The 57,671-nt window shown below is 37.7% G+C and carries 51 protein-coding genes (2 of these 51 running past the window's edge); 16 read left to right on the forward strand and 35 right to left on the reverse strand.

Annotated elements, in window-relative coordinates; all coding sequences use genetic code 11:
* The 9 genes in view from murG to mraZ are tightly spaced (at most 15 nt apart) and all read right to left on the reverse strand, a layout consistent with a single transcriptional unit that may run on beyond the window.
* Positions 1 to 984, reverse strand: the 5' portion of a protein-coding gene (gene murG, locus IEV69_RS05845) for an undecaprenyldiphospho-muramoylpentapeptide beta-N-acetylglucosaminyltransferase (RefSeq protein ID WP_188440442.1). 111 nt of this gene lie to the left of the window's left edge; the window shows 984 of its 1,095 coding nt (coding positions 1-984); the start codon lies at positions 982 to 984; the stop codon falls past the left edge of the window.
* Positions 971 to 2,161 carry an FtsW/RodA/SpoVE family cell cycle protein gene (locus tag IEV69_RS05850; protein WP_188440444.1) on the reverse strand — a complete coding sequence of 397 codons (1,191 nt, stop codon included), beginning with the start codon at positions 2,159 to 2,161 and terminating at the stop codon, positions 971 to 973. The genes murG and IEV69_RS05850 overlap by 14 nt, the downstream gene beginning before the upstream one ends.
* Positions 2,162 to 2,176: 15 nt before the next feature.
* Positions 2,177 to 3,511 (reverse strand): UDP-N-acetylmuramoyl-L-alanine--D-glutamate ligase, encoded by a 1,335-nt coding sequence (gene murD, locus IEV69_RS05855; RefSeq protein WP_188440446.1) that lies wholly within the window; start codon positions 3,509 to 3,511, stop codon positions 2,177 to 2,179.
* Positions 3,511 to 4,743, reverse strand: a complete 1,233-nt coding sequence (mraY, locus tag IEV69_RS05860) for a phospho-N-acetylmuramoyl-pentapeptide-transferase (RefSeq protein WP_188440448.1) — start codon at positions 4,741 to 4,743, stop codon at positions 3,511 to 3,513. The genes murD and mraY overlap by 1 nt, the downstream gene beginning before the upstream one ends.
* A gap of 1 nt (position 4,744) precedes the next feature.
* Positions 4,745 to 6,205, reverse strand: coding sequence for a UDP-N-acetylmuramoyl-L-alanyl-D-glutamate--2,6-diaminopimelate ligase (locus tag IEV69_RS05865; protein ID WP_188440450.1), 1,461 nt, complete (start codon positions 6,203 to 6,205; stop codon positions 4,745 to 4,747).
* Positions 6,202 to 8,211, reverse strand: coding sequence for a PASTA domain-containing penicillin-binding protein (locus tag IEV69_RS05870; protein ID WP_188440452.1), 2,010 nt, complete (start codon positions 8,209 to 8,211; stop codon positions 6,202 to 6,204). Before IEV69_RS05870 ends, IEV69_RS05865 begins: the two co-directional genes overlap by 4 nt.
* Positions 8,211 to 8,534, reverse strand: a complete 324-nt coding sequence (locus IEV69_RS05875) for an FtsL-like putative cell division protein (protein ID WP_188440454.1) — start codon at positions 8,532 to 8,534, stop codon at positions 8,211 to 8,213. Before IEV69_RS05875 ends, IEV69_RS05870 begins: the two co-directional genes overlap by 1 nt.
* Before the next feature lie 9 nt (positions 8,535 to 8,543).
* Positions 8,544 to 9,440: a 16S rRNA (cytosine(1402)-N(4))-methyltransferase RsmH gene (rsmH, locus tag IEV69_RS05880; RefSeq protein ID WP_188440456.1), complete on the reverse strand. Its 897-nt coding sequence runs from the start codon at positions 9,438 to 9,440 to the stop codon at positions 8,544 to 8,546.
* Complete coding sequence (mraZ, locus tag IEV69_RS05885; protein WP_188440458.1) at positions 9,427 to 9,900, reverse strand: division/cell wall cluster transcriptional repressor MraZ; 474 nt, start codon at positions 9,898 to 9,900, stop codon at positions 9,427 to 9,429. The genes rsmH and mraZ overlap by 14 nt, the downstream gene beginning before the upstream one ends.
* A 276-nt stretch (positions 9,901 to 10,176) precedes the next feature.
* On the opposite strand from mraZ, the gene IEV69_RS05890 reads away from it, so the two are divergent.
* Both IEV69_RS05890 and yihA read left to right on the forward strand, forming a co-directional pair.
* Positions 10,177 to 10,941: an alpha/beta fold hydrolase gene (locus IEV69_RS05890; RefSeq protein WP_188440460.1), complete on the forward strand. Its 765-nt coding sequence runs from the start codon at positions 10,177 to 10,179 to the stop codon at positions 10,939 to 10,941.
* A gap of 6 nt (positions 10,942 to 10,947) precedes the next feature.
* Positions 10,948 to 11,553, forward strand: a complete 606-nt coding sequence (gene yihA, locus IEV69_RS05895; protein WP_188440462.1) for a ribosome biogenesis GTP-binding protein YihA/YsxC — start codon at positions 10,948 to 10,950, stop codon at positions 11,551 to 11,553.
* On the opposite strand, the gene IEV69_RS05900 is transcribed toward yihA, so the two are convergent.
* From IEV69_RS05900 to gldB, 3 genes are read right to left on the reverse strand one after another with little or no spacing between them, the layout of a single operon-like run.
* Positions 11,540 to 11,917, reverse strand: coding sequence for a GTPase (locus IEV69_RS05900; protein WP_188440464.1), 378 nt, complete (start codon positions 11,915 to 11,917; stop codon positions 11,540 to 11,542). The two genes, yihA and IEV69_RS05900, sit on opposite strands and share 14 nt — an antisense overlap.
* A gap of 43 nt (positions 11,918 to 11,960) precedes the next feature.
* A complete protein-coding gene (gene gldC, locus IEV69_RS05905; protein WP_188440466.1) occupies positions 11,961 to 12,299 on the reverse strand; it encodes a gliding motility protein GldC in 339 nt (112 codons plus the stop codon).
* Positions 12,299 to 13,258: a gliding motility lipoprotein GldB gene (gene gldB, locus IEV69_RS05910; RefSeq protein WP_188440468.1), complete on the reverse strand. Its 960-nt coding sequence runs from the start codon at positions 13,256 to 13,258 to the stop codon at positions 12,299 to 12,301. The genes gldC and gldB overlap by 1 nt, the downstream gene beginning before the upstream one ends.
* A 117-nt stretch (positions 13,259 to 13,375) precedes the next feature.
* Between gldB and nadE the strand changes: the two genes are divergently transcribed.
* Together nadE and IEV69_RS05920 are read left to right on the forward strand one after the other, a co-directional pair.
* Entirely contained in the window at positions 13,376 to 14,167 is a 792-nt protein-coding gene (gene nadE, locus IEV69_RS05915; protein WP_188440469.1) for an NAD(+) synthase, read from the forward strand.
* 160 nt (positions 14,168 to 14,327) lie between these two features.
* Positions 14,328 to 14,960: a response regulator gene (locus tag IEV69_RS05920; RefSeq protein ID WP_188440471.1), complete on the forward strand. Its 633-nt coding sequence runs from the start codon at positions 14,328 to 14,330 to the stop codon at positions 14,958 to 14,960.
* 70 nt (positions 14,961 to 15,030) lie between these two features.
* Here the strand turns inward: IEV69_RS05920 and dnaG are convergent, their stop codons facing one another.
* A complete protein-coding gene (gene dnaG, locus IEV69_RS05925; RefSeq protein WP_188440473.1) occupies positions 15,031 to 17,007 on the reverse strand; it encodes a DNA primase in 1,977 nt (658 codons plus the stop codon).
* A gap of 96 nt (positions 17,008 to 17,103) precedes the next feature.
* Positions 17,104 to 18,081: a polyprenyl synthetase family protein gene (locus IEV69_RS05930; protein WP_188440475.1), complete on the reverse strand. Its 978-nt coding sequence runs from the start codon at positions 18,079 to 18,081 to the stop codon at positions 17,104 to 17,106.
* Between the two features lie 113 nt (positions 18,082 to 18,194).
* On the opposite strand from IEV69_RS05930, the gene IEV69_RS05935 reads away from it, so the two are divergent.
* On the forward strand, positions 18,195 to 19,034 hold the full coding sequence (locus IEV69_RS05935; protein ID WP_188440477.1) for a T9SS-dependent choice-of-anchor J family protein: 840 nt from the start codon (positions 18,195 to 18,197) through the stop codon (positions 19,032 to 19,034).
* Between the two features lie 48 nt (positions 19,035 to 19,082).
* Here the strand turns inward: IEV69_RS05935 and rlmN are convergent, their stop codons facing one another.
* Positions 19,083 to 20,123, reverse strand: coding sequence for a dual-specificity RNA methyltransferase RlmN (rlmN, locus tag IEV69_RS05940; RefSeq protein WP_188440479.1), 1,041 nt, complete (start codon positions 20,121 to 20,123; stop codon positions 19,083 to 19,085).
* 95 nt (positions 20,124 to 20,218) lie between these two features.
* On the opposite strand from rlmN, the gene IEV69_RS05945 reads away from it, so the two are divergent.
* On the forward strand, positions 20,219 to 20,890 hold the full coding sequence (locus IEV69_RS05945; RefSeq protein ID WP_188440481.1) for a fibrobacter succinogenes major paralogous domain-containing protein: 672 nt from the start codon (positions 20,219 to 20,221) through the stop codon (positions 20,888 to 20,890).
* Here the strand turns inward: IEV69_RS05945 and IEV69_RS05950 are convergent, their stop codons facing one another.
* The 9 genes from IEV69_RS05950 to IEV69_RS05990 form a co-directional block, all read right to left on the reverse strand.
* Positions 20,891 to 22,510, reverse strand: a complete 1,620-nt coding sequence (locus IEV69_RS05950; RefSeq protein ID WP_188440483.1) for a T9SS type A sorting domain-containing protein — start codon at positions 22,508 to 22,510, stop codon at positions 20,891 to 20,893.
* A 117-nt stretch (positions 22,511 to 22,627) separates the two neighbouring features.
* Entirely contained in the window at positions 22,628 to 23,677 is a 1,050-nt protein-coding gene (gene queA / locus IEV69_RS05955) for a tRNA preQ1(34) S-adenosylmethionine ribosyltransferase-isomerase QueA (RefSeq protein WP_188440485.1), read from the reverse strand.
* Positions 23,678 to 23,784: 107 nt separating this feature from the next.
* Positions 23,785 to 25,026 (reverse strand): 3-phosphoshikimate 1-carboxyvinyltransferase, encoded by a 1,242-nt coding sequence (locus IEV69_RS05960; protein ID WP_188440502.1) that lies wholly within the window; start codon positions 25,024 to 25,026, stop codon positions 23,785 to 23,787.
* Between the two features lie 52 nt (positions 25,027 to 25,078).
* Entirely contained in the window at positions 25,079 to 25,405 is a 327-nt protein-coding gene (locus tag IEV69_RS05965) for a nucleotide pyrophosphohydrolase (RefSeq protein ID WP_188440504.1), read from the reverse strand.
* Positions 25,406 to 25,416: 11 nt separating this feature from the next.
* Complete coding sequence (locus IEV69_RS05970) at positions 25,417 to 27,429, reverse strand: DUF3858 domain-containing protein (RefSeq protein WP_188440506.1); 2,013 nt, start codon at positions 27,427 to 27,429, stop codon at positions 25,417 to 25,419.
* A complete protein-coding gene (locus tag IEV69_RS05975) occupies positions 27,429 to 29,333 on the reverse strand; it encodes a DUF3858 domain-containing protein (RefSeq protein ID WP_188440508.1) in 1,905 nt (634 codons plus the stop codon). Before IEV69_RS05975 ends, IEV69_RS05970 begins: the two co-directional genes overlap by 1 nt.
* A 64-nt stretch (positions 29,334 to 29,397) precedes the next feature.
* A complete protein-coding gene (gene dtd, locus IEV69_RS05980) occupies positions 29,398 to 29,850 on the reverse strand; it encodes a D-aminoacyl-tRNA deacylase (protein ID WP_188440510.1) in 453 nt (150 codons plus the stop codon).
* Between the two features lie 29 nt (positions 29,851 to 29,879).
* Positions 29,880 to 30,833 carry a ribosome small subunit-dependent GTPase A gene (gene rsgA / locus IEV69_RS05985; RefSeq protein ID WP_188440512.1) on the reverse strand — a complete coding sequence of 318 codons (954 nt, stop codon included), beginning with the start codon at positions 30,831 to 30,833 and terminating at the stop codon, positions 29,880 to 29,882.
* Between the two features lie 4 nt (positions 30,834 to 30,837).
* On the reverse strand, positions 30,838 to 31,938 hold the full coding sequence (locus tag IEV69_RS05990; protein ID WP_188440513.1) for a chorismate mutase: 1,101 nt from the start codon (positions 31,936 to 31,938) through the stop codon (positions 30,838 to 30,840).
* 172 nt (positions 31,939 to 32,110) lie between these two features.
* Between IEV69_RS05990 and gldA the strand changes: the two genes are divergently transcribed.
* Together gldA and IEV69_RS06000 are read left to right on the forward strand one after the other, a co-directional pair.
* Positions 32,111 to 33,016 (forward strand): gliding motility-associated ABC transporter ATP-binding subunit GldA, encoded by a 906-nt coding sequence (gene gldA, locus IEV69_RS05995; RefSeq protein ID WP_188440514.1) that lies wholly within the window; start codon positions 32,111 to 32,113, stop codon positions 33,014 to 33,016.
* 31 nt (positions 33,017 to 33,047) lie between these two features.
* Positions 33,048 to 33,518 (forward strand): acyl-CoA thioesterase, encoded by a 471-nt coding sequence (locus IEV69_RS06000; RefSeq protein WP_188440515.1) that lies wholly within the window; start codon positions 33,048 to 33,050, stop codon positions 33,516 to 33,518.
* Positions 33,519 to 33,580: 62 nt separating this feature from the next.
* Here IEV69_RS06000 and IEV69_RS06005 read toward each other — a convergent pair whose 3' ends face one another.
* Both IEV69_RS06005 and IEV69_RS06010 read right to left on the reverse strand, forming a co-directional pair.
* Entirely contained in the window at positions 33,581 to 34,336 is a 756-nt protein-coding gene (locus IEV69_RS06005) for a head GIN domain-containing protein (protein WP_229741356.1), read from the reverse strand.
* A complete protein-coding gene (locus tag IEV69_RS06010) occupies positions 34,337 to 35,482 on the reverse strand; it encodes an acyloxyacyl hydrolase (RefSeq protein ID WP_229741358.1) in 1,146 nt (381 codons plus the stop codon).
* Positions 35,483 to 35,714: 232 nt separating this feature from the next.
* Here IEV69_RS06010 and metK point away from each other — a divergent pair, with 232 nt between their 5' ends.
* Positions 35,715 to 36,980, forward strand: coding sequence for a methionine adenosyltransferase (gene metK / locus IEV69_RS06015; protein WP_188440516.1), 1,266 nt, complete (start codon positions 35,715 to 35,717; stop codon positions 36,978 to 36,980).
* A gap of 134 nt (positions 36,981 to 37,114) precedes the next feature.
* The gene (locus tag IEV69_RS06020) at positions 37,115 to 38,479 is read left to right on the forward strand and encodes an acyl-CoA dehydrogenase family protein (protein ID WP_188440517.1); all 1,365 of its coding nucleotides are present in this window, start codon (positions 37,115 to 37,117) and stop codon (positions 38,477 to 38,479) included.
* A 120-nt stretch (positions 38,480 to 38,599) separates the two neighbouring features.
* On the opposite strand, the gene IEV69_RS06025 is transcribed toward IEV69_RS06020, so the two are convergent.
* The 4 genes from IEV69_RS06025 to IEV69_RS06040 all read right to left on the reverse strand — a co-directional run bounded on the left by IEV69_RS06025 (position 38,600) and on the right by IEV69_RS06040 (position 43,667).
* The gene (locus IEV69_RS06025; protein ID WP_188440518.1) at positions 38,600 to 39,121 is read right to left on the reverse strand and encodes a GNAT family N-acetyltransferase; all 522 of its coding nucleotides are present in this window, start codon (positions 39,119 to 39,121) and stop codon (positions 38,600 to 38,602) included.
* A gap of 180 nt (positions 39,122 to 39,301) precedes the next feature.
* A complete protein-coding gene (locus IEV69_RS06030) occupies positions 39,302 to 39,829 on the reverse strand; it encodes a hypothetical protein (protein ID WP_188440519.1) in 528 nt (175 codons plus the stop codon).
* A gap of 198 nt (positions 39,830 to 40,027) precedes the next feature.
* On the reverse strand, positions 40,028 to 42,760 hold the full coding sequence (locus IEV69_RS06035; protein ID WP_188440520.1) for a TonB-dependent receptor: 2,733 nt from the start codon (positions 42,758 to 42,760) through the stop codon (positions 40,028 to 40,030).
* 31 nt (positions 42,761 to 42,791) lie between these two features.
* Positions 42,792 to 43,667, reverse strand: coding sequence for a GLPGLI family protein (locus IEV69_RS06040; protein WP_188440521.1), 876 nt, complete (start codon positions 43,665 to 43,667; stop codon positions 42,792 to 42,794).
* Positions 43,668 to 43,831: 164 nt separating this feature from the next.
* Between IEV69_RS06040 and IEV69_RS06045 the strand changes: the two genes are divergently transcribed.
* Positions 43,832 to 44,620 (forward strand): hypothetical protein, encoded by a 789-nt coding sequence (locus IEV69_RS06045; protein ID WP_188440522.1) that lies wholly within the window; start codon positions 43,832 to 43,834, stop codon positions 44,618 to 44,620.
* A 4-nt stretch (positions 44,621 to 44,624) separates the two neighbouring features.
* Positions 44,625 to 45,242 (forward strand): deoxynucleoside kinase, encoded by a 618-nt coding sequence (locus tag IEV69_RS06050; RefSeq protein ID WP_188440523.1) that lies wholly within the window; start codon positions 44,625 to 44,627, stop codon positions 45,240 to 45,242.
* A 5-nt stretch (positions 45,243 to 45,247) separates the two neighbouring features.
* On the opposite strand, the gene IEV69_RS06055 is transcribed toward IEV69_RS06050, so the two are convergent.
* The 5 genes from IEV69_RS06055 to IEV69_RS06075 all read right to left on the reverse strand — a co-directional run bounded on the left by IEV69_RS06055 (position 45,248) and on the right by IEV69_RS06075 (position 53,353).
* Positions 45,248 to 46,498, reverse strand: a complete 1,251-nt coding sequence (locus tag IEV69_RS06055; RefSeq protein ID WP_188440784.1) for an MgtC/SapB family protein — start codon at positions 46,496 to 46,498, stop codon at positions 45,248 to 45,250.
* An 80-nt stretch (positions 46,499 to 46,578) separates the two neighbouring features.
* On the reverse strand, positions 46,579 to 49,008 hold the full coding sequence (locus tag IEV69_RS06060; protein WP_188440524.1) for a sodium-translocating pyrophosphatase: 2,430 nt from the start codon (positions 49,006 to 49,008) through the stop codon (positions 46,579 to 46,581).
* 138 nt (positions 49,009 to 49,146) lie between these two features.
* Positions 49,147 to 49,686, reverse strand: a complete 540-nt coding sequence (locus IEV69_RS06065; RefSeq protein WP_188440525.1) for an inorganic diphosphatase — start codon at positions 49,684 to 49,686, stop codon at positions 49,147 to 49,149.
* Positions 49,687 to 49,765: 79 nt separating this feature from the next.
* Positions 49,766 to 52,246, reverse strand: a complete 2,481-nt coding sequence (locus IEV69_RS06070) for a DUF5686 and carboxypeptidase-like regulatory domain-containing protein (RefSeq protein WP_188440526.1) — start codon at positions 52,244 to 52,246, stop codon at positions 49,766 to 49,768.
* A 129-nt stretch (positions 52,247 to 52,375) separates the two neighbouring features.
* Positions 52,376 to 53,353 (reverse strand): pyruvate dehydrogenase complex E1 component subunit beta, encoded by a 978-nt coding sequence (locus IEV69_RS06075; RefSeq protein WP_188440528.1) that lies wholly within the window; start codon positions 53,351 to 53,353, stop codon positions 52,376 to 52,378.
* 216 nt (positions 53,354 to 53,569) lie between these two features.
* On the opposite strand from IEV69_RS06075, the gene IEV69_RS06080 reads away from it, so the two are divergent.
* The 4 genes from IEV69_RS06080 to IEV69_RS06095 all read left to right on the forward strand — a co-directional run.
* Positions 53,570 to 54,316, forward strand: coding sequence for an electron transfer flavoprotein subunit beta/FixA family protein (locus tag IEV69_RS06080; protein ID WP_188440530.1), 747 nt, complete (start codon positions 53,570 to 53,572; stop codon positions 54,314 to 54,316).
* Between the two features lie 53 nt (positions 54,317 to 54,369).
* Entirely contained in the window at positions 54,370 to 55,338 is a 969-nt protein-coding gene (locus IEV69_RS06085) for an electron transfer flavoprotein subunit alpha/FixB family protein (protein ID WP_188440532.1), read from the forward strand.
* A 247-nt stretch (positions 55,339 to 55,585) separates the two neighbouring features.
* The gene (locus IEV69_RS06090) at positions 55,586 to 56,209 is read left to right on the forward strand and encodes a bifunctional nuclease family protein (RefSeq protein ID WP_188440535.1); all 624 of its coding nucleotides are present in this window, start codon (positions 55,586 to 55,588) and stop codon (positions 56,207 to 56,209) included.
* Between the two features lie 12 nt (positions 56,210 to 56,221).
* A protein-coding gene (locus IEV69_RS06095) for a nucleoside transporter C-terminal domain-containing protein (protein WP_188440537.1) crosses the window boundary here: on the forward strand, positions 56,222 to 57,671 show its 5' portion. It continues 245 nt past the right edge of the window; 1,450 of the gene's 1,695 nt are visible here — the first part of the coding sequence; it begins with the start codon at positions 56,222 to 56,224; its stop codon lies beyond the right edge, outside the window.

Consider the following 57,671-nt stretch of genomic DNA (forward strand, 5'->3'; position numbering starts at 1 on the left):
CAAGGTTCTGAATTCACTTTCAAAATGAATGTCAAGGTCTTTTTCCTCAATGAGGATGGCCCCATTTTCGGAGGCAATCGCCAGTGCGTTTTTCTTTTGATGGTCTTCTGCAACATTAGGCGACGGAATAAAAATCACCGGTTTACCCACCAGACAAAGCTCAGACACCGACAGTGCTCCAGCTCTTGAGATCACAACATCGGCCGCAGCATAGGCAAGATCCATAGTGTATAAGAAATCAACCACCTGTACACCCGGAGTTTGATTGTGTTTTTTATAGGTTTGATAATAATAGGCGCCCGTTTGCCAGAGTACCTGAACCTCACAAGTCTCAAAAAACGGCAAGGAATGTTCAATCAGCTGATTGATGGTTCTTGCACCCAGGCTTCCACCCAACACCAGAAGGGTTTGCTTATTTTCATCCAGTTGAAAGTGCTTTAAGCCAGCAGCTCTTTTGGAAGAAACCTCTATGATGTCTTGTCTAACAGGATTTCCGGTAAAGACGATTTTTTCTTTTGGAAAGAATTTCTCCATTCCGGCATAGGCCACACAAATGGTTTTTGCTTTTTTAGCCAGCCATTTATTGGCAATCCCGGCAAACGAGTTTTGCTCCTGAATCAAACAGGGAATGCCTTTGGAGGAAGCCACCCGCAATAGTGGTGCACTGGCAAACCCCCCCGTCCCGATGACGACATCGGGTTGAAAGTCTTTGAGTATTTTTCGCGAACGCGACAAACTGTATATCAATTTGAAAGGGAAACTCAGGTTCTTAAAGGTCAGTCTGCGTTGGATTCCCGAAATCCATAATCCTTCAATTTCATAGCCGGCTTTGGGAACTTTTTGCATCTCCATACGGTCCTGAGCACCAACAAACAAAAAGCGGGCTTGGGGAAACCTCGCCTTTAGTTCGTTAGCAATTGCTATCGCCGGATAGATATGTCCTCCGGTTCCACCTCCTGACACTATGAATTTATACTGCTTCACTTAATATATCTAATGGATTTTCTTCGTCTGTTTCTTTTTTAACTTCTACTCGTTTGGCACTTACACTTAAAATAATTCCTAAAGACAGGCAAGTCATCCAAATGGAAGTTCCTCCACTGCTTATGAGCGGCAAGGTTTGCCCGGTAACCGGAAACAATTCAACCGCTACTGCCATATTGATAAACGCCTGAAATATGATTGGAATGCCCACAGCAATCACTACCAGCTTACTGAAACGCGAGCTTGCCTTTCCTGCTACTATGAGTATACGAAAGAGCAGCCACACATATAAAAACATCAATAAAATGGCGCCGATCAACCCAAACTCTTCAATGATGATGGCAAAAATAAAATCGGATGAGGACTGGGGTAAAAAGTTCTTTTGTACGCTTTTTCCCGGTCCTAAACCTGCAACCCCTCCTGTTGCGATGGCTATTTTGGCTTTTTCTATTTGATAGCCTTCTTCGGCATCTTTGGAATCTGTAAAACTTTCAACCCGGCTGATCCATGTATCCACCCTGTTGGGAAATACTCCCGGAAACGCTTTTGCCGTAAGGACAAAAAGCGATAGCATCACGACTCCTACACCTAAAATCGCCGCCAAATAACGGAACGGATAGCCTCCCATAAACACCAGCAACACGACCATAGAAAACAAAATTGCTGCAGTTGAGAAGTTCGCCGGAAGGATGAGTCCCACAACCAAAAAGACAGGTGCCCACAAAGGCAGAATGCTTTCTTTAAATGAAATTGTTTTATCCTTAATTTTAGTGAGATAGGTAGCTACATATACCATCAAAACCACCATCGCTAAAGAGGAGGTTTGAAAGGTAAACCCAACCAACGGTATTTGTATCCACCTGCTGGCATTGGCACCGTCAATGGTGGTGCCCTGTGAAAGTGTGTAAACCAGCAATGCAAATACTATAGGCATTCCGATTATTGAAAAGGCCCTGAAGTAATTGTAAGGTATTCTGTGAACTGCATACAAAATCACAAAACCCAGCACTAAGTGCATGCCGTGTTTTAATAAATAGCCCAATGTATTTCCATTGCCATACAAATAAGCCAGGTTACTACTCGAACTGTAAACAGGCAAAAATGAGAGTAATGCCAACAAAGCAGCGATCGCCCAAATGGCTTTATCTCCTTTTATATGTTGCAAATACTGCTTCATTTTTTTAGTTGCTTTTTACAGGTTTCTAACAGCGTCTTTAAATTGACGACCACGATCTTCATAGTTTTCAAACAAATCAAAACTGGCACAGGCAGGTGACAACAAAACGGTATCGCCTTTATCAGCCAGTCTGTAGGCTATTTGTACTGCGTCTTTCATTGATTCAGTTTGAGTCATAATTGGCACAACATTTCCAAAAGTGTTGATGATTTTTTCATTGTCAAGACCCAGACAGACAATGGCTTTTACTTTTTCATTTACCAGTGGTAACAATTCTTCATAGTTATTGCCTTTATCTACTCCGCCAACAATCCACACCGTGGGGCTGCTCATACTGTCCAACGCATAAAAAGTTGCATTGACATTGGTAGCTTTTGAATCGTTTATATAGGTGACATTTTGTATCTTCAATACAGTCTCCAAACGATGTTCTACACTTTGAAAGTTGGTTAAACTCTCTCTGATTGTTGCTTTTCTGATACTTAACAGCTTTGCAACTGTAGATGCTGCCATGGCATTCTTAAGATTGTGGTTTCCTTGTAATTCTAAACTTTTTGTGGGCATTTCTATGGTTTTATTTTTTATTGTTAATGTTATTTTATCATTGTTTATACTTGCTCCCTGAGCTACCTTTTTGGTTATTGAAAAGGGCATTTTTTGAGATTGTACTGCATTGTGTTGCATCCAGTTTTCAATTACCGGGTCGTCGGCATCATATACAAAATAGTCGGCCTCTGTTTGGTTCATCACGATTCTGAATTTTGAGTTGATGTAATTCTCAAACTTATACTCATACCGGTCCAGATGATCTTCAGTGATGTTTGTCAATATCGCTATGTGGGGCCTGAAGTTCACAATTCCATCCAGTTGAAAACTACTCAGTTCAAGCACATAAAAGTCATTCTTCCCTTCTGCTACCTGAGCAGCAAAGCTTTGACCGATATTGCCTGCCAAACCAACATTGAGTCCACCCTGTTTAAGGATGTGATGTGTTAAACTCGCTGTAGTGGTTTTGCCGTTGCTGCCGGTAATTCCAACAATTATAGCGTCAGTGAATTGAGCTGCAAATTCAATTTCAGAAATCACCGGTATGCCTTTATGGTTGAGCTCCTTAACAATTGGAACTGTATCCGGTATACCCGGGCTTTTCATCACGACATCTGCAGTCATGATTACCGCCTTGGAATGCTTTTCTTCCTCCCACTCAATCTCATTATGTATAAGAACTTCCTTGTATTTTGGTTTTATTTTTTGTTTATCAGAAACAAAAACGTGGTATCCTTTTTGTTTCCCTAAAAGTGCGGTTCCCACCCCACTCTCTCCTGCACCTAAAACCACCAAGCGTTTCATTATCTTACCTTTAAAGTAACGATGGCTAAAACCGCAAGGATAATTCCCACGATTAAAAACCTTGTTACTATTTTACTTTCGTGAAATCCTCTAATTTGGTAGTGATGGTGAATGGGTGACATTCTAAATATGCGTCTCCCTTCACCAAACTTCTTTTTGGTATACTTAAACCAACTCACCTGTAACATGACCGAAAGGGTTTCAATAAAAAAGATACCACACAAAATAGGGATAAGCAGTTCCTTTCTTACTGCAATGGCAATTACCGCAATGATTCCACCAATAGTTAAACTACCGGTATCACCCATAAAGACCTGCGCCGGATATGCATTGTACCAAAGAAATCCGATGAGCGCCCCAACAAAAGCCATGATAAAAATGGTCATTTCGCCTGTTCTTGGTATGTACATGATGTTGAGGTAATCTGAAAAAATCACGTTGCCAGACACCCAGGCAAAAATGCCCAATGCGATGACGATGATAGCAGATGTACCCGCTGCCAGACCATCAATACCATCTGTAAGATTGGCTCCGTTTGAAACGGCCGTTACTATAAAAATCACGATGGGGATAAATAAAATCCAGGCATATTTCCCATACCCCTGACCCATCCAGGTAATCAAGGCTGAGTAATCAAACTCATTGTTTTTCATAAATGGAATGGTGGTTACCAGTCCCTTGGTTTCTTTATTGGCGATTTGTTGCTCGCTCAACTCCACAATCTGATGTGTTTCAGGCTTTACATTCTCATCCAGTTTTACAGTAATTTGTGGATGAAAGTACATCGTTGCTCCAATGATGATTCCTAAAACTACCTGACCAAAAACCTTGAACTTTCCGGGGAGGCCTTGTTTATTTTTCTTAAAGGTTTTGATGTAATCATCTATAAAACCAATGATCCCCATCCAGATGGTAGTAAAAATGAGCATGATTACATAAATATTGTCAAGCTTGGCAAAAAGAAACACAGGAATTAATGTTGCTAAAATGATAATCAATCCACCCATAGTGGGTGTACCTGCTTTTTCGTTTTGACCTTCAAGCCCCAGGTCTCTGACTGTTTCACCTATTTGTTTTTTGCGCAGATAATTGATGATTTTTTTACCAAATACAATGGCGATGAACAATGAAAAGATAATGGCCATAGCCGAGCGAAAGGAAATAAACTGAAACAGCCCTGTTCCCGGGATGTTAAAATTGGCGTCTAAGTATTCAAATAAGTAGTACAGCATATTATTTGTTTAATTCTTTTAAGTAGCTGTTTACAATTTTAAAATCATCAAAATCAAAGCGCTCTCCTTTGATTTCCTGATAGGTTTCGTGTCCTTTACCGGCAATAAGAATGATGTCATTCTCCGTTGCAAGCTGGCAGGCTGTTTTGATTGCTTGCTTTCTATTTGTGATTGCAATGGTTTTTTTGAAGTTCTGAGGCTCTACTCCATTTTCGATGTCTTTTATGATCGCATCAGGGTCTTCATTGCGCGGATTGTCACTGGTAAAGATGACTTTATCACTCAATGCAGAGGCGATGTGCCCCATTTTAGGTCTTTTACTTGAATCCCGGTTACCACCACATCCCACAACAGTGATGAGTGTTTCATTCCCTGTGCGAATGCTGTTGATGGTTTCCAGCACATTTTTCAGTGCATCAGGGGTGTGTGCATAGTCAACGATGGCCGTAATTTTTGATTTTGAAATCTGATATTGAAAGCGCCCACTCACACTATCAAGTTCACTGATGAGTCTGAGAATTTCAAGCTCTTCAAGACCACAAATTGTGGCCACTCCATAAATAGCCAAAAGATTGTAAGCGTTAAAATCGCCAATGAGCTTAGACCAAACTTCGTTGGAATTTATTTTTAACAACAAGCCGCTAAATTGATTTTCAAGCACCTGCGCTTTAAAGTCCGCCTGGGTTTTCAGGGCATAGGTATATTTTTGAGCTTTGGTGTTTTGCAGCATCACCAAACCGTTTTTATCGTCTTCATTTACCAATGCAAAAGCTGATTTGGGTAATTTGTCAAAAAAAACTTTTTTAACATCGCGATAGGCCACAAATGTTTTGTGATAGTCTAAATGATCTTGCGTAAGGTTTGTAAATACACCTCCGGCAAATTGTAGCCCTTCGGTGCGTTTTTGATGAATTCCGTGAGAGCTTACTTCCATGAAACAGTACTCAACACCCTCAATTATCATTTTATTAAGATAGGAATTGAGTGTAAGTGAATCAGGAGTGGTGTGTGTTGACTGAAACTCCTCTTCCTGAATCATTATTTTTACAGTTGAAATCAATCCAACTTTAAATCCGGCATTTTTAAACAATTGAAACAATAAAGTCGCAATGGTAGTTTTTCCGTTAGTGCCGGTGACTCCTATTAGTTTTAAATCTTTTGAAGGGTTCCCAAAATAGGAGGCCGCCATGATTGCTAGTGCTCTTTTAGAGTCGTCAACCTGAACATAAGTAATACCGTTCACAATCTGTTCTGGCAGTACTTCACAAATGATGGCCAATGCTCCTTTATCTATCGCTTTTTGGATGTATTGATGTCCATCCATCTCAGTTCCGGTTATAGCGACAAAGCAATCGTTAAAGTCAACATTCCTCGAATCAAATTTTAGCTGAGAAATAACCACATCAGTGCTACCAACAACTGCGTTTAAGGTGACCGTATATAATAAATCTCTTAGATTCATGAAGAAAGTTCTAATGTTATTTGTTTCCCTTTAATAAGTTTTTCCCCTTCGGGCAATGATTGTGCTTTTACTTTTCCGTTTCCAGACACTTTTACCTTCAGGCCTAAATTTTCCAATAAGGAAACTGCGTCCATACCTGACATTCCCTTTACATTTGGGATAGCAGCATAATTTTTTTGTGCTAATTCATAATACTCCTGAAAGTCATTTTCAATGGAAGCCTGCAACACTTCCAGGTTTTCAATAACATCGGAGGTTGGAGAATCGATGTAAATTTTTTGTGCAATACTTTTAAAAACGGGCCCTGCCACATCTGCACCATAATAACCGGTGCTCACTTTGGGCTTATGAATGATCACGATGCAAGAATATTTTGGGTTTTCCGCGGGAAAATAACCTGCAAACGATGATATGTACCTTCTGTTTGATGCAAAGTCTTTCATCCAGTATTCTGTTTGTGCGGTTCCTGTTTTACCGGCCATTGAAAAATCGGGTGAGTAAAGAGAACGACCTGTACCCTTTTCAACTACATTTTTCAGTACATCCTGTACTTTTTGGATGGTTTGCAATGAAGCTATCTGTGGGTTTATGACTTCTACTCCAAAGGTTTCAATTTCCTTATTCCATGCTTTTACCTGACGGATGAAACGAGGCTTTACCATCACTCCGTCGTTTGCAATTGCGTTATAAAAAGTTAGTGTTTGCAGAGGCGTTAAGGAAACCCCATAGCCATAAGACATTGATGGCAAAGCATTTTTACTCCAACCGCTTTTATCGGATGGATGGGGGATTTTAGGTTTTCCTTCACCTATAATGGGAAGGTCTAACTGTTTGTCCAGATTCATACGCTGAAGAATCTCAACAAACCGAGCAGGTTTGTCTTTGTAGTTTTCTTCGATAGCCTTGGCAATTCCTATGTTTGAAGAAACTTCCATGACCCTTCCCATGGATATTTTTCCATAACCTCCCTTTCGGGAATCAGACACTTTTTTGCCATAAAAATAATGCGTTCCATTACCGGTGTCTACTACTGTGCTAGTGTCTATTACCTTGTCTTCCAAAGCAGCCATAAAGGCCATCACCTTGAAGGTAGAACCGGGTTCATGGGACTCCCCAATAGCATAGTTGAGTTTTTCGTAATAAGTACCTTGCTTGGTTCTGCCTAAATTTGAAACAGCTTTAATTTCGCCGGTTTTGGTTTCCATCACGATAACTGTTCCGTGTTCAGCTTCATAAAGTTCCAGTTGTCTTAACAACGCGTGATGTGCAATATCCTGAATATTGATATTGATGGTAGAAATCACATCATAACCATCGCGGGGTTCAATTTCATTTTCGTCATATATGGGTTTCCACTGGCCTTTTGCGATGCGTTGTTTGAGGCGCCTTCCGTCACGTCCCCTTAGATATTCACCATAAGCACCTTCAAGGCCTACCCTCACATAATGCCCATCTGCATCTTTGCGTTCATAGCCTACCATACGTTCTGCAATTTTCCCAATGGGATGCTCACGAACAGTGCTTTGTTCTGTAATCATACCGCCTTTGTAAGGACCCAGGTTGAAAAGGGGAAACTTTTTTACTTCTAGGTAATCTGAATAGCTTATTTTTCGCTCAAGAAGTAAATAACGATTTTTAGTTGCTCTTGCATTTCGCAATAGCGATTCATAGTGAGCAACCGTCTTATTAAACTTTTTTGAAAGTGCCTGAGAAAGTGGAATGATGTTTTTTTCAAAATTTTCAGCACTCACTGTTACTGCATCAAAACGAATGTCATATTTAGGCACTGATATTGCCAGCAAACTTCCATCATCCGCATAAACATTTCCCCGGTTTGAAGGAATTACAAAGTTTTTTGTCGTATTGACCTTTGCCAATTCTTTGTATTTTTCACCTTCAACAAACTGAATGTTGGTGATTTTAACCAAAATAGCCAGGACAAAGAGAAACAAACATCCCGCAATGATGTAAAGCCGGTGCAATATGTTTTTATCTTCAAATGCCATTATTCTGGTGTTTTTGACTTAATTACAATCTTATAGGGTGGATTTTCGGAGGGTTTGAGGCCTTTTTTTATCAGCTGGTTCACTACTTTACTTTCCATTTTAACTTTCATTAAATTAGAGCGTACAGCACTAAACTCGCTACGTAATTCTTTAACATCGTTGTTGATTTGTGCGATTCTATGAACTTTTTTATCAGCGCTGTGTGCACTGGAAATCATTATCAAAGCAAGCAATGACAGGAAGATGATAAACTTCCAGTTTTTGAAAGCGTCTTCGTTTATTAAAAACTTTCCTTTTAATATGTCAATAATGCTCTTTCTCACTTTTGAAAATTATATTCGTTCAGCAATGCGAAGTTTTGCACTTCGTGCTCTGTTGTTTTGCTCAATTTCTTCCTCACCTGGAATGATGAGTTTGCCAATTTTTTTAAAAGGCACTTCTACATGACCAAACACATCTTTCTCGGGTTCCCCTTCAAAAAGACCGTTTCTGATGAAACGTTTCACCAAGCGGTCTTCCAGCGAGTGGTATGAAATAAGACTCAACCTTCCTCCTGTGGGAAGCAAATCGACTGTTTGCAACAAAAACTCCTTAAGCGCTTGGATCTCCTGATTTACCTCAATGCGAATTGCTTGAAATAGTTGCGCCAGTATTTTATTTTCTTTGTGTTTGGGTAAAAACCTACCCAATGCACTTTTCAATTCTTCACTCGTTTTTATGGGTTGCTTCATTCTGTTTTCAACAATCATTCGTGCCATTCCGGCAGCCGATTTCAACTCACCATATTGAAATAGCACATTTCTCAAATCCTTTTCGTTGTATTCATTTACAATGTGAAAAGCAGAAACAGCATTACCTTGATTCATTCTCATATCGAGATTGGCTTCAAAACGGGTTGAAAACCCACGTTCAGCCACATCAAATTGATGTGAAGACACCCCAAAATCACCTAATATGCCATCTACTTTTGAAACTCCATGCAATCTTAGAAATCGTTTAATGTGCCTAAAGTTTTGATGAATGAGCAGAAATCTGTCATCATTGATTGTATTCTCCAGCGCATCTACATCCTGATCAAAAGCATACAATTTGCCTTTATCATCCAGTTGTGATAAAATCTTTTTTGAGTGTCCTCCCCCTCCAAAAGTTACATCCACATAAATCCCGTTGGGCTTAATTTGCAAGCCTTTTACAGATTCTTTTAATAAAACAGGGTTATGATAACTCATGGTCTTCATCAAATTTGTCGCCCATTACTTCTTCAGCCAAGTCTGCAAAATCGGTCGCAGCATCATCAATGGCTTTTTCGTACTTGTTTTTATCCCAAATTTCAACAATGTTAATCGCCGATGATAAAACCAGTTCTTTGTTGATTGAAGCAAAGCCAATCAAATCTTTTGGAATCAACAGCCTTCCTGAAGTATCCAATTCAATCACTTTCACTCCGGCTGTAAAACGTCTTACAAAATCGTTGTTCTTTCGATTAAAGCGATTCAGCTTATTTATTTTGAGCATTAATTGCTCCCACTCAGCCATTGGATACAACTCCAAACAAGGCTGGAAAACTGCGCGTTTTAATACAAATCCTTGTTCAAGCATCGGAGCCAGTTGCTTTTGTAAAGCCGAAGGCAATAGCACACGCCCTTTGGCGTCTGCTTTACACTCGTATGTTCCGATGAGATTGCGCATAAATCGTTAGTTTAGACTTTACAATTTCAAATATATTTATTTTTTCCCACTTTTTACCACTTTTTACCACTTTGTTGATAAATTTCAGCTTAAACTAAGCGATTAACCTTTAAATACTTAGCTTGACCACTATTCTGAAAAGCGTGAATTGTGAATAACTTAGAAAAGAGGAATGTTCAAAAAACAGAAAAACCAACTGTGAAATAGTGTAGAAATGAAAAATAATTTATAACATTGAAATAACTATATTTGTCAATGTAAATAGGATTGAATTGTATGATTAAAAATTTGAAACAAGAGGGTAAGTTCAATTATTTTGAAGTCGGTAAAGGAAAACCGATTATTATTTTACACGGCCTAATGGGCGGTTTAAGTAATTTTGATACTGTTACCACCTACTTTTCAGAGAAAGGATATCATGTAATCCTTCCTGAACTCCCAATTTACACTTTACCTTTATTAAAAACCAATGTCAAAAACATTGCAACCTACGTAAGGGATTTCATTGTCCATAAAAATTTAGGGAAAGTGATTTTATTAGGAAACTCACTTGGAGGTCACATAGCTTTGTTGTGTGCAAAATTATATCCTGAACACATTGAAGCCCTTGTTATTACTGGCAGTTCAGGCTTATATGAAAGTGCTATGGGCGAAAGCTATCCCAAAAGGGGCGACTATGAATACATCAAGCAAAAAGCTGAAAATGTTTTTTATGACCCCGCTGTTGCTACTAAAGAAATTGTTGATGAAGTTTATGAAACCGTCAACGATCGCAACAAACTTATCAGAACGTTGGCCATTGCAAAAAGCGCCATTAGACATAATATGGCTAAAGACTTGCCCAATATGAACCACCCCACTTGTATTATTTGGGGAAAAAATGACAATGTAACACCACCCGATGTTGCCGAAGAATTCCATCAACTTTTACCTGACTCAGACTTGTACTGGATTGAAAAATGTGGTCATGCTGCTATGATGGAACACCCTAAGGACTTTAACATTCACCTGGACCACTGGCTTACAAAACGCGGAATATAACTAAACATGCAAATAAAATCTGCTGAATTTATAATGAGCAACAGTGATGTTGCCAAATGCCCTGCTACCCGCATCCCTGAATATGCTTTTATTGGCCGTTCTAATGTTGGTAAATCATCCTTAATCAATATGTTGATGCAGCGTAAGAATCTCGCTAAAACATCAGGGAGACCCGGGAAAACACAGTTAATCAATCATTTTTTGATTAATAAAAACTGGCATTTGGTAGATTTACCCGGTTATGGATATGCGCGTGTTTCTAAAAGCAGTAAAAAAGTATTCCAAAAATTCATTACAGATTATTTTCTTAAAAGGGAACAATTAGTTTGTGCGTTTGTATTGATAGATTGCCGTCACGAACCGCAACCTATTGATTTACAATTTATGGAATGGCTGGGTGAACAACAGGTGCCGTTTTCAATTATTTTTACCAAAGCAGATAAACTCAAGCCGAAAGCATTGGAAAGAAACGTAGACACCTACAAATCCAAACTTTTAGAAAGCTGGGAAGAGCTTCCAAATTATTTCATCACCTCTTCATCAAACTCAACCGGCAGGGAAGAAGTGCTGCAGTATATAGACGAAATCAATGCTGGATTTAACTATTCTTAAGTGTTTTTCCCCGTTCCTGAATTAACTGAATCAATTCCTTTACTTCAGCAATGTTGTTGAGCTCTTCTGGAGTTGCAAACACTTCGAGATTTTCAAAGTTTTCAATCAAAACTACTGGAAAAGTGTATTTTGCGCCGAATTTTGAAGCATACTTTTTTTGAAATTCATTTTTGTGAAGAAAGACCATTTCAAAAGTACTTTCACTCCTAAATTTTTTCCATTGCTTATTCTCAGAAAAAGCATCAAAAGTTAATGTACATAAACTGCATTGATATGTTTTTGGACTGGAGACTTTATGAACAGTATCCAATAGAGCATTTACCTTACCGGAATTTGCATTGTAAATAAAAATGAGTTTTGACATGATTTGGGATATATTTAATTTAGTGGTTGCTTCTTTAAAAAAACTAGCGTTTTAGTTCAAGTTTTTCTGCAAAATATTCAGTGAAATCGCGCATCGTGGCACTCATTTTCTCATCGTTAGTTGCGCGTTCAAAGGTGTCTGCCATAGCACTCAATGTTTGGTGGAAAAATAGTTTCATTTCATCCATTGGCATGTCTTTAGTCCACAAATCAATGCGTAAAGACTCTTTGCTTTTACTATCCCAAACAGATAGCATCAACGCTTTGGTTTCTTCGTTTTGGACTCCACCATCTGCTGCAGTCCAATGTAATTTTTCAGGAATTTTATTTTCGTCTAGTGTTACATCAATTTCAATAGTTGACTTATGGGTTTTTTTTGCCATTATTTTCTAGGTTTAAATTTTGATTGTTTAAATAATGTTTCTGCAGGTGTTTGAAGTAGGGTTTTTAAATCGGTATTATTATTTTCAGCATATGCTTTTACCATTTGCCATCCAATATACTGTCCTAATCTTGAGGGCGATTCATTATCAAGCTCCAAATAAAATTTTGAAAAGGGTCCCGGCAATATAAATCGTGAAGCAAGTTTTGGATCAGTACTGAACAATAACTCACGTTCTATAAAATAACGCCAGATTTCAGTTTCATTTTCACTAGCCCACTTCAATTCTTCTTTTGTATATCCCATGACTTCTTTTGCTTCATAATTGGGCAAAAGCTGTTCCTTTAAGTAAATAATTTTTCCGGCATATACCATTTGGTCGAGAAATGTTCTGTTTGTGGGTGGAGCAATGTATTTATGTGCGATAGCCTCTGTTATTTCAGGAATCAACTGTTCAGGACGAAGGTTTTTAGAAATATACCTATTTAATTCTTCATAAAAAGGATGGTCACTCCCCAGAAAATTATCCAAGCCCACTAAAAGCAAACTATCAGCATAAATTACTTTGTTCCTGTAATCAACATCAGAGATTAATGTGATAGTTTTAGGCTCGTTAAAATCTGAAAAGTAAAACTTTAAATGCTTAAAAAGCAACTCTAAATCAGCTTCATATGGTGAGAAATCAGCAAATTTAAGATTCACTTCTGTTTCCAATTGTTGTTGAAGGGTGTCCTCTAATTTCTGAACCCAAATACTATCGTGAAAATGTTCAGGAAATAAATAAGGGTATGATTTTTTTAAACTTTGAAGGTCTTCAATTGTGGCCTTTGCAAATTGCTCATCAAACCTATCAATTTCAACGGTTACCGGCATATCTAAGATAGCATCGTTAATTTTTTTCTCATCAGAGCAAGAATACAAAATTCCAAAAACCAAGAAAATTAAACCAATATACTTCATAATTAAAATGCTGTTAATGCTTTTGTTATTTTAACGATACTATGCCATATAAATTTTATATTTAGGCCTGCAAAATAAAGTTGCAAAGGTACCATTAACAAATATACCAACGATACTATGCAAACGGAAAATGTTGTTAAACATATTGTAAATTGGCTGAAAGAGTATGCTACTTCATCAAAAATGGATGGTTTTGTAGTAGGAATTAGCGGCGGAATTGATTCAGCTGTTACATCTGCTCTTTGCGCAAAGACAGGAATGAGAACACTTTGTGTAGAAATGCCCATACAACAATCAATGAATCAGGTGAACAGAGGCAAGGAACATATTGAAAAATTGCAAAAAAAACACGCGAACGTAAGCTCGATTGAAGTTAATTTAACGCCCGTTTTTGAAACCTTCAAAACTCAAATTCCTACAAATAAAATGAGCCCCCTTTTAAATTTAACCTTGGCCAACACGAGGGCGCGATTACGGATGACAACCTTGTATTATTTCGCAGGGCTTCATCGTTATTTAGTTGTAGGAACCGGAAATAAAGTTGAAGATTTTGGAGTTGGTTTTTTTACAAAATATGGTGACGGAGGTGTTGACATTAGCCCTATTGCAGATTTAATGAAAAGCGAAGTCTTTCAACTGGGCTCCCATTTAAATATTTCAGAATCAATTTTGAAGGCAAAACCCACTGACGGTCTTTTTGGTGATGACCGTAGCGATGAAGATCAGCTGGGAGCCAGCTATGACGAACTTGAATGGGCCATGAAAATGGATCAAAAAGGAAGTGAAATTTCAAATTTTTCAGGTAGGGAACAATTGGTTTTTTCCATATATAAAAACCTAAATTCAGCTAATCAACACAAAATGAATCCCATACCGGTTTGCAAAATCCCTCTGAATTTCAAAAAGTAACTGCATTTTAACGATTTTTAGCGAACTTCAACGAAAAGTGCATTTACAAACACTCTATTTTTATACATTTGTTTTGTAGTAAAATATTTACAAAAATTTAAATGTTTCCTACAAAGAACAAACTGAATAGATTGCTAACAATTTTGTCAACCTCACAATTATGACTTCAATAATAATAGCAGACCATCACCCAATGATGCGCAAAGGAATTTCCTGCCTACTTAAAAAAAATGCCAATTATACCATTATAGACAAAGTTAACAACGGAGAGGAAATGTTTAAATCTCTTCGCAAACAACTTCCAGACGTTTTAGTAATGGAAATTGATATGCCACAGGTAAATGGCATTACTGTTTTAAGAACAATAAAAGCAGAATTCCCTGAACTAAAAATCTTAATTTATTCTTGTCATCCTGAAGAAATATATGCCCTGCGTTCTATTAAATCAGGCGCTTCAGCTTATGTTTCTAAAACCGCATCTACAAAATTATTTACCAAAGCATTAAAGAAAGTTTCCAAAGGTGGCGTTTATTTAAACGACGATCTAACAACGACTTTCACCAGCAGAAATGTGGGGGAAAGCAGTGTATTAAGCAGGTATAAAAAATTATCTTCCCGTGAAATTGAAGTGCTTAATTTACTTTCTAATGGCAAAAGAAACAAAGACATTGCTAACGCTCTTGAAATTAACGAAAAAACAGTAAGTACCTATAAAACCCGCTTACTTAAAAAACTTAAAGTGGACAATCTGGCCGATTTGATTCACCAATCAAGAATGTTTCAATTCAGCTGAAGAGTAGATTGCTCGTTTTTAAAACGAACAAAAAAAATTAAAGCACTGTTTCAATAAAACAGTGCTTTTTTTATTCAAACCTTCTCACAACTGTCTCCAATTTTCTGGAAAGTGTGACTTCAAGTCTTTTATACTCCTGTATAGTTTGTAGTAAATCATATTTGTCTTCCTCCTCCTTGTGATTTATTTCTTCGGCAAGACTGTTTATTTGTTTGGCAATCAATAACTTTCTGAGATGTAATGTAGTCTCTTTTAGCAACTGTGTGATAGATTGCTTTTTCTCTTTAACATAAATATCTTTTCGTTCCCAGTCATGCAATTGATATTTTTCTTCATCCATGAAAATGTCAGTGATTATTTTTGCCTTTTCAAATTCAAGTTGAGCAATAAAAGTTTCGGTTTGGAGTGGTTTTTCCTGTTGATAATTATCAATTATTGTATTGAACAAATCCTGAAAAACCGGATTTGTGAATTCCATTTCGTCTTCTTGAATATCGAGAAATACTTTTTGAAAAACCTTTAACTCTTTCTTTTCTTTTATGTTTCTAATTTGCCCCTCTTCATCAGCCTCCATAATTTCATCTTCAAAAGTCACTATTTCGTTACCGTAAAGAAGTAACAATTCAAGAATTTTTAATTCCAACTGAAATTTAACGTCAATTTTTTCGGCAGGTTTATTTTCTTTATTTATAACCTCAAAAGGTTTTTCAGTGGGTTTTGACTGTTGTTTAGAGTGCTCTTTTTTATTTTTTAAAAAGATTTGTGCCAGGCTGTTAAATAGCACTTCTTCAGAAATATCCATAATACGCGAACACTCCTTTACATATATTTCCCGTTTGATGACATCGGGAATTTTTGAAATACTGGTCACCATATCCCGGATTGTATCTGCTTTTTTAATCGGGTCATTTTTGGTGTCTTTCACCAGAGTAGAAGCCTTAAAGTTAATAAAATCCTGTGCATTTTCTTCCAGATAAATTGTGAGCTCTTCTAAGGAGTTTTTTCTGGCAAAACTGTCAGGGTCCTCCCCTTCCGGGAACGTACAAATCTTTACATTCATTCCTTGCTCCAATATCAAATCAACACCGCGCAATGACGCTCTCAAACCCGCTGCATCTCCATCAAACAAAAGTGTGATGTTTTGGGTCAACCGGTTTATAAGTCTTATTTGCTCTTCAGTGAGTGCCGTTCCAGATGAGGACACCACATTGTGAATACCGGTTTGGTGAAACTGAATCACATCTGTATAACCTTCCACCAGATAACAATTATCTTCTTTGGCAATAGATTGTTTAGCGTGAAAAATACCATAAAGCACTTTGCTTTTATGATATATATCACTTTCGGGGGAGTTGAGGTATTTTGCAGCTTTTTTGTCGTTTGTTAAAATGCGACCTCCAAACCCAAGGGTTCTACCGCTCATACTCAAAATGGGAAATATCACCCGCCCTTTAAAACGGTCAAATTGTTTTTCTTCCTTGACAATTGTAAGTCCGGTTTTTTCAAGATATTCCAGTTTATAGCCTTTCCTAAGTGCCTCTGAGGTGAATGCATCCCAACTGTCAAATGAGTATCCCAGTTGAAATTTTTTGATGGTTACCTCACTAAACCCACGTTCCTTAAAATAAGACAAACCGATGGCTTTTCCCTGATCTGTTTTTAACAAGTTGTGGTGAAAAATATCTTTGGCAAACTCACTCACCAGATACATGCTTTCACGCTCGTTGGCTTGTTCTTTTTCTTCGTCTGTTTTTTGAGTTTCTTCTATTTCAATGCCATATTTCTTGGCCAGGTATTTAATGGCTTCAGGATAAGTAAAATGCTCGTGCTCCATTAAAAAAGCAACCACATTTCCTCCTTTTCCGCTAGAGAAATCTTTCCAGATTTGCTTCACAGGAGAAACCATAAAACTGGGAGTGCGTTCATCAGAAAAGGGACTGAGTCCTTTGAAATTACTTCCTGCTTTTTTGAGCTGAACAAAATCACCGATAACCTCCTCTACACGAGCCGTTTCAAATACTTGATCGATGGTTGATTTTGAAATCATTTGAAGAAAATATTGAAGTGTAAATGTAATTAATTAAAAACTGACTGTAAAGCCTGAAACTTAAAATTCAATAGAAATAACAATTAATATATCAGATTATTTTTTGCGGTCAATTACATAATTGACCATCAGGATGAGAGATTCTTTGAAGGGTGAGTGAGGATAAGAATTTAGAATTTCAAGCGCTTCTTGTTGAAACGATTTCATTTTTTCAACAGCATAATCAAGCCCACCGGAAGTTTTTACAAACGCAATCACTTCTTTAACTCTTTTTGAGTCTTTATTTTTGTTTTTAACAGAGTTGATTAGCCACTTTTTATCATGATCACTACAATTATTCAAGGTGTAAATAAGTGGTAATGTCATTTTTTGTTCTTTGATATCGATACCGGTTGGTTTTCCAATTTTTTCACTTCCATAATCAAATAAGTCATCTTTTATTTGGAATGCCATTCCTATCAATTCTCCAAATTTTCGCATATGCTCCACCTCCTCTTTAGGTGCATTAACAGATTGAGCACCCATGGCACAGCAGGCAGCAATAAGAGTTGCCGTTTTTTGGCGAATAATTTCATAATAAATTTCTTCTGTAATGTCTAGCTTTCTGGCTTTCTCAATTTGAAGCAGCTCCCCCTCACTCATTTCCCTTACAGCAACCGAAATAATTTTCAACAAATCAAAATCTTCATTATCTATTGACAGTAAGAGGCCTTTTGATAGCAAATAATCTCCTACCAATACGGCAATTTTATTTTTCCAAAGCGCATTGATAGAAAAGAAACCGCGCCGGCGGTTACTATCGTCCACAACATCGTCATGCACAAGCGTGGCTGTGTGAATTAACTCAATTACTGATGCTCCTCTGTAAGTGCGCTCATCAATTTTACCATTATTGACCATCTTTGCAATCAAAAACACAAACATGGGTCGCATTTGCTTCCCCTTTCTGTTAACGATATAGTGAGTTATTCGATTTAATAAAGCAACCTGTGAAGACATAGAAGCATAGAACTTTTTTTCAAAAAGTTCCATTTCTTCGACGATGGGCTGTTTTATTTGGGAAACAATTTTCATTTAGGCTCAAAGGTAAATAAAAAATGAAGCATATTTTTAAGTTAAATTATTTTTGTAACCAGTAGAAATATTTAGTATATTTACGAAATTAATTAAACTTAAAAAGCACACTTATGAAAAAAATTACACTTTTAATGGCAGCTTTCTTTATGGCTGTTGGAATGAACGCTCAAATCTTTTCTGATGATTTTGAGTTGGATACAGACGGATCCACATCGTTTTTTAACTGGAGTAACATTGACGATGATGGTGATGGTATGTTTTGGCAAGTAGCAAATATTGTTGATGCCGGATGGACATCTCTTTTTGAAGGTAACGTGGCCGACTCAGATTCTTGGGATTCAAATGGCGCATATACTCCAGACAACTATTTAATTTCAGTAGACCCAATTACACTTGGAACTAGCTCAACACTAGAGTTTCTAATGGGAAGCTATCAAACAAATGGAACTTTCTTAGGTGACAGATTATCTGTTTATCTTTCTGAAACTACTGATGTTGGACAAATTTCCAACCTTACTCCTGTTTTTGACGGAACTGTAGGAGATGTTTGTACTTGTGATAGTGAAGCTAATAATGCAGCACCTGTTTCTGTTGATGTTTCTGATTATGATGGGCAAACAGTTTATTTAGTTTTCAGACATCACGATACTTTTGATGAAAACTCAGTTCTTATAGACAATGTTGTATTGGATGGAAACCTAAGTACTTCAGAGGTTGAAATCAGTGGTTTTAACTACTACTACAGCCCTCAATCTAAAAACTTAACTATTAACGCTACTGATTCTTTTAGCAGTATTAATATTTTTAATGTATTAGGTCAAAAAGTGGTAGATCAAAATCTTTCTTCTACAACTGAAGTAATCAATTTAGCATCATTGAAAAATGGTGTTTATATTGCTACCGCAGTATCAAACGGAAAAACAGCTACTTTTAAATTGATAAAAAGATAATAAATACCAAATTTAAAATTTTAAGGCTTCCAGAAATGGAAGCCTTTTTTATTGTTTATTGGCCAATTGACCACAAGCTGCATCAATATCTTTACCACGACTTCTTCTTACTGTCACAGGAATATGATTGTATTCTAGCGTAGCTATATATTGTTCTAAAGCACTGTTGCTAGCCTGTTGAAAAGCGTCTTCTCCTATGGGGTTGTATTCAATCAGGTTTACTTTACAAGGCACATAGCTACAAAATTTTACGAGGGCATCAATATCCTCTCGTTTATCATTGATATCTTTCCAAACCACATATTCATAAGAAATTTTACTTTTTGTTTTGGAATACCAATAGACTAATGACTCTTTTAAATCTTCAAGCGTAAAGCTTTTGGCAAAAGGCATAATACTTTCACGCGTTTGCTGAATGGCACTGTGAAGTGAAACTGCCAATTTAAATTTCACATCGTCATCTGCTAATTTTTTAATCATTTTAGGAACCCCACTGGTAGAAAGCGTTATCCTTTTTGGTGACATTCCCAATCCTTCGGGAGAGGTAATTTTTTCAATAGATTGCAGCACATTTTTATAATTCATCAAGGGCTCTCCCATCCCCATAAAAACAATATTAGAAAGCGGTCTGTCAAAATACAAACGGCTTTCCCTGTCTATAGCAACCACCTGATCATATATTTCATCCGGATTTAAATTGCGCATGCGTTTGAGTTTAGCAGTTGCACAAAAGTTACAATCTAAACTACAGCCCACCTGAGATGATACACAAGCAGTAGTGCGGGATGAGGTCGGAATTAATACTGATTCAACCACTAAATTATCGTGTAATTTAACAGCATTTTTAATGGTTCCGTCTGAACTCTTCTGAATTTGATCTACCTCAATATGATTAATTACAAAATTTTCCTCAAGATGTTTTCTGGTTTCTTTTGACAAATTGGTCATTTCATCAAAGGTATGAGCTCCTTTGTTCCATAGCCATTCATACACTTGATTACCTCTGAAAGCTTGTTCCTCAATACTTTCAAAAAAATCCCTCAGTGCTTCTTTTGATAAGGCTCTAATATCTTTCTTTTGATCTTTCATTTTGCAAAAATACCATATTTGAAAGAGAATGCATTTATATATGTAAATTCAATTTATATTTTTTTTATTTATATTTATGTAGTTTTTCAGTTAATATGAAAGTTTTTACTCAATATATTAAGATTTCATCTACTTTATACTCATTTTATTGGGTTTTTATTTTTGTATTTACATTTCCTGTAAACAGTCAAAACACAAATGAAATTAAAGGGGTTATTATTGGAAACCAAATTTGGAGTAATGGAAATTTAAGCTCTATTACTTTTAAAAATGGCGATCCAATTCCACAAGCCAAAACACGTGAAGAATGGATAGAAGCTGGTATAAATTGCACACCTGCTTGGAGTTATTACGAAAATCAAAGTAAAATAGCTGAGAAAAGCGGTGTTTTATACAATTGGTTTGCAGTGACTGACCCCAGAGGACTTGCCCCTTCAGGTTGGAAAATCCCAACAAAAGAGGATTTTAACATTCTACAGGCATTTTTAGGAGGTAAAGACATTGCAGGTAAAAAAATAAAAGCTAGCTCTCTTTGGTTTAGGAATGGACATGGTGACAATTCCTCAGGTTTTAATGCCATTGGAGGTGGGAATAGAGACTTTGAGGGTTATTTTTTTTATATAGGAAGAGTTGCTTCATGGTGGACATCTACTGAATATGACACTTATAATGCTTGGTATTTTTATACAGATTATGGTTCTGATGCATTAAAAGACTTTGGTGGTGGTAAAATGATGGGGATGTCTGTAAGATGTATTAAGGAGTAGTTACTTTTTTACTATGATTTTTTTCACAAGTGAGCTTCCGGTAACGGCATCTTCAATTCTTAAAAAATAGACTCCTTCAGATAATTCATTTACCGAAATGCTATTCTCAGAAAAAGGTAAATTACCTGCTTTGATTTGCTGTCCGGTTACTGAGTAAAATTCGTACTTCAACTGAGAAGAATTGTTATTTGATATTGTAATTATAGAACTTGCAGGATTAGGATAAATTGAAACATCTCCTAAAAATTGAAAGTCGGGTGTATTTAAAATATCAGTAGTCATCACACCAGAACCGGAAGGATCTAACCAATCTGACAATCTGGTGCTACTCGAAGATCCGAAGCCCCAAGAAGTATCCATTCTCCCGTAAAAATCAGGTTGCCCATTATTGTTTGTTCCTGAACAAGCTGCAGCACCTCCGGCTAATTGACCAACAATACGTCCATTTTGATCAAACAATGCAGACCCCGAAGAACCTTGTTCAGTTACTCCTAGATCCCAGGCATTGACTCGCCAAACATTTGTATTAGGTATTTCAAAGTTAATTGCTGTTCTCAATGGAGGCTGATTATCACGACATACTTTCATAATATCCCCGGCAGGGTGGTGTATTCCAACAGTAAAATCGGGTATATCTGTTGAGCTTCTATTCCATCCGGCCCATACCAAATTCCAAGCGGCTGGCAAATCTGCATCGACATTTACCAACATAAAATCTGATTTTTGATTTTCTGCAAGAATCGTTGCTCCACTAGCAGTTTGATTGAAGCTACCATTACCGCTATTAGCAGTAGTTCCACAGGAAGGATTAGAGCTCACCCAGTTAAACTGAAAAGCCCACGTACCTGGATTACCATTGTTACAATGACTGGCGGTAAGAAAATATGGAGCATTGTCGTTATTGGTATTATTAATTAAGGTACCTGAACAAACAGAGCCGCCCAGTAAAAACAAACCAACTGAACGTTTTAAAACTTCTTTTATCTCATCAAAATCTGCACCTACAGTACAATCCACATCCAAGTTACATGGCCCAGAATCATTCAATCCTTTGTTTTGAACATTATTGGCAACAGAACGATATCCATGAACTACTTTATTTAATTTAAGACTGCCATTCCCTCTTTGTGAGCGAGGTTCATAATATTCAAGCCACACACTGTCACCATCCACAAACCAGGTGCCTAATTGTCTATCTTCACGATTTTGAGAGGATGTATAGGCTCCCAGCAAATCAGAACGATCATCACTGTACAAGTATAAACTTGAACCGGAGGGTAGGTAAAAATCTTCAAAAACGAAATTCAACGTTATTGCATCATGAGAAACCACATTCAATCTCCAAATTCGATCTCCATTTTCTAATACATCCCAAGAGCCGGAATTTTGTGTATCCAATGTTACTTCAAGCTCTACACCAAATCTCCAGGGAATATCTTTTCGGTTTTCATTTCTCAAATCCTCCTCTTGTAAAGCTTGCAAATCTATTCCAGGCATCACCACCGGGTTTACTTCAGACAACCCATCAATTTTCCAACTAACAGGAGAACCCTGATTGGTTACTTGAGCAATGATACTTGTAGCAAATAAAAGAAAAGACAGTAACGTAATTTTTTTCATAACAAAGATAAATACTGCTACTAAAATAAGGGATTTAATTGAAAGTACAATCATAAACTAAAAAATCCTCAACAAAATAAATTTATTGAGGATTGATTATTAATATTTTACTTAATGTTACAATATTAACATAGCATCACCATAAGAATAAAAACGGTACTTCTCTTTTATGGCTTCTGCATAGGCTTTTTTAATAAAGTCATGACCTGCAAAGGCAGAAACCATCATCAATAAAGTTGATTTTGGTGTATGAAAATTCGTAATCATACAATTTGCAATACTAAATTCATAGGGTGGAAAAATAAATTTATTCGTCCATCCTATGTAGGGGTTGAGTGCTCCCTGTGATGAAACAGTACTTTCTATAGAACGCATTACTGTAGTTCCCACAGCACAGATTTTTCGCCTTTTAGCTTTACCTTCGTTTACGATTTTGGCACTGTGTTCATCAACTTCAAATTCCTCAGAATCCATTTTGTGTTTTGAAAGGTCTTCAACTTCAACCGGACTGAACGTTCCTAAACCAACATGAAGAGTAACTTCTGCAAAATTGATGCCTTTGATTTCAAGACGCTTTAATAAATGTTTTGAAAAATGCAAGCCTGCCGTGGGTGCTGCAACTGCACCTTCTTTCTTGGCATAAATGGTTTGGTAACGTTCTGCGTCTTCCGGTTCTACTTCTCTGGAGATATATTTTGGCAACGGCGTTTCACCCAACTCATTTAATTTTTTCCTGAATTCTTCATAGGTTCCGTCAAACAGAAACCGCAGTGTTCTTCCTCTGGAAGTTGTATTGTCAATCACTTCGGCCACTAGGGTTTCATCTTCTCCAAAATACAACTTGTTCCCAATTCTAATTTTTCTTGCAGGGTCTACCAGCACATCCCAAAGGCGTGTTTCCGCATTGAGTTCGCGCAATAGAAATACTTCAATTTTAGCTCCGGTTTTTTCCTTATTTCCAAACAATCTTGCGGGAAAAACTTTGGTGTTATTCAATATGAGTACATCATCTTCATCGAAATAATCAATCAAATCTTTGAACATTTTGTGCTCAATAGTTTGAGTCTTTCGGTCTAAAACCATTAAGCGGGATTCATCTCGGTTTAAAGGGGGGTACTCTGCCAGCAGCTCGCTTGGCAAATTGAAATCAAAGTGTGAAAGCTTCATAGAGTGTTTGTTAAAGTTTGATTTTTTCGAAGCTGCAAATATACAACCTCAAGACAGGCGATGTCAAGTAAAATGAGGTTTATTATTTTAAATAGTTTAGTTATTGCTTAATAACTTGAAAAGCTGATGCCAATTTTAGACAAATAATCCCAAAACAATGGGCAGGATTTTTTAACAACTTCTGCTTCTTTAATTTTAATAGGAAACAAAAGTGCCAATGGGGAAAATGCCATAGCCATACGATGATCATTATAGGTGGCAATCTCTGGAGTCTGGTTTTGAAATCGTAAAGGTTTACCTAATGAACGCATCGAAATGCTATCTGCACTCACTATTACTTTTGCTCCCAACTTGCTGAGCTCGGTTTCAAGGGCTTCAAGTCGGTCAGTTTCTTTTATTTTTAAAGTCTGTAAACCATTGAAATGAAAAGGAATTTGCAAGCCAAAACAGCAAACTGCCAATGTTTGAGCTAAATCAGGTGAATTGTTAAGATCAAGGATTAATTCTTTAATCACTGCTGAACGTGTTTTAGTCAAAAGTATCGTTCCTTTAGAGAATGTGGTTTCAACTCCCAATTGTTCAAAAAGGGAGGCAGTTATATTATCGCCCTGCAAACTATCCTGTTGAAAATTATTTAAAATTAATGTAGTTCCCACTGGAGAGAGTGCTGTAAAAGAGTAAAAATAGGATGCAGTAGACCAGTCAGATTCTACTTTAAATTGCTTTATTTCTGGTTCTCCTTGAAAGGGTTTTACCAAAATATTGTTGCCTGAAAATAAAACACTTATACCCATTTGGGTTAAAAGATTGATGGTCATTTCAAGATAAGGCAGTGATGTTTTATTTCCGGAAAGGGTTATTTCTAATCCATTTTCAAGCGAAGGTGCAATCAAAAGAAGCGCTGAAATAAACTGACTGCTCACTCCTGAATTGATGGAAAGCTTGTTTTTCTTTATTTTTTTTCCAACAATTTTTAATGGCGGAAACCCTTCATTTTCCAGATAAGAGATAGATGCACCCAGTTCTTGCAAAGCCAAAACCAAAACCCCAATGGGACGTTCTTTCATTCTATTTGAACCTGTTAATACAACTTCCCTGTCTTCTTGAGATGCAAAAAATGCGGTTAAAAAACGCATTGCGGTTCCTGCGTGATGAACATCGATTGTTTGTGAACTAGAAGTGAGTGCTTGCTTTAGCAGTAAAGTATCTTCTGCATCAGAAAGGTTTTGAATAGTTAACTCTGTAAATTGTTGTTGTAATATCAACAAACGGTTGGAAATACTTTTTGAACCGGCAATTTGCAGATTGCTGTTGGGCAAAAGGGTCGACCGATTCAAAAGTAAATTCATTAGCTGGATTTATCAGGGTGGATGGCAAAATTACAAACTGACTAAGAAAGTATTACTTTAATTTTTCATTATTTTGATGCCTGTCGTGATCGCGATTTGCTTTGAGCTTTAATTTATTATCAAAGGCTTTCTGAAGGTCAATTCCTGTTTGATTGGCAAGGCACAGTACTACAAAGACCACATCGGCAAGTTCTTCACCTAAATCTTTTTCCTTATCACTTTCTTTTTCGCTTTGCTCACCATACCGACGGGCGATAATACGGGCAACTTCCCCCACTTCCTCTGTGAGTTGAGCCATATTGGTGAGTTCGTTAAAATAACGCACTCCGTGATTTTTAATCCATTGATCAACTTCTAATTGAGCGTTTTTGATGTCCATAAGGAATGATTTTAAGTTTTTGAAAGGACAATTTGTTCAGATTGTTTATTAATCAAAGCAGCAAAATACTCCTGTAGAGCACCATAAAATGAAGCGGGCAGGATTGAGGTATTTATATCTGATGATACTCGCAATTGAATTTTAGAATCAATTTCTGAAATCATAAATTGGAATTGGCCAATTTGATCCGGCAATTGAAATGCTCCGGACTCAGGTATCGACTCAACAGTAAAGCCTTCTGGTATACTTAAATTAATCATAAATGTTGTTGAGGACGGATATCTAAAATCAATTGGATATTCACGTGTTTCTGTTGTAAAAGGGTTATTGGTTGAGGCCAGGAAAAATAAAGGATTTACATAAATCTTATCTCCAATCAAATCATATGCGTTCTCTTTTTCAAAATTAAAACTTTCAACAACAGGCTTGTAGGGGTCCTTTTTGTGCTGTATTTCATAATCTGAAATAAGAATTCCATCATAACTTTTTTCAAGTTTTTCCAAATAATTTGACTCTGCAACACCGGCAAAACTGCTTCTGTGATCAAGCGCTAATTGATCAGTCAAGGTGTTTCTTACCTTTCCTTCAATTGTTCCACCTTCATTCATTATCACTTCTAGATTAACAATTTTTCTGGATTTAGAAGCAGACATTAAATTTATTTGTTTTGTGGTTAAATCTGATTTCACCATTCTTCCAAACCAGTTCATCACTCTTTCAGGTAAAAGATTTGGAGCACTATAAGCACTTGTTGCATCCATCAATAAAATGTTATCACCCAGTTCCACCCCACTTATAACATAATTGAACCCACTGCGGGTTGGAAATAATGGAATTCCGTTTGATTTTGTGCTGACCAATACCGGATTGGCCTCAAGTCCCGCATAACGCAACATTGCTGTGAGCATGAGGTTAATATCGCCCACGTTACCTGTGCGGTCTTTATATGCTTTTTTTAAACCGTTGTGAGAGAAATAATTATAATTACCATTCCATGCCATACGTTGTTTAACAAATTCGAAAATAAGTGCAGCTTTTTCAACATCATTGGAAGCTTTAGATATAATAGGCTGCAAATCTTTTTCAAAATAGTTTTTTGATTCCAGCTCTTTTCCAAAGCTACTGTTATCGTAAACCTCCCTTGCTACATCGTCCCAGGTTTGAGAAAACACCACCCTTTCAGATCTGGGCATTTGAATAGATTTGAGCTCGGGTCTTATGGATAAAAGGTAGTTCTCTATATTGTTAACATACTCTTCTTGCACAAGTTTTGGTACATTCTCAGCTGTAAAAGTGGTAGAGTTTAATGTAAATGAAATTGTTGAATAGTGTGTTTTATGGGTTCTATGCACAGAAGCTCCGTCAGTTTGCCCGGGTGTGAATGAATACGTTAAATTACTAAACTCGCTCTTAACTGTTCTGTTTAGAGGAAAAAACCCTTTACTGTGTGTTTCAAAATTCATATACTCTGGGATCTTTAGAGTATATTCAGCGTGGTCAACTGGAATTTGATCTTGAAATTCAAACTCTGGAAGTGTCGATATATAGGGTGAAATGATTTTATACTTATATTCCAAAACTGAGCCTTCCTTAACATTGGGAAATGTAAATTTTTTCACATCCCAGAACTCATTTAAATCTTCGTCAAAAACGTCGCCGTTTCGAAGTCTGTCTTTGGAAGTTTTTCCGTTTTCCATGTTGTGAGTAAATGCTTTAAAATTTGAAAATATTTCATTTTTACCAGCACCGGCATTATAAATTGGGACTTCTACCGTAGCAAATCCATAACCTTCCTGGTTGTAAATTTTGATGCGAGCTTCCATTTCATAAACATACTCCCAGCCATCGTTGTATTGCATACTAACGGTTCCTTTTTTATATAGAATTGCTGCCTTTGCTTCTGGGTCTGCAGCATGTATTGTTTGTTTGATTTCATCATCTGATACTTTTCCAAAGTCATAGCGCTGGGCTTGAACCCAATTCAGCGTGCTTAAAAATAAAAATACAATTGCAACTTTTTTCATTATGATTCTTTTTTATTTAATACAATTTTAGAGTTATCATAGTTAGAAATATCCTTGAAAAAGTCTCTAAAAGCTTTATAGTCTTCCTTTGGATAATCTCCTTCTTTAAGAAATAATTTTCTGGTTAATGTTATTGTGTGGTCTTCATTGGCAACAAGCTCCAAAGTATAAGTTCCAAATTTAGTATCAATTGACACACTTTCTGGAAAAGCTTCTATTTGGTAGCTGTCAGGAAGAGAAATTAAATAATTATCTTCAAATAAAAATCCTCTGAAGAATTTAACAGGACTTTTTCGATCTCTGTATCTGGAGGGCACATAGTTGCTATTGTTAAAAGCATTGACAGAAAGAAATAAACGGCTTCCATTGACTGCAGCATAATTTCGTGCTTCCAGCTCTACCGTTTCTTCAAACGAAACGTTCTCTTTGTCATTTTCAAAATGGGTCTTAGACAATGAAAGGTTATTGATATTTCTCCAGTTTTTTACATAAAATTTATGCAATTCCTCTTTTGAAAATTTATCAAGTTTGAACCTGTTATCATAGGGAATGCCTTGGTTTGTAATTTCCACAGTTGCTTTCATTGTCCCTGTTTCATCAATTGAATAGACCGCATTGGTTTTTCTGAAATTATTCTGATTGGTATAGGCTGTGGTTTTTACAATTTCACCACCTTCTGGTTTCATAATTAAAACATTTCGATTATCTGTAAAATCACCAATAAATCCAAAAGGATGAACTTGACTTGTACAGTCAATCCAAGTGTACTCAGAATCATTTGGAATGGCAAGAATGACATGGTTACCTTGTGCTATTGAAGCAAAATCTTCTTCAAAATTTTCTTGAATATTTCCTGCCTCTACATGGGCATAGTAGGAAGGGACACCCACTGCATCGAGCAATGATTTTGTGTAATTGGTCAAGCCTTTACAATCTCCATATTTTACTTTGTCTACTTCCTGAGCTTCTATGGGCTGCACTCCACCAATTCCTACTTGCACACTAATATAACGGGTGTTTTGTTGGACATACTCATAAACAAGTCTTGCTCTTTCTAGTTTATCGTCAACACCGGCAACCAGTGCCTGAACCTCAGAAAGTGTTTGGCTACTAACTTTATCTCTCCCAACAATAAGGTTGTCATAAAACCACTTTCCTAACTCTTTCCAATTTCGTGCTTCTCCATATATACCTTCATAATAAAAAACTGTGGGTGCCAAATGTACCTGTGGAACCATTTCCAAGAAAGGAGGGCTATAGTCTTCCCGCACAAGCGCCGGGATATCTTTAGCTGTATAAGATAATATGCCTGGAAATACTGTTTTTTCAATCTGATAGTCGCCAAAGTTCTTCTCCTTGTAGTTCAGATCCAACTCAGTGCTATTGTAATGCACTTTTAAACTACTGTTTTGTGAACTTACATTATAGCTATGAATAAAGAGTTTGAAGGGCAGTGAAAGTGTATTTTCAGAAGTGGTTTCATAAGAAATTTCAAAGGTGTAAGGGTAAGATAAAGGCGTGTAATCTGCATATAGATAACGGGAATCAGAATATAGTGTTCCCCCATCAACAGCACTCCTGTCCTTAAAATCCCTTTTTTTGAATTTTTTGATTTCCTTTCCTAAAGCATCATATATAAAAGCTTCAGCTTTTTTTACCTTAATGCTATTGTCATAATATATAAAATTCCAAACGTGTTTATTGCCGGCTTTATTTAAAACTGTAACGATTACCTTTCTATTTACTTTCACTTCTTTTGTTGAAAGTATATTCACTTCAAGTTCATTGGAACGAACAATTGCATCTGCACTCTCAGTAAGATGAACGGGAATTAGTAAAGATTGGGTAAGCTCTTTTTGAGCACTTGCCGAAAAAGTAAGAAAAATGAGTAATAAAAGCCGCATTAACAAAATTTTAAGTTTTCAAATAAACTAAACTTTGCCAGATGACACAAATAAAAACTACTTTTTATTCTTTATTTTTTGTGTCAATCACAATTGTCACGGGTCCGTCATTGATGAGTGCTAAATTCATCATAGCACCAAAACTACCGGTGGCAACCTTTTTGCCAAAGTGTTTTTCAAAAAAGGCAACAAATTGTTCATAAAGGGGAATTGCAACATCCGGTTTTGCGGCTTTTATAAATGAAGGGCGATTGCCCTTTTTGGTGGATGCATGCAAGGTAAATTGACTAACAATCAGAACGTCACCTAATATGTCTAAAAGAGACCGGTTCATTGCTCCGGTCTCGTCGTTAAATATACGCAGTTTAATTATTTTCGCAACAAGCCATTCAATATCTTTTTGTGTATCGTCATTTTCTATTCCTAAAAGGATCAGGAGCCCATAGCCGATTTGTGAAAACTCTTTTCCCTCAATGGAGACTGATGCTTTTTTTACTCTTTGTATAACTACTCTCATTTCTTTTTGCGCAATAGCTAGGTTTCAATTTAACTTTCTTCTTCCCAATAATCAGTCCTGTAATTTTCATCCTCACCTTCCAATAACTGCAGGTAACTCCGGTAGCGAGACCAGGCTATTTCTCCTGTTTCCAAAGCATCCTTTATAGCACAGTGAGGCTCTTTTACATGCAAACAATTGTTAAATTTACAGGCTTCTTTTCGCATAAAAAACTCAGGAAAATAATCAGAAAGTTCTTCTTTTTCAACATCAACCAGACCAAAACCTTTCACCCCGGGGGTATCAATAATTTTAGCATCAAAACTTAAATCAAACATTTCAGCAAAGGTAGTGGTATGCTGTCCTTGCTTGTGTTGCTCAGAAATTTCCTTTGTTTTTAAATTCAATCCAGGTTCAACAACATTTATTAAAGTAGACTTACCCACGCCGCTATGACCTGCAAAAATACTCACCTTCTCCTTCATAAAATCTTTAAGCTTATCGATATTTTTTTCGGTCTTTGCCGAAATACCCAGACACTCATATCCAATATTTCGATACAGTGCAGATAAGTGTTTCACCTCCAGCAATTCTTCATCGTTATAAGTATCAATTTTATTAAACAATAAAACAGTTTTAATATGATAAGCTTCAGCCGTCACAAGAAACCGATCAATAAAAGAAGTAAATGTAGGTGGGTTGTTTAAAGTGATAACCAAAAAAAGTTGGTCGATATTGGCTGCGAGAATGTGTGTTCTTTTGGAAAGGTTTACAGACCTCCTCACGATATAATTCTCACGGTCTTCAATATCATGAATAACACCTTGTGTTTTTTCATTTTTAGTTTGCAGTTTAAACTCAACACGATCTCCCACAGCAATGGGGTTTGTGCTTTTAATACCTTGTATCCTGAACTTTCCCTTAATTCTACATTCATAAAATAAACCGTCCTCGGCTTTGACAGTGTACCAGCTTCCGGTTGATTTATAAACGGTTCCTTTCATTCAATTAAGGTTTATTTTTAATAATGGTATGTTGATGCTCTATAGACTCTTGATGTATTGCCTTAAATAATTCTGTAATAAATTTTTCACTTAAACTCTGAGAATTCCCGGCTAATTTCATTCGTTCTAAAATCTCGTTCCAGCGCTCCATTTGTAGTATGGCTACATTATTGTCATTTTTCAAGCGACCTATTTCATCGGCTATTTTCATTCGACTTCCCAAATTAGATAAAATCTGTGAGTCAATCGCGTCAATTTGTTTACGCAAGGTGTGAATCTTAATTTTAAAATCTTTTGCATCCACATCTATTGACCGAACCCGTAATTCAGCAATTAGTTGTTTAAACTTTGCCGGTGTGATTTGTTGTGCAGCGTCACTCCATGCATTGTCAGGATCGGTGTGGGTTTCTATCATCAAACCGTCATAGTTAAGGTCAAGTCCTGTTTGACTCAGGTCAAAAATAAGATCACGTCGTCCACCCATATGTGAGGGATCTAAAATAAGTGGTAAATCAGGAAAATGACTTTGAAAATCAATAGCCAGTTGCCACTCTGGATTATTGCGGTATTTGGTTTTCAAATAAGTTGAGAATCCGCGGTGAATTACACCCAGATTATTGATGTTGGCTTTTTGCAAACGTTCCACTGCCCCCAGCCACAAAGACAAGTCGGGGTTTACAGGGTTTTTTACCAAAACAACTTTATCGGTTCCTGCCAATGCATCGGCAATTTCCTGAACAATAAAAGGACTTACAGTACTTCGTGCGCCAATCCACAAAACATCAATATCGGCTTTCAAAGCCTCTTCAACATGTGCTTTATTGGCCACTTCAACAGCCATTTTTAATCCGGTTTCAGAGCGAGCTCGCTGCAACCAAGGCAAACCAACTGCCCCTACTCCTTCAAAACTTCCGGGTCGGGTTCTGGGTTTCCAGATTCCTGCTCTAAAAATAGACGTCTCAGTTTCTTTTAATTGATGTGCAATAGCCAACACCTGTTCTTCGGTTTCAGCACTACATGGGCCTGCGATCATCAACGGATGTGGCTGCTGAAATTCTTTCAACCAACCTAATTTGGAGTTTTGATGGGGTATAGATTCTGGCATATTCTTGTTTAAATTTTCCGAAAAAAAAGTACAAACAGATTTAATTTAATATTTTCGCTTAAACGAAATAAAATCGGCTTTTTGTTGTTTTTACAGAAAGCACAAAATTACAACAATTCTGTCAGTTTAAAAGCCTGCCCAAAACAACAAATAAATTAAAAAAAGAGATTCTATGTCGATAGCCGTTGATAATATTACTAAAACATATGGCGAACAAAACGCATTGAAAGCTATTTCATTTTCGGTAAACAGAGGGGAAATAGTGGGGTTTTTAGGCCCAAATGGTGCCGGAAAATCAACCCTGATGAAAATTCTTACCACCTTTATCCCGGCAACACAAGGAACTGCAACTGTCAATGGGTTTTCTGTAACCGAAAACAAAAAAGAAGTACAAAAAAGTGTGGGTTACTTACCCGAACACAACCCCTTGTATCTCGATATGTATGTAAGGGAATACCTGCGGTTCAATGCTGCCATCTTTAATAGTTCAAAAAATCGTGTTGAAGAAGTGATTCAACAAACAGGACTCACTCCTGAAGCCCATAAAAAAATTGAAGCACTCTCCAAAGGCTATCGTCAACGTGTGGGACTGGCAAATGCTTTGCTTCACAACCCCGATGTGTTAATCCTTGACGAACCCACCACCGGACTAGACCCCAACCAAATCATCGAAATTAGAAACCTCATCAAAAATGTCGGAAAAGAAAAAACGGTATTTCTCTCCACTCACATTATGCAGGAAGTCGAAGCCATTTGCGATAGGGTAATTATTATTAATCAAGGAGAAATTGTGGCCGACAAAAAAATAGCTGAATTGAAAGCACACCAGGCACAGATTATTGAAGTGGAGTTTGATTTTCGGGTGGAAGACGTGGCTTTACAAAATCTCCCCAAAGTAAAACAAGTAAACAACACCCACGATTTTATCTATGAACTCACATTTGATACCGAAAAAGATATGCGTCCGGCAGTATTTGACTTTGCCCACGATAACGGACTCAAAATTTTACAACTCAACGCCAAAAATAAAAATCTGGAGCAGTTGTTTAGAGAGTTGACAGGAGGAGAGGAAAACTGAGTCTATAAATCTATTTTTATTACATAGGTCCATGAAAAATCAAAGTAAAATAACGTTCCAATTTATCAGTGAACCCTCAGACATTAATTTTGGTGGCAAGGTGCATGGCGGTGTTGCTATGAAATGGATTGATCAAACTGCCTATACCTGTGCAAGAACCTGGGCTGAAACCTATTGTGTTACAGTTTATGTTGGTGGAATTCGATTTTATAGCCCTATAAGTATAGGAGATATTATAAAAATTGATGCGTATGTAATTTATACTGGAAAGACAAGTATTCACATTGCTGTAGATGTTTATTCAAAGAATATCAGTTCCAAAAAATGGGTAAAAAAAACACATTGTGTGATTGTTTTTGTTTCAGTGAATGAAAAAGGAAAACCCCTAAAAGTAAAAAAATGGAAACCTGAGTCAGAAAAAGAAAAACAACTTGAAAACTATGCCTTGAATCTAAAGAAACTCCGGTTACAAATTGAAAACGAAATGAAACCTTTTATTTAAAATTCTGTTTTGAATAATTAAAAAAAATCTGAAATCACCACTATTTTAAGCCTACAAATACTTTACTCAAAAATCAAACGCCCTGTATAAAACTCCTCCACTTCCACCACCGGTGGCTGGAAAATTGCAATCACATCGCCTACACCACGTATTTCACCACGAATGGACTGCCTGGGATTTAGAAACATTTTATTACTGCTGCGTTGAAATATATTCAAATCCTGTACGATCAAATTTGTAGCTTCTACACGTCCGTCTCCACTGTAAAGCCCAAATGTGGCCATTTCAGCTTCACCGGAAAGGAAAAAATTGGCCTTGTTATTGGCAACGATTGTCAACGATTGCACGTCCAGTTGCAAGTGAAAATCACCCACGGTATGAATGTCACCTTCTACTGCAGTGTCTTCTGAAAGCAATGCCAGTGTTGGAAACCCTAACACACCCTCACTAAATAAAGGAAGCCCAGAACCATTCCTTATTTGGGTGATGTTGGGCGAAATGACAAATACTTTTGTAACACCATAATCGCGCACCAAATTACAATTATTACCATTTTCAATGCGCAGCGTACCATTTTCAACCTGAAAGTTGATCTTCGCTTTGAGGTTTTCACCGGTTTCTAAAATCACTTTTTGCTCAGCTCCTTGTTTTACAAAGAGTTGCACACGATGACGCACATCGAGCTTTTCAAAAGTTTCTAAAGCTATTTCTTCCTGAACGATTGCTCCCGTAGCCTTGATACAATTCCATGAGGAGTCTGAATCACAGGCAGTGACAAAAAAAGCAATGGTCAAATAAGTAAAAATATTTTTTATCATTTACAATCTTATTCCTACACCAAACTCAATAGCTTCAGCTTTGGCGGCGTGTGCTTTGACACTTAGTATTCCAAATAGTTGTTCCTTTTCACCAAAATAGCGTTTAATTCCCAATCTGTTATACATTCTGCCTTCAAAATCATAAGGGTAATAAACATAATACCCCGCATTGACAAAAGGTGCCAGCTTGTTGACACGAAATTGATACCCTGCAAAAATACCCACCCGCTTAAAGTCTTCCTCGCCACTGATGTTAAATTCGGGATACGCGATAGCACGATACTCAATTAAATCTTTTAAAAAATAAGAAAGGAAAAGTTCGGCCCCTGCATAAACTGAACTTGTTTTGCTCAATCGTTTGTCAGTAAAGGCAGAAACTACCACAAAAGGGGATTTTCCTAAACCAATCACATCACTCTCATTGATCCCAAAACGCACCAGAACATTCAGCTTTATGGGTTCGCTAAATGTTTCCCGTTCAAACGGAATATACTCCGGAATCGGTTCTTGATTCAAATTGTAATTAAGACCAACATTGAATGCAAACGTGTTGGTGCTTGTATTGGGAGCCGTAAAATTTCCATTGGAATAATGAAAAAGTGAAAGGCCGGCCTGAACACCAAAACCATTCCATAGATTTTCCTTGTGATAATTTAATTTTAATAAAGTGGCACTCAATATTGAAGACCCAAAAGCATTGTTCAAATAATTAGTATCAGGATGATAAGGATTAGTAGCATAGGCAATACCTGTGCCAATACCAAGCTGTACATTTCGCTTCAAAAAATACCAACTTATGTGACTGTACAAACCATATAATTCGCCCAGATTGGGGTTTTTCATATCCTGATAAGAAAACGTAAGCCCCCAATCGGGATAGTTGTGACGACGCTCCCATTCTTTAAACCCAAAGGTCTTAACATTGTATTGCAATACAATTCCTTCAGGATGACGGGTGATTAAATGTCCAATTTCAGGGTTGTGTTCCAGAATGGTTCCGTAAAAATAATCTATCTCTATAGAACTGAACCATGCATGTTTTTCTTGAGAAACACACTCTACAGAAAAAATTGATAAGAATAATAGTGGCAACCATTTCATGGCCGTAAAAATAATAGAATTCCTAAATTTTAAAGGTTTATTCATATAAATAAAACTATGAATGCTTTAATATTCTTTTTTTAATTGCTAATTTTGCTCAGATTTTGAGGAAAAATTTGACTGATTGCAACCTCTTGTTCCATAGTTATTTTTGGAACCTCATCACAGATGGGACTCCCTTTTAAGTTGGGTTTAAAAATGCTAAAACAGTGTACATCCTACCTGCTTTTTTACGTCAAATCTTTTCCTTACTTTTAAAATTATTAAATCTGATTTTATGGCCTATTTATTTACTTCAGAAAGTGTTTCTGAAGGACACCCTGATAAAGTTGCAGACCAAATTAGTGACGCTCTTTTAGATAATTTTTTAGCTTTTGATCCTCAGTCAAAAGTTGCCTGCGAAACACTGGTAACCACTGGTCAAGTAGTGCTTGCCGGAGAGGTGAAAAGCAATACGTACCTCGATGTACAGCAAATTGCAAGAGATGTGGTAAACAAAATTGGGTATACAAAAGGTGCTTATCAATTTAGTGGCGATTCCTGTGGAGTGATTTCACTCATTCACGAGCAATCACAAGACATCAATCAGGGTGTGGATCGCGAAAATAAAGAAGAGCAAGGCGCCGGTGACCAGGGGATGATGTTTGGCTATGCTACTTCAGAAACAGCTAACTTCATGCCGTTAGCCCTTGATATTTCACACAAAATATTGATAGAACTCGCCGCATTACGCCGGGAAGAAAAAGAAATCACTTACCTGCGCCCCGATTCCAAAAGCCAGGTGACCATTGAATACAGCGACGACAATGTGCCCCAAAAAATTGTGGCCATTGTAGTTTCTACGCAGCATGATGATTTTGATCAAGACGAAAAAATGCTTGCCAAAATTAAAAGTGATATTATTAATATTCTAATCCCAAGGGTCAAAGCACAATTGCCAGGGTATATTCAGGAATTGTTTAACGACGATATTATTTACCATATTAACCCTACTGGAAAGTTTGTGATTGGTGGGCCACATGGTGATTCCGGTTTAACCGGAAGAAAAATCATTGTGGATACCTATGGTGGCAAAGGAGCGCATGGTGGTGGTGCTTTTTCCGGGAAAGACCCCAGTAAAGTAGACCGCAGCGCCGCATATGCCGCGCGACATATTGCTAAGAACCTTGTGGCTGCAGGGATTGCAGACGAAGTTTTGGTGCAGGTGAGCTATGCTATTGGCGTGGTGAAACCCACATCCATTTATGTGAATACCTTTGGATCATCAAAATTAAATATGACAGACGGAGAAATCGCAGAACAGGTCATCAACCTTTTTGATATGCGCCCGGCCGCTATTGAAAAACGCCTAAAACTACGCAATCCCATTTACAGTGAAACAGCTGCTTACGGCCATATGGGTCGCGAGCCTCAAACAATCACAAAAGTGTTTGAAAGCCCCTACTCCGGAAAAAAAGAAATCGAGGTAGAACTTTTCACCTGGGAAAAACTGGATATGGTGGAGGAAGTGCGAAAAGCTTTTGGTTTTACTGAAGAGGCGTAAAAGCGTCTTATCAAATATTTTTTTTAGAAGCCATTTTGTAACGAAATGGCTTCTTTTATTTTATATAATTTGCCTTTCCTTAACACCCTTATTTCTTTTTATACATATCTTTAAAGAATATAAATCTTAAAGTTATGTCCATCTTCAAAAAAATCAAAGGTACTTTTCAATTATTAAAAACAATTGATTTGGACCAACTTGCCAAACTCAATGAAAAAATAGACCTTTCAGATGCTATTAAAAACCTGGGAGAACTTGATGAGCGACAGCTCAAAGGGCTTATGAAAATGCTCACCACAAAAGCAAAAAAAGGGCAACATCAACTCCCTCCCATTGATGGTGATTTTTACAATCTTGACCTAAAACTTTCCAAAGAAGACCGCGACATCCAGTTGCAGGTGCGCAATTTTATGGAAGATGAAGTAAAACCCTTAGTCAATGACCATTGGAACCGGGCAAAATTCCCTTTTCAAATCATTGAAAAATTCGCCAAACTCAATATAGCTGGTATTGCTTATGAAGGCTATGGCTGTGCAAATAAATCATTTTTACTGGAAGGCATCATTGCTCAGGAACTGGCACGGGTAGATGTTTCCATTTCCACGTTTTTTGGTGTTCATAGCGGACTGGCCATGGGGTCTATCTATCTGTGTGGAAGTGAAGAGCAAAAACAGGAATGGTTACCGGCGATGCAACGACTGGAAAAAATTGGTGCTTTTGGTCTTACCGAACCCAATGTGGGTTCTGCGGTTGCCGGCGGAATGGAAACTACCTGTAAACGTATCGATGGCAACTGGATTTTAAACGGTCAAAAAAAATGGATTGGAAATGCCACCTTTGCTGATGTAATTATCATTTGGGCAAGGGATGAAGATAGCAATCAGGTAAAAGGGTTTTTGGTGCGCAAAGAAAATCCCGGCTTCAAAGCCGAAAAAATGGAGGATAAAATGGCCTTACGCATCGTGCAAAATGCGATTATTACCTTGACAAACTGCAGCGTGCCGGAATCAGATAGGTTGCAAAATGCAAATTCGTTTAAAGACACAGCAAAGGTACTGCAAATGACCAGAGCGGGAGTCGCCTGGCAAGCCGTGGGCTGCGCCCGTGGGGCTTATGAAGCAGCTTTAAAATATACCAAGAAACGGGAACAGTTTGGCAGGCCCATCGCCTCCTTCCAGCTAATACAAAACCATTTGGTGGAAATGGTATCAAACCTCACTGCCATGCAAACCTTGTGCTTTAGGCTCTCTGAACTCCAGGATCAAAAGCTCCTTACTGATGAGCACGCTTCCCTGGCAAAAGTTTTTTGCAGTATGCGCACCCGTGATGTGGTGGGTCGTGCACGCGAAGTAATGGGAGGTAACGGTATCCTGCTGGAATATGACGTCGCCCGCTTTGTAGCAGACGCCGAAGCCATCTACAGTTATGAAGGTACCAAAGAAATCAACTCACTCATTGTGGGCCGTGCTATTACCGGATATAGTGCTTTTGTGAATTAAAATTAAAAAAGGAAACAACGTTTCTTCTTTAGTTTCCAATGTTAATTTAAAGTGTATTTTTCCGAGTAAGCCGGCAGAAGCAATAGATTATAGGTTTAGTTGGCACCTGGCTTTATTCCGTTATGTTTTTAGTTTGGCGTAAATTTCAACACTTATAAATTTTCCGTTTTTTATTTCGCAGTCTTTCATTATTCCTTCGAGTTGAAAATCAAGTTTTGCCATTGCTTTTTTACAGTTTTGATTGTCAGATTCTACAAAGCCTTCTATTCGATGAATTCCAAGCTTTTCAAATCCATAATTGCAAATTAAAGGCATTACCTCTGTCATTATTCCTTTTCCCCAAAAATCGGGTAATAACCAAAGTCCAATTTCAGCTTTTTTATGTTCTTTTGAAAAGTCGTTTAGTCCACCTGCACCATAAAATGTTTCATTATCAATTGAACAAATCGCCCACCAAAATTGTTTTGAATCGGCAAACCAAGTCATTTGTTCTTTTGTCGCTTCCAAACTGTTAAAACTTATTCCATAATGTTTTATCACGTCAGGATTGGAAAGGCCGTTGTAGATATTTTCAAGGTCAGATTCGGTTATTCTCCTTAATTGAAGTCGTTCAGTTTTTAATATTGGAAAATCGTTTCTCACTTTTATTTAAATTAAGTTCGGGCATTCTTTCCCACTCGGTGGCAACTTTCTCTATAAAAACAGTACGAACTGGGTGCTTGATTGTCCGGAGGAAAATCAAGTGTTGCAAGAGAGCACAGGCTTTCGATTTGAGCTAGGTTCAGCATTATTTATATATATTGTTGTTGTGTCATTATTTTCCTAGTGTATAATAATTTCATAGTATTCAGATCTACACCAGTTAATTATTTTCCCGTTTATGTTAAATTCAATATGGTAAATGTATTCTTTTCTTTCACTATGTTTTTCATATAGGTTTATAAAAATTCGTTTGTTATTACCTTTCTCAATATGAGGTGAACTAATAAGCAGTTTCGGGAAATTTCCTTTTCCGTTTATTTTTATTTTAAATTGTTTCTTGTTTATTTTAGAAAAATCAAGACTCGAGTCAAAGTCAATTTTCCTTTCCTTGTAAGTTGTCATTTCCTCGAATTGTTCGTTGTTTTTCCAAACAATGTTTTCTAAACAATTGGGTATTGAAAACCTAAAAGCTTTTGGATGAAAATCAAACGCGTGTTGATAAATTTTAATTTTTTTATTTACAGGAAAGGAGTCTAAAATTTCATTTTGATATAAGTCAAATGCCTTTTGTTCATAATACAACTTATCCGTTTGAGAAAATGCTTTTCCAACGAGAAAAATCATTAATGTTAATAATAGATGTTTCATTTTTTTAAATGCAGGCCAACGTTAGTATATAAGACATGATTCGGGTATATGGCTGATATATCCCAAATAGTCGACATGCTCTTTTATCTACTTCTAAAGTAGCACCTTTCATCAAAAAAACCTAAAAATTCTTTAGTCTTACAATTTAAAAACCTTTGGATAACGCGTTGTTATTGAAGTTCCGGGAGGGCATTTTTTCTATAAATCATACTTCACCGTCAACATCACAATCCTCGGCATCACACTATAAAATGAAGTAGTATTGAAAGTTTCATTAAAACTGTCTTGATTGATGGTTTGCACATCCAGCAGGTTGGTGGCCTGGATTCTGTATTCCCAATTGCTGTCTTTCTTTTGATAGTTTAAATCTGCAGACAGGAAGGAGTAATCATTTTTGATGGTGTTTTCCTTATTGCTGTAGTCATAATAACTCCAGTCTGCTTTAAAAGTGAAGTCTTTCAAAAAATTAAACTCGATATTGGCAAACGGTCTATGCGTGTAAAATGTGGATTGAATTCCGCCATTGTCATACTCATTGATGATCACATTATAGCCCGCTTCAAAATTAGGGAATTCCTTGAAATTGCTTCGTGCACTCACACGGTAGTTTTGAGTAAAGCTTTCGGAAGTAGTGACTGTTTGATTGACGATATTATTGAAACTGCTCCAGTTAAAATTTCCGTTGATGCTATACTGCATTTTTTTGATGCGCTTGCTAAAACTTCCAAAAGCAGAAAAAGTCTCATCAGCAAAATTACTATCAATATTAATGGGCGAGGACACCTGGTTGATGGCCACAATTTGAGTGTTATTTTTGATGCCCTCAACACGTCTGGTGTAGTTCAGGTTACCTGTAACATTGGTATAGTTGAACATATTAAAACTGAAATAAGTCAAATTAAATGAATTGGCCAAAGAGTTTTCAAGATTGCGATTTCCTCTGAAAAGGCGGTTGTAATCATTAAAAACAAACCCTTCAGCATAGTTATTTACATCAGTATATTCAGCAGTCATCGAATAGTTAAACCGAATGCTTTCACTGCGTTTTAATTGTGCTATCGCAAAAAACTCAGGCAACACCCGCCATTCATTTTGAGAAGTGGTGGCACCCAATTGTTCCGTTTTTAAATCATAATTATGCAAGGTTACACCGGGAGTAAACGTAAACTTCCCTGTGATGAACTTATATTTTACTCCCAGAAAAGCATCGCTGAAATGATACATCACATCATTCCCCAAAGGAAACACTTCGCCGTCAACCTCAGGTGATTCATCAAAATTTAAAGTTGAGCCATCGTCTAACACTTGAAAAATGGATGAGTTAAAACGCTGCCTGCTTTGGGTGGTTCCCAGTGTGAAATTCAGATTGCTTTTGTTGTTTATAATGTAAAAGTGATCCACTTTAACATCCAGTTTGTTGGTTTTCACACGTTTTTCCTGGTTGATGTCAAAGTTGCTTTGATTTTCATCGGCATCCAAAATTCCTGAAAACGGAAGAAAATCAAGCACCGCGTTGTAGAAAGGATCTTCATCCTGCCACAAATGTTGTGCTTGTCCGGCAAAAATGTTTTTTTCATTCAATGTGAAATAAGCATTCACGTTTTGGTTGATTGAAAACGGATTGTTCACCTTGTCTTCAACTATGTTATTGTCTATGTTTCCAAAACTGGAAATCTGATTTGAAAATTCGGTTTGTTTAGAAATCTTCGCCAGTACATCATAATCCATTTGAAAACGAAGACTGGGCTTGTAAACCGAGCTCAATTTTAACATTCCCAAACGGTTTCTTTGATCGCTGGTACTGTTACTGTTTTCTACATCGCCTGTGGTGACAAAGCTGCGCACAGTATTTGTAATAAAATTTGTCCTGTTGTCAGAAAGTATGGCAAACCCACTCACATCCAGTTTTTCTGAGGCTTTATAGCTAAAGTTACCGGCAATGAATTCGGCTTCAATGTCGTTGGCACGGTTGTTTTGCATGACCGCAAAACTGAGTCCGCTGTCATTGATATTAAACCGCGTTCCCCCGCCTTGATTGAAATTTCTGAATCCACCGGTAAAATTGAAATAATCCCTGAAAGTGAAGGGCACATCGCCCGTATTGTTGAAGTTTGTGATGATGTTGATGCTGTATTCCGGGCTGTAATAAAACAATTTGGGATTGGCCAGATACCTGAATTTTTCACCATAACCGGCACCGGCAGTGATTTCACCAAACCAGAAATTGGTTTTTCCTTCTTTCAGCCGTATGTTAATCGCTGTTTGATCCTGGGTGTTGGCAACTCCTCTCAACTGCCCTACTTCGTTGTAATTTCTTAAAACTTCAACTTTACTCACTGCGTCAGCGGGTATGTTTTTGGTTGCCAGTTTAGAATCGCCGTCAAAAAAATCCTTTCCTTCAACCATTACCTTTTGAACAACTTTTCCGTCCACTTCAATTTCGCCTTCCTCATTGAGTTCAAGCCCCGGGAGTGCCTTAATCACATCGCCCAGCTTTTTTTCATTGCCTGTCACAAAGGAATCTGTATTGTAAACAATGGTGTCACCCTTGATGGTAACCGGCATTTCATAAACCAATTCCACTCCCTCCAGCTCGTCTGCAGCAGATTGCAACACAATATCCCGCAAAATATCTGATCGATCATCACTTACAGTGACTTCAAAAGTTTGAGTTTCAAACCCCAGGTAACTGGCCTGAAGTGTATAGGTTTCATTAACGGGTAAGAACAATTGAAACCTTCCGGCGTCGTTGGTAATGGCATAGCTTTCGATTGCGTCAGTGGTTTTTACTTTGGCAATGATACTGGCCATTTCTAAAGGGTTTCCCAAACTGTCTTTAACAGTTCCGGTCAATTTAACCGATTGAGAAAACGCCGAATGTGTAACTAAAAGGAAAAGAATTGAAAAAAATAAACCGATATTAAATTTCATCAATATTGTATTGGTTAGTTAGTAAAAGGGATTAGTTCATTCTAATCTGCATGCCTCTTCCTCTGCCACGTCCACCATACATTTCCTGCATTTCTTCCATTTTATCTTTTACGATTTTTTGATACTCTTCCTGGGAAACTTTTTGCCCTTTGGAAGGCTTTTTAATTTCAATTTCTTTGGGATTTAAAACGATTTTTGTACACAAAATTGATGTTCTGTCAGCCTGGATTTCGAGTATCAGTCCCGGCAAACCTGAAAACTCTCCAGGACCTTGTGGAATTGGAATTTGTGGAGTATACCACGCAACAATTTCAATTTCTTTGGGAATTTCAATTTCCTCCATTAGATCAAATTCTGTCGAGTCTTTTTTAGTTTCAGTGGCCTCTTTTTCAGAATCTGTATTGCTGTTTCTTCTACGCATCGATTGAAAATCTGTATCCCCCAACTGCTTTATCGCTGTAGCCTTAAAGGCAACATATTGACCAATTTGTTTGGATACGTTAACCAGTTTCCATTCGAGTTTTGGGAGTGTATCAGTGATTAAAAACTGCTTGCCAAAAAACTCCTGTTCCTGTAAATACAAGTCATCCGTAGTATTTTTATATTGTGCTCCGGCTGTAAAGTTCCCCATCATTGCCATCATACCGCCACCGGCACCTGGAGCGGCTAACTTTTCCTCCTCTTTGTATGATGATTCTTCTTTATTGAAGTTTAAAATATACGTTTTCTCAAGGGCTTTTTTCATCATTTCAGCGATTTGCTCTTTCATTTGTTCTGTCATCTGAGGACCGCCAAAATCCATGTCAACCGTGGTTTTTGATTGATATGTGGCTTGTCCAGAAGTGATTTGGGCTGTGATTGAAATCGTTAAGAAAAAACAAAAAAGAGTGGAAATATATGCTTTCATTTTTAATGGATTTTAAAATGTATGAATCAAATCTAAAACTTTTGTTACAGTAAGACGTTATTTTTAACAAAGGGTTTAACAAAAATAAATACTATTTACATAAAAGTGTTTTTTGTAACTTGGTCTGACATTGAAAGTACTATCTTGCACTTTTAGATTGCAAAATGATGAAATTATTGCTTTTTTTTATAGTTTTAATCTCCTGTGTTGGTTTCGCTCAAAGCGAAATCAATCTTGAAGCCGTTGATGAAATCCCTCTGAAAGCAAATCGTTTTGTAGGGGTAGATCACCTGGGTAGTTATTATTATATCAAAAACAATACTTTATTTAAAACCGCCGGTACTGAACTTTTCCAGTTTAAGGATTTCCAGTTAGGAACTCCCGGAGAAGTTGATTTATTAAACCCCTTAAAAATCACCCTTTTTTATCCCGATTATCAGACAGCTGTGATTTTAGACAATAAACTAAATGAAATACATCGCATTTCCTTTGCAATGCAACCGCCTTTTCTAAATATAAAAAACGCAACTACTGCCAACGATAACCGGCTGTGGGTTTTTAATGAAGATAGCCAGCAGCTGGAATTGTACAATTTCAGAGACAAAATTAATAAAGTGCTCTCCAGACCTGTCTCAGAGTCCTATTTAAGTCAGGAAAGCGATTATAACTATTGCTATGTGTTGACCGAAACCCACTTAAGGCTTTACAATATTTATGGGAGTTTGCTTCGACGCATCCCCCTTGAAAATGTTCAAAAATTAAGCCTTTCCGGCGAAAGCCTGGTAGTTCTTCAGGACAATCAATTAACTTTATTTTCAAAACAACTTGAACAAATAAACAGAATAAAGTCACCTGAATTAACCATAAAAGATTTGTTTCTATCTGGTGAATTCCTGTATATTTACGATGGTGAAACAATTCACAAAATGAAGCTAATCAAATCTCAAAATTAACCCCATGCACGTTGCTATCGCAGGAAACATTGGTTCAGGAAAAACCACGCTAACTAGACTTTTATCAAAACATTATAAATGGCAGGCCCATTATGAAGAAGTAGATGACAATCCTTATTTGGATGATTTTTACAACCAAATGGAACGTTGGTCATTCAACCTTCAAATTTACTTTTTAAACAGTCGTTTTAGACAAGTACTGGACATTCGCAACAGTGGGAAAAATGTCATTCAGGACAGAACGATTTATGAAGATGCTTATATTTTTGCACCCAACCTGCACGCCATGGGATTAATGACCAATCGTGATTTTGAAAATTATAAATCCTTGTTTGACTTAATGGAAGAAGTAACTAAAAGCCCTGATTTAATAATCTACTTACGCAGTTCAATTCCAAATCTCGTGGCTCAAATTCACAAGCGCGGCAGGGAATATGAAAACAGCATCAGCATTGATTACCTCAGCCGTTTAAATGAACGCTATGAAGCTTGGGTGCATAATTATGACAAAGGAAACCTCCTTGTAATTGATGTTGACAAGTTAGACTTTGTGGACAATCCTGAAGACTTAGGAAACGTTATTAATCGCATTGATGCAGAATTGCATGGCTTGTTTGAATAGAAAGTTTAAGGCCATAACCAGATAATTAACAATCCGGCTACTATTGATATCCCAAAAGTAATCCCAACCCATTTTGCAAGGCGTTGGGTTCCTAAAGTTGCAGCCAAAATCCCTTTGAAAAACAAATTGGAAAGTGACGCCAATAGGATTAGCCGCCAACCGGTGTCTATTTCAAGATTTCCTTGTTTCATAATCTGTGAGAGTGACAAGGTAATAGCATCAACATCTGTAAGTCCGCTTATGATGGCAACAACATAAAGGGCTTCATTTTCAAACTCCTCATTTACAAAAGCAACTGCAAGCAAAATTATACCATACAAGAAACCAAAAACAACAGCAGTTTTTAATTGCGCCGGGTTTTTAGGTTCAGGCATCCTGTCTTCTTTTTTTCCTTTTTGAATGTTGTAAAATAAGAAAATACATAGCGCCACCATAATAACAAACTCCACTCCTATGGGTAATATCATTTGCGGAAGCTTTTCAGGTATCACCACTCCCATCTCTATAACGATGCGCACCAGTGCAATCGCAGAGGCGCCCACTATCACAAAAGCAGAAAGTTTATCAATAGTATCAGCATCTTTGGTTTTTCTGGCATAACTCACGGTGGTTGCGGTACTGCTGATCATTCCCCCCAGTATGGCATTTGACAAAAGACCTACTTTTTTGCCCAAAAACTTATAGATAAAATATCCCACCACACTTATTCCTACAATCAGGGTAACCATTAACCAGATGTTCTGCGGGTTAAGTACATCAAATGGACCATAAGTTTCATCTGGCAGTATGGGAAGGATAACTAACGAAATACCGGCAAAAGTCATAATCGCCGATAAATCTTTATTTTGTAATTTGTCAATAGCATTGTGCATTCTTTCTTTGGCATACAGCAACACCGCCATCAAACCACCCACAATTACTCCAAGAACCTGGTCCCCTAAAACCAAATAGGCTCCAATAGAAAACATGAGCAGTGCAGCAACTTCAGTTGTTTGCCCTAAATCTGAGTCAGGAGCATTCCTTTTAGCAAGTACATTTCCGGCAACCAAAAGAGCTGCTATCGCTAAACCCAGTGCCGGTAATATAAAAGGATTATCAAAATCACGGGTTAAAAAACCCGAAATGACCCCTAAAATAGCCAACAGGGAAAAAGTGCGCACCCCAGCCAAAGTGTTATTGGTTTTCTCTCGTTGCATGCCTACCAAGAGTCCTAAGCCAAGAGCAATTGCAAGTGTTGTTATATCCTCATAATTCATAACTATCACTAAGGTACTGTTTTTAATAAAAAACCCCGCCGGAAGGGCAGGGAATTTTATATAATATTAACAGTAAGAGACTATTGCGCTTTAAAAGCTTCAATTTGCCTTTTCACTTCTTCTTCTGTTCCAGTAAATGTTTTTTCTTCTTTTACTTCTTCCCCGTTTACAATGGTTAACGAACTTACTTTTGCAGTTGTCACATCATCATTTGAAGAATATTCAATGGTGACCTGCTTGTTGATTGCCGTAACATTGGCTGCTTGCTCATCAGTAAGGGTTGTGGTGGTCCCATCTTCAGATACAACCATAACTTCCTTAACAGTTGTATTACCTAATTCTGAATCGTCTGCAGTATGACCTCCCAAAACAGGAGCAATAACAAGCCCTACCAAACAAGTTAACTTAATTAATATATTCATCGAAGGTCCTGAAGTATCCTTGAAAGGATCACCCACAGTATCTCCGGTTACAGCCGCTTTATGGGCATCAGAGCCTTTGTATTCCATTTTACCGTTGATCATCACACCGGCTTCAAATGATTTTTTAGCATTGTCCCAGGCACCTCCGGCATTGTTTTGGAAAATCGCCCACATTACACCACTCACACACACACCGGCCATATAACCTCCTAAAGGTTCAGCGCCAAAAATTAAACCAATCAATATTGGGGTGATTATTGTAATCAAGCCCGGTAAGATCATTTCTTTTAATGCGGCATTGGTAGAAATGGCAACACATTTTGCATATTCAGGAGTCGCGGTGCCTTCCATAATACCGGGGATTTCACGGAATTGTCTACGCACTTCCTGAACCATTTCCATAGCAGCTTTTCCAACCGATTGCATAGCAAGTGCTGAAAAAATCACGGGAATCATCCCCCCTACAAACAGCATCGACAAGACGTCTGCCTTAAAGATATTGATTCCATCAATACCGGTAAAAGTTACATAAGCAGCAAAAAGTGCCAATGCAGTCAATGCGGCAGAAGCGATTGCAAATCCTTTTCCAACGGCGGCCGTTGTGTTTCCAACAGAATCCAAAATGTCAGTACGCTCGCGTACCTCAGGGTCAAGGTTACTCATTTCAGCAACCCCACCTGCGTTATCGGCTATAGGGCCAAAGGCATCAATAGCCAATTGCATTCCCGTGGTTGCCATCATCGCTGAAGCTGCAAGCGCCACTCCATAAAAGCCTGCGAGTTCATAAGAACCATAGATAGCCGCTGCAAATAAAAGAACAGAAGCAAAAGTAGACTTCATACCGACGGCCAAACCTGCAATAATGTTAGTTGCCGCTCCGGTCGAACTGTTTTGAACTATATCCATCACAGGTTTTTTACCCAAACTGGTGTAATATGCCGTAACAAATGAGATCAATGCGCCCACTGCGAGACCAATACAGGCAGCATAAAAGACATTCATTGATGGAATCATTTTAGCAGACGCCTCACCAAAAAATCGCATTTGCATCGTTTCAGGCAACATCCAGTCAATTAGGAAATAACTTGCAATAAGCGTAAGTATAATAGACGCCCAGTTTCCAATATCCAGGGCCTTTTGAACCTGAGGCTCTTTAGCAGTATTGTCTTTGATTCTCACTAAAAAGGTTCCTAATATGGAAGCCAAAACCCCCACACCGGCAATAACCAATGGCAATAAAATTGGTCCCATATTGTTAAACAAGTCAGTATGCTGAACGGTTTCAGACATATCCCTGATTACGTAATTTCCAAGCACCATAGCCGCAAGCACCGTTGCTACATAACTTCCAAAAAGGTCAGCGCCCATTCCGGCAACGTCACCCACATTATCTCCCACATTATCTGCAATGGTTGCAGGGTTTCGAGGGTCATCTTCAGGAATCCCGGCTTCTACTTTTCCAACCAGGTCAGCACCCACATCGGCTGCTTTGGTGTAAATTCCACCACCCACACGGGCAAACAATGCTATAGATTCTGCTCCTAAAGAGAAACCTGCAAGCGCTTCCAGAACAATGGTCATTTTTGTGTAGAAATCATAGTTTTCCATACCCATAAATTGTCCCAGAAAAAAGAGAAACAACAAACTCAATCCCAATACCGCTAAACCGGCAACACCCAAGCCCATAACTGTTCCACCACCAAAAGAAACTTTCAATGCGTTTGGAAGACTTGTCTTGGCAGCTTCAGCTGTTCGGGCATTGGCATCGGTAGCAATACGCATACCAATATTTCCGGCAAGACCTGAAAAGAAAGCACCTATAATAAAAGCCGGCACAATCATCCAGCTGGTTAAATCAACAAGAGTTGAAACATAAAATAATGCTGCTGAAGCTATGACCACAAAGATGGCAAGCAATCGGTATTCTGCATGTAAAAATGCCAAAGCACCTTCTTTTACACTTTTTGAAATAAACTGCATGCGGTCACTTCCGGGGGATTGTTTTTTTACCCAGCTCATTTTGTAGAGCATAAACAAAAGCCCTAAAACTGAAAGAGCAATTGGCAAGAAAATTACATTGGATTCCATAGTTTTAATTTGAATTTTAGTTAAGCCGGGTAAAAGTAAGAAATATGTCGTTAACAAAAAAAGCAATACCTATGATAGTATTGCTTTTTTAATCTAACCTAAATTGAATCTAAAAACCTAACTTAAAAAATCTTTTGTTTATTCTGAAACCTGAATCTTGTAGAACTCTTGTTTTTCCTGAGACAAAGTAGCAAAACGGTCTGTACATTTATCAATGATATCAAGTGCTTCCTCTACATTGCCCCAACCTTCCACATCTACTTTTTTGTGTTCTAAATCTTTATATACCTGAAAGAAATGCTCTATTTCTTTTATTAAATGTGGATTGATATCAGAAATATCGTTGATTTTATCACCGTTGGGGTCACTGATAGGTACACAAATCACCTTTTCATCAGGTCCTTTTTCATCAGCCATATGGAAAACACCTATGGGTTTCACCTCAATTATACAACCTGGAAAAGTAGGCTCCGTCACTAATACCAGCACATCTAGTGGGTCACCGTCCAAAGCAAATGTTTGAGGAATAAAACCATAATCTGCAGGATACATCATAGATGAAAACAACATACGATCATACCTGATTTTTTTTAAATCAAAATCAAACTCATATTTGTTTCTGCTGCCTTTTGGAATTTCGACTAAAACGTCAAACTTTTTCAATTTTGCTGCACTCATAAATCACATTCTTTTAACGGGCTGCAAAAATACAACTAAAAAGAAGTAATATACAAGGAAAAAATGTGAAGAATTTTTACTAAAACTGAAACCCAAAAGAACCGGTCACACCAAATGATCGGGCACCCTCATTTTCAAAGTAATTACCCCTGAAATTAAAGTCCATCCTGAAGATTTTAAATATATTTCCAATACCAAAACTGTACTCATAATAGATATCCTCCGGTGCCTGATAAACAATATTGGATGCATTTAAAGCGCTGTTGGCCTCTGAAATCTGACCATAAATAGCTCTGAATCCAATAACCTCTCTCAGGTTCCAATCTCTCAAAAAACCTATTCTGGAAAATAAACGGCCACCAAAATTGTGTTCCAGATGAATTGATGCATAAGTGTCACTCACAAACTCATAATAATCAAGTAAGGTAAATGTATTGTAAATACTGAACAAGGTTTGATTACCGGGAACGGGACTCAGCAAACCAAGTGGCACTTCTCCAAATATTTTACCCATTTCAACAGTAGAATAAAGACGACCTAATCCACCTATGTTCCAGGGCTGCGTATAAAGTGTCTGTAACTTTTTATATTCAAAATCTCCTTCAAGTATACCCTCAACCCCATAAGTATACCCTAAAAAAAACTGAGGATACTTCCCTGAATTAATAATCAATCGTTCCACACCAAACCCCGATGTGCGTATACCAGGTGTATAAGTTAAAGACAGTTCTATTTCAGGTTGTGTTATTTCACTCTGAATCTGGCCGTTTTCATCATAATAATCCATACTAAATGAATCTGTTGCCGATTTGAGCGTACGGTAAGATGCAGTAGTCCTAAAAGTTAAATCCTTTACGGGCTCGACCTGAAAACCAAATGTGGTAAGGTTGATATTGGTTAATCGGTCATTTGCACCCACCGAAACCAGTGATGATGAAGCCAGGTTTCTTCCCAGCACATCGTTTGACGTGGTCAAACTGGCGCCGGTTTGTTCCACATCTCTGCGGTTACCACCAAAAACAATCAAGCGGCTTTCGCGATCGAGCAACCATTTTCCGGAAATACCATATTTAAATTTATTGTCTTTAAACCCATAAGCCAGAAAACCTTCCAGACGCCATTGATCGTTTTGACTGAAATAGGTGCGCCCTCCTGCCCTGACGCGCAATCCTTCGGCTTCATTGTATCCAAAAATTGAAAAGACCGGTCCCAAATCAAAGCCGGGCAACTCATAATAACCGGATGCCAGAACAGAACCAATATTATAGAGTCTTTGAAACCTGGGTACAGTTTGCAAGGTGTCCAACATCACATAAATTTGACGTTCATCTTTATTGAGGGCTTCCATCCTGTTTTCCTCCCAGAACTCATCGGGCCTGTTATATGTTTCACGCCGGTAAGGATCTACTTGTTTTTTGTAAAAACTGCGATCCTTTTTATTGTCAAAAACATGATTCTCATAAAGTGTGGTGCGTTTTCCATACATTCCCCTGGCTTCCTCTTTTTTAGAGAAACTAAAATCTGACATAAAGTGATCGCGTTTCAGAAGGAAAATTGAGTCATTCAGCACATCAAATTCCTGCTCGATATATACCTCCTTCACCCAGTTTATATTCGCACTTTTGTTAAGGTGCATATTGATTTCTTTAATCGCCCAGGTTGTATCATTCACCCAAAAATCTCCCCTGAAAGTAAGTTCTCCTTTTCGGCGAGGATAAAAAATAATGTTATAACACCATTTATCACCCCTAAACGCACTGTCCAAAAGTTTGTAATTGTAAACATCAATTCCTGTTCGGGAAAGCGGACTGGTAAAGGCCTTGTCAAAAAACTTAAGGTAGTTATCATACACATCATAGTCAGCATACAATTCCTTTACAAATTCAATCATGGCCTGGTTATTACTAAACCCAGAATTCTTATTACCTTCAAGCACCTCTTTTTCCAGGTTCATTTCGTTATCACCATATACCTTATAAATGGCTTCATTAATAAAGATGGGTAAATAAGTTTTGCCAGTTACATTGGAGGTGTCTGCATAATCAAAAACAAACTCTATTCCCTTAAAAAGTCGGCTGTTCATTAAGGCACTGTCGATGGTGTTTAGATCAAATTCGAGTTTTTCATATTTGTCATAGTCGTATTGCTTAAACTTTTTAACCCCATTTTCTCTCCTGTTTTCCCAGATTTTTCGTAAAATGTCAATGGCCGGATTGTTTTCTTTTGAAAGCTTGCCGGTGTATAAAACTACTTCATCCAATTGAGAGGACTCCTCTTCTAGTGTAATTACCAGGTCATAAGAAGTTCTTCGGCCCAATTCCAGTTCTTTGGTCTGATAGCCCACAAATGAAAAAATAACAGTAGAATAAGTTGTAGAAGATTCAAGATAAAATCGCCCGTTTTCATCGGTAATAGTGCCTTCATTTGAGTTTTTAAACAGCACATTGGCAAAGGGTACCGGCTCATTGAAAGTGTCAAATAACCTACCGCTCACTTTGGTTTGTGACCAGGCAACAACTGAGAGCAACAAGCTAATTGTGAGAAGGAGTTTTGCTTTCATGGAGGCATTTGAGGGTTCTATTGTGCAATCTTTGAGGGTTCTATTGTGCAATCGATAATTAATAACTTTCTGAAACAAAAAACTTCGCCAAAATAAGTGACGAAGTTAATTCAAATATAACAACTATAATTATTTATATAAAACCTTTTTAACAGCTTTAACAACATCAGCGCTGTTTGGCAACCACTCTTTTAGTAATCCCGGAGAATAAGGTGCCGGGGTGTCGGCGGTATTAATTTTCACAATGGGCGCATCCAGATAATCAAAAGCCTGTGATTGTACCTGATAGGTAATTTCGGTAGCAATGTTTCCAAAGGGCCAGGCTTCTTCAAGTATCACCAGGCGGTTTGTCTTTTTAACTGAATCCAAAATGGTTTTGTGATCCATTGGTCGAATGGTTCGCAAATCGATAATTTCACAACTGATGTTCTCTTTTTCAAGTTCTTCAGCGGCAGCATAGGCCTCTTTTATGATTTTACCAAAAGAAACTATGGTCACATCCTTTCCTTCACGCTTCACTTCTGCAACACCAATTGGAATTACATATTCTCCTTCCGGTACTTCGCCTTTATCACCATACATTTGCTCACTTTCCATAAAAATTACCGGGTCGTCATCTCTGATGGCCGATTTTAAAAGACCTTTGGCATCTTTTGGGTTTGAGGGCACAATCACCTTCAAGCCGGGGCAGTTAGCATACCAGCTTTCAAAAGCTTGCGAGTGTGTTGCTGCCAGCTGACCTGCTGAAGCAGTAGGGCCTCTGAAAACAATTGGAATGTTAAATTGCCCACCACTCATTTGACGCATTTTTGCAGCATTGTTGATGATTTGATCGATTCCTACCAGCGAGAAGTTAAAAGTCATAAATTCAATGATGGGACGGTTTCCGTTCATTGCAGAACCAATTCCAATACCCGCAAAACCCAATTCTGATATGGGAGTATCAATAACCCTTTTATCTCCAAATTCATCCAGCATTCCTTTTGAGGCTTTGTAAGCTCCGTTGTATTCAGCAACTTCTTCGCCCATTAAATATATGGTCTCGTCGCGACGCATTTCTTCACTCATCGCTTCTGCTATAGCTTCTCTAAACTGTATAGTCTTCATAAATCTTAATCTTGATTAAAATGGAATTTCCAAAAATCTTTATTTTGGATAGGCAAAAATAGCATTATTTCCACTTTATGTGGGATAAAATAGCAACTTTTAACGGAAATTTATTATGCGTGCATAGCATAAAATTAAAAATATATGAGTACCTTCGTGGCATAAAAACTGACGCTCGTCAGTATGCATTTTTAAATCCAATTAAAATACATTAAAATGAAAATATTAGTCTGTATCAGTCACGTTCCGGACACAACTTCAAAAATCAATTTCACCGATAATGACACTAAATTTGACACCAATGGTGTTCAGTTTGTCATCAACCCAAATGACGAATTTGGATTGACCCGCGCTATGTGGTTCAAAGAAAAACAAGGTGCCACAGTTCATGTAGTCAATGTTGGTGGTCCTGAAACTGAACCAACTCTTAGAAAAGCACTGGCAATCGGTGCCGATGAAGCCATCAGAGTCAATGCAACTCCAACCGATGGCTTTTTTGTTGCAAAACAATTGGCATCAGTAATGCAGGAAGGAAATTATGATTTGGTCATAGCCGGTCGTGAATCAATTGATTATAACGGGGGTATGGTTCCCGGAATGGTAGCTTCTTTAACCGGAGCAAACTTCGTGAACACCTGCATCAGCCTTGAAGTTGATGGTAACAATGCAAAAGCCACCCGCGAAATTGACGGCGGTAAAGAAACGCTCAGCACCTCATTACCACTTGTAATTGGAGGGCAAAAAGGATTGGTAGAAGAAAGTGATCTTCGCATCCCTAATATGAGAGGCATTATGCAAGCCCGCCAAAAACCCTTGAAAGTTGTTGAAGCGGTTGCTGCTGAAAGTGCTACCGGAATTCAGTCTTTTGAAAAACCTGCACCCAAAGGAGCAGTGAAAATGGTTGACCCTGAAAATGTGGAAGAACTTATTAACCTGCTTCACAATGAAGCTAAAGTAATTTAAACTTGCTGAGTATTTACGAATGAATTTGAAAAAAACAATTAAAGATTAAAACAATGTCCGTACTAGTATATACAGAATCTGAACAAGGTAAATTTAAAAAAATAGCGCTGGAAGCAACTTCCTATGCAAAAGGAATAGCTGATATGATGGGCACCACAGTAACAGCTATAAGCATCAATGGAGGAAATGCTGAGGAACTAGGTACTTATGGCGCTTCAAAAGTACTCGAAGTATCAGATAGCAAACTGGATCAGTTCAATGCAAAAGCATATGCTGATGCCATCGCACAGGTAGCAAAAAAAGAAAACGCCCTTGTAGTCATTTTGAGTAGCAGTGCTAACAGTAAATTTTTGGCTCCGTTGCTCTCAGTTCAACTTGATGCCTCTTTTGCATCCAATGTGGTAGCACTTCCTGAAAGCACCTCACCATTTATTGTAAGATCTAGTGTTTTTACCAACAAAGCCTTTGCAAAAAATGAATTGAAAAACGAAATCAAGCTTATTGGACTTTCCAAAAACGCATTTGGTTTAAAAGAAAATAATACAGATGCTTCCGCGGAAGCATTTAGCCCATCCTTAAATGATGCTGACTTTGCTGTCAAAGTTGAAGCAGTTGATAAAGTCACTGGTCAGGTAACCATTGCCGATGCCGAAATTGTGGTATCTGGTGGAAGAGGTTTAAAAGGTCCGGAAAACTGGGGAATGATAGAAGAACTCGCCGAAGTGCTGGGTGCTGCCACGGCCTGCTCAAAACCGGTAAGTGATATGGGATGGAGACCCCACAGCGAACACGTAGGGCAAACCGGAAAACCGGTGGCCTCTAATTTATATATCGCAGTAGGAATTTCAGGTGCCATTCAACACCTTGCAGGTATCAATGCCTCTAAAGTAAAAGTCGTCATCAACAACGACCCCGAAGCACCTTTTTTCAAGGCAGCTGATTATGGTATTGTGGGCGATGCTTTTGAAGTAGTTCCTAAACTCATCGAAAAATTAAAAGAATTTAAAGTCAATAACGCATAATTTTTTATAAATTGTGCCTCTATTTAGGGCTGTTTAAGAAGTGGTTTAATCTTTTTTGATTGATGCGAAAAATGATGATTTTTGTCTCATATGAAGACTTTTTTGAGTTGTATAGCCATAGCTATGGAAGGAAAAAAAGACAAGTATGGGCCTAAAAAGAGCATTTTTTTAGCCAATTGAAAAAAGTTTAAACCACTTCTCAATAAGTTTTAGCCCTGTTTAAACAACCTTTTGGTTTGAATCACTTATGAGCTTAGTTCGACTTAACATTAAAGGAATTTCATACAGCCAAACTCAAAACGGAGCCTATGCCCTGATTTTAAGTGAAGTGGATGGCGAACGCAAACTTCCCATAGTGATTGGCGCTTTTGAAGCTCAGTCAATAGCAATTGCTTTGGAAAAAGAAATCAAACCTCCAAGACCGCTCACCCACGATTTATTTAAAAACTTTGCTGACCGTTTTGAAATACAGGTCAAACAAGTGATTATCCACAAATTGGTGGACGGTGTGTTTTTTTCCAGCATTATTTGTGAAAGGGACAAAATAGAAGAAATCATCGATGCCAGAACCAGTGATGCTATAGCGCTTGCCCTCCGGTTCAACGCTCCAATTTTTACTTATAAAAACATACTTGAAAAAGCGGGTATTTATCTAAAACCAAGCCCCCGAAAAAAGGACAAAGATGAAACTGAACAAGCAATTCTGGAGCAATTGATGACAGACGATACAGAATCAAAAAAGAAAACTTCAAAAAGCTATAAAAGCTATTCTCTAAAAGAGCTGCACAACCTGCTTGACAAAGCAGTAAACAATGAAGACTATGAGAAAGCAGCCCTGATCAGAGACGAAATCTCCAAAAGGGAAAAATAACCCGACACCACTATGATTAGATTTTTATTCCTCAGTGTATGTTTCCTTTTATCTCAGGGAATTTTTGCACAAAGCATTGAAAAAGACTGGACCTTTTCATCCATCACTCAGGAATCAAACCCACTTTTTGAAATCAACCAGGACAAAGATTCCATCAGTTTTAACAATGGTACTTTTCAGTACTCCCTTTCGGCAAAAGACAACCTAAACGCATCGGGTGACTATATTTTACAGAACAATTTACTGGTGTTATTTTACAATGCTCCAAAAGACACTATAAGGCGGTATCGCATTCAGGAATTAACTGATGACAAACTGGTTTTTACAGAAAACAACACTACTTACAGTTTTGAAGAACGATCATCAACTTTAACCGAAACTTTGCAAAAGGAAATGATACCAAGTGCCGGGTTTTCAATGGACAGCCTGTGGCGTGGTGTGATGGGAATGAGTGTTTTACTTATCCTTGCCTTTTTACTGAGCAGTAACAAAAAACACATCCGATGGAAAACTGTTGGAGTTGGCTTAAGCGCACAACTACTACTTGCCATAGGTGTTTTAAAGGTTCCTTTCATTCAAAGTTCATTTGAATTTGTGGGAAAAATATTTGTGAAAATTCTCGATTTCACACAGGCAGGAAGTGAATTCCTCCTGGGGGGAATGATGAATGTAGAAAGCTTTGGGTTTATCTTTTTATTTCAGGTACTGCCCACAATTATTTTCTTCTCAGCTTTGACCTCTGTGTTGTTTTACCTCGGTTTTATTCAAGTTGTAGTGAAAGGGCTCGCCTGGGTTTTAACACGTTTGATGGGTATTTCAGGAGCTGAAAGTTTATCGGTGGCCGGAAACATTTTCTTGGGACAAACCGAAGCCCCTTTAATGATCAAAGCCTATCTTGAAAAAATGAGTAAGTCTGAAATGTTGTTGGTGATGGTGGGCGGAATGGCTACCGTTGCCGGAGGTGTGCTAGCAGCATACATTGGCTTTTTAGGCGGTGAAGACGAGGTGATGAAAATATTTTATGCAAAACACCTCTTGACTGCCTCTGTAATGGCAGCGCCGGGAGCTATCGTCATCTCAAAAATGCTGTATCCCGAAACACAAAAAATTACCAATGAAATAGGGGTTTCTGAAGATAAAATCGGCTCAAACATTCTGGATGCCATCGCCAACGGAACCACCGAAGGACTCAAACTGGCCGCCAATGTGGGTGCAATGTTATTGGTATTCATAGCCTTTATCGCAATGATCAATTATGGTTTTGAAAAAATTGGTGATATAACCACCCTCAACAATTGGGTTGCTTTAAGCACACCCTATGAGAAATTCTCACTTGAATTTATGTTGGGATATATTTTTGCTCCCCTGATGTGGTTGATTGGAGTAGCGCAGGAAGATATGGCATTGATGGGACAATTATTGGGTATTAAATTAGTCGCCAGTGAATTTGTGGGCTACATAC

Source organism: Planktosalinus lacus (genome assembly GCF_014640155.1).
GTDB lineage: Bacteria > Bacteroidota > Bacteroidia > Flavobacteriales > Flavobacteriaceae > Planktosalinus > Planktosalinus lacus.

Bases quoted from the DNA above. Each gene is read 5' to 3' on its own strand.
- gldB (WP_188440468.1), bottom strand. From the start codon at position 13,258: ATGAAGTATATTGGTTTAATTTTCTTGGTTTTTGGAATTTTGTATTCT.
- IEV69_RS06090 (WP_188440535.1), top strand. From the start codon at position 55,586: ATGAGCTTAGTTCGACTTAACATTAAAGGAATTTCATACAGCCAAACT.
- IEV69_RS06065 (WP_188440525.1), bottom strand. From the start codon at position 49,686: ATGAGTGCAGCAAAATTGAAAAAGTTTGACGTTTTAGTCGAAATTCCA.
- IEV69_RS06030 (WP_188440519.1), bottom strand. From the start codon at position 39,829: ATGAAACATCTATTATTAACATTAATGATTTTTCTCGTTGGAAAAGCA.
- IEV69_RS05950 (WP_188440483.1), bottom strand. From the start codon at position 22,510: ATGAAAAAAATTACGTTACTGTCTTTTCTTTTATTTGCTACAAGTATC.
- IEV69_RS06050 (WP_188440523.1), top strand. From the start codon at position 44,625: ATGCACGTTGCTATCGCAGGAAACATTGGTTCAGGAAAAACCACGCTA.
- IEV69_RS06075 (WP_188440528.1), bottom strand. From the start codon at position 53,353: ATGAAGACTATACAGTTTAGAGAAGCTATAGCAGAAGCGATGAGTGAA.
- IEV69_RS06005 (WP_229741356.1), bottom strand. From the start codon at position 34,336: ATGATAAAAAATATTTTTACTTATTTGACCATTGCTTTTTTTGTCACT.
- IEV69_RS05935 (WP_188440477.1), top strand. From the start codon at position 18,195: ATGAAAAAAATTACACTTTTAATGGCAGCTTTCTTTATGGCTGTTGGA.
- IEV69_RS05890 (WP_188440460.1), top strand. From the start codon at position 10,177: ATGATTAAAAATTTGAAACAAGAGGGTAAGTTCAATTATTTTGAAGTC.
- IEV69_RS06055 (WP_188440784.1), bottom strand. From the start codon at position 46,498: ATGAATTATGAGGATATAACAACACTTGCAATTGCTCTTGGCTTAGGA.
- dnaG (WP_188440473.1), bottom strand. From the start codon at position 17,007: ATGATTTCAAAATCAACCATCGATCAAGTATTTGAAACGGCTCGTGTA.
- rsmH (WP_188440456.1), bottom strand. From the start codon at position 9,440: ATGAGTTATCATAACCCTGTTTTATTAAAAGAATCTGTAAAAGGCTTG.
- IEV69_RS06060 (WP_188440524.1), bottom strand. From the start codon at position 49,008: ATGGAATCCAATGTAATTTTCTTGCCAATTGCTCTTTCAGTTTTAGGG.
- IEV69_RS05970 (WP_188440506.1), bottom strand. From the start codon at position 27,429: ATGAAAAAAGTTGCAATTGTATTTTTATTTTTAAGCACGCTGAATTGG.
- IEV69_RS06040 (WP_188440521.1), bottom strand. From the start codon at position 43,667: ATGAAAGCATATATTTCCACTCTTTTTTGTTTTTTCTTAACGATTTCA.
- IEV69_RS06045 (WP_188440522.1), top strand. From the start codon at position 43,832: ATGATGAAATTATTGCTTTTTTTTATAGTTTTAATCTCCTGTGTTGGT.
- IEV69_RS06070 (WP_188440526.1), bottom strand. From the start codon at position 52,246: ATGAAAGCAAAACTCCTTCTCACAATTAGCTTGTTGCTCTCAGTTGTT.
- IEV69_RS05865 (WP_188440450.1), bottom strand. From the start codon at position 6,205: ATGAATCTAAGAGATTTATTATATACGGTCACCTTAAACGCAGTTGTT.
- IEV69_RS06085 (WP_188440532.1), top strand. From the start codon at position 54,370: ATGTCCGTACTAGTATATACAGAATCTGAACAAGGTAAATTTAAAAAA.
- IEV69_RS05850 (WP_188440444.1), bottom strand. From the start codon at position 2,161: ATGAAGCAGTATTTGCAACATATAAAAGGAGATAAAGCCATTTGGGCG.
- IEV69_RS06010 (WP_229741358.1), bottom strand. From the start codon at position 35,482: ATGAATAAACCTTTAAAATTTAGGAATTCTATTATTTTTACGGCCATG.
- IEV69_RS06035 (WP_188440520.1), bottom strand. From the start codon at position 42,760: ATGAAATTTAATATCGGTTTATTTTTTTCAATTCTTTTCCTTTTAGTT.
- mraZ (WP_188440458.1), bottom strand. From the start codon at position 9,900: ATGCGCAATCTCATCGGAACATACGAGTGTAAAGCAGACGCCAAAGGG.
- IEV69_RS05930 (WP_188440475.1), bottom strand. From the start codon at position 18,081: ATGAAAATTGTTTCCCAAATAAAACAGCCCATCGTCGAAGAAATGGAA.
- IEV69_RS06080 (WP_188440530.1), top strand. From the start codon at position 53,570: ATGAAAATATTAGTCTGTATCAGTCACGTTCCGGACACAACTTCAAAA.
- IEV69_RS05945 (WP_188440481.1), top strand. From the start codon at position 20,219: ATGAAAGTTTTTACTCAATATATTAAGATTTCATCTACTTTATACTCA.
- rlmN (WP_188440479.1), bottom strand. From the start codon at position 20,123: ATGAAAGATCAAAAGAAAGATATTAGAGCCTTATCAAAAGAAGCACTG.
- gldC (WP_188440466.1), bottom strand. From the start codon at position 12,299: ATGGCAAAAAAAACCCATAAGTCAACTATTGAAATTGATGTAACACTA.
- IEV69_RS05920 (WP_188440471.1), top strand. From the start codon at position 14,328: ATGACTTCAATAATAATAGCAGACCATCACCCAATGATGCGCAAAGGA.
- IEV69_RS05990 (WP_188440513.1), bottom strand. From the start codon at position 31,938: ATGCCAGAATCTATACCCCATCAAAACTCCAAATTAGGTTGGTTGAAA.
- gldA (WP_188440514.1), top strand. From the start codon at position 32,111: ATGTCGATAGCCGTTGATAATATTACTAAAACATATGGCGAACAAAAC.
- mraY (WP_188440448.1), bottom strand. From the start codon at position 4,743: ATGCTGTACTACTTATTTGAATACTTAGACGCCAATTTTAACATCCCG.
- IEV69_RS05975 (WP_188440508.1), bottom strand. From the start codon at position 29,333: ATGCGGCTTTTATTACTCATTTTTCTTACTTTTTCGGCAAGTGCTCAA.
- metK (WP_188440516.1), top strand. From the start codon at position 35,715: ATGGCCTATTTATTTACTTCAGAAAGTGTTTCTGAAGGACACCCTGAT.
- rsgA (WP_188440512.1), bottom strand. From the start codon at position 30,833: ATGAAAGGAACCGTTTATAAATCAACCGGAAGCTGGTACACTGTCAAA.
- IEV69_RS05870 (WP_188440452.1), bottom strand. From the start codon at position 8,211: ATGGCATTTGAAGATAAAAACATATTGCACCGGCTTTACATCATTGCG.
- dtd (WP_188440510.1), bottom strand. From the start codon at position 29,850: ATGAGAGTAGTTATACAAAGAGTAAAAAAAGCATCAGTCTCCATTGAG.
- IEV69_RS06020 (WP_188440517.1), top strand. From the start codon at position 37,115: ATGTCCATCTTCAAAAAAATCAAAGGTACTTTTCAATTATTAAAAACA.
- queA (WP_188440485.1), bottom strand. From the start codon at position 23,677: ATGAAGCTTTCACACTTTGATTTCAATTTGCCAAGCGAGCTGCTGGCA.
- yihA (WP_188440462.1), top strand. From the start codon at position 10,948: ATGCAAATAAAATCTGCTGAATTTATAATGAGCAACAGTGATGTTGCC.
- IEV69_RS06000 (WP_188440515.1), top strand. From the start codon at position 33,048: ATGAAAAATCAAAGTAAAATAACGTTCCAATTTATCAGTGAACCCTCA.
- IEV69_RS05960 (WP_188440502.1), bottom strand. From the start codon at position 25,026: ATGAATTTACTTTTGAATCGGTCGACCCTTTTGCCCAACAGCAATCTG.
- IEV69_RS05965 (WP_188440504.1), bottom strand. From the start codon at position 25,405: ATGGACATCAAAAACGCTCAATTAGAAGTTGATCAATGGATTAAAAAT.
- murD (WP_188440446.1), bottom strand. From the start codon at position 3,511: ATGAAACGCTTGGTGGTTTTAGGTGCAGGAGAGAGTGGGGTGGGAACC.
- IEV69_RS05900 (WP_188440464.1), bottom strand. From the start codon at position 11,917: ATGTCAAAACTCATTTTTATTTACAATGCAAATTCCGGTAAGGTAAAT.
- nadE (WP_188440469.1), top strand. From the start codon at position 13,376: ATGCAAACGGAAAATGTTGTTAAACATATTGTAAATTGGCTGAAAGAG.